Below are 56,453 nucleotides of genomic sequence, written 5' to 3' on the forward strand. Positions count from 1 at the left end.
GGCGACCGGTGCCCCTACACTTGCGTCCGCCGGAAACCCGTTGACCTGGGACAACGCCGTCCTGTAACTGGTCGGGCCAGTAAGGAGCGCTCCCCTTGTTCTACTACGTACTGAAATACGTGCTGCTGGGACCGCTGCTGCGGCTGCTGTTCCGGCCCAGGATCGAGGGTCTTGAGCACATCCCCGCCGACGGCGCCGCGATCGTCGCCGGCAACCATCTCTCGTTCTCCGACCACTTCCTCATGCCCGCGATCCTCAAGCGGCGCATCACCTTCCTCGCCAAGGCCGAGTACTTCACCGGACCCGGCCTCAAGGGCAGACTGACGGCGTTCTTCTTCCGGAGCGCCGGGCAGATCCCGGTGGACCGCTCGGGCAAGGAGGCGGGCCAGGCCGCCATCCGCGAGGGGCTGGGCGTCCTGGCCCGGAAGGAGCTGCTCGGGATCTACCCGGAGGGCACCCGCTCGCACGACGGCCGGCTCTACAAGGGCAAGGTGGGCGTCGCGGTGATGGCGATCAGGGCCCAGGTGCCGGTGGTGCCGTGTGCGATGGTCGGCACCTTCGAGATCCAGCCGCCGGGCCAGGTGCTCCCCAGGATCAAGCGGGTCACCATCCGGTTCGGCGAGCCCCTGGACTTCTCGCGCTACGCCGGCCTGGAGCACCAGAAGGCGGCGGTCCGCGCGGTCACCGACGAGATCATGTACGCGATCCTCGGGCTCTCCGGGCAGGAGTACGTGGACCGGTACGCGGCCGAGGTGAAGGCCGAGGAGGCGAAGTCCGCCCCGGCGCGGAAGTTCCCCCGCCCGCGCCGCTGAGCACGGTCCTAGGGGACGGCCGGTCCGGATCGGACCGGCCGCCCCCTTTTCACCGTGCCGTCCCTACGGCTTGGGCGTGGCGTGCGGGGCGCAGGTCACGTCCGTACGGTCCAGCGCGCCGGTGAGCAGGTAGTCCTTCACCCGGTCGTTGACGCACGGGTTGACCAGGTTGGTGATGCCGTGCGACCCGGCGTCCCGCTCGGTGATCAGACGGGAGCCCTTGAACCGCTGGTGCAGTTCGACGGCGCCCGCGTACGGGGTGGCCGCGTCCCGCGTGGACTGCGTGATCAGCACCGGCGGCAGCCCCTTGCCGGTCTTCACCTCCACCGGGGTCTGCTGCTTGACGCCCCAGGTGGCGCACGGCAGGTTCATCCAGGTGTTGGACCAGGTGAGGAACGGGTGGTCGCGGTGGAGCCGGGTGGTGTCCCGGTCCCAGGTGCGCCAGTTGGTGGGCCACTTGGCGTCGGTGCACTCGACGGCGGTGTACACGGCGTTGCCGTTCTCCGACTTGATGTTGCCGGCCGTGTCCGACAGGTCGGGGGATCCGGCGTCGATGAGCGGCTGGGTCTCCCCGGCGAGGTACTTGCTCCAGAGGGTCGCGGTGGAGACCCACGCGGAGTCGTAGTACGCGGCGCTCTGGAAGACACCGAGCAGTTCCTCGGGGCCGACCACCCCGCCGAGCGGGTTCTTCTTGGCGGCGGCCCGCAGGGTGTTCCACTGGGCACGCACCTCGGCGGTGGTCTTCCCGATGTGGAAGGCGGCGTCGTTCTTCGCCACCCACTCCAGCCAGTCGGTGAAGCGGGTCTCGAAGGCGACGTCCTGGTCCAGGTTGGCCTGGTACCAGATCTTCTCCTTCGACGGGTTGACCACACTGTCGACGACCATGCGGCGCACATGCGTGGGGAAGAGCGTGCCGTAGACGGCGCCCAGGTACGTACCGTACGAGACGCCGACGTAGTTGAGCTTCTGCTCGCCCAGCGCGGCCCGGATGACATCGAGGTCACGGGCGGTGTTGGGGGTCGTCATGTGCGGCAGCATCCAGCCGCTGCGCTCCTTGCAGCCGTCCGCGTACTCGGCCGCCAGCTTCCGCTGCGCGCGCTTGTCGGCCTCGCTGTCGGGGACCGGGTCGGCCTTGGGCGCCTTGACGAACTCCTGCGGGTCGACACAGGAGATGGGCGTGGAGCGGCCCACCCCGCGCGGGTCGAAGCCGACGAAGTCGTATGCCTTGGCCGTCTCCGCCCAGATGGCGTTCTTGGTGGTGACCCGGCGCGGGAAGGCGAGTCCCGAGCCGCCGGGGCCGCCGGGGTTGTAGACCAGGGCGCCCTGGCGCTCGCCCGGGGTGCCGGTGGCGCCGATACGGTCGACGGCGAGCTTGATCTGCCGGCCGCCGGGCTTGGTGTAGTCGAGCGGGACGGTGACGTAGCCGCACTGGATGGGCTTCTCCAGCGCCCAGTCGGCCGGGCAGTCCTGCCAGTCGATGCCCTTCTTCGCTGCGCGCTCGGCGGCGATCTTCGCGCCGTACGCCGCCGGGCCGTCCTGGTGCCGGCTCTCGGCGGTGGCCGCCGGTGCGGCCATGGCGCCCGCTATGAGCGTGCCGGCGAGCAGCGTGCCTGCCGAGCCGAGCACCGCTGTGCGTCTCACGTGGTACCTCCCCCTGATGGGGCGCCGCCCGTGCGGCGCCGTTTCCACGAGCTTCCCGGGATCTTTACGCGGGCGAGGCCGCCCCGAACAGATCGTATGGGAATATCTTTACCCAACCCATAACCGGTGACCCGGTTCCGCTCAGCGGTGCACCGCCACGGCCGGGGCGGCCGGGGCGCGTGGCCCGTGCGCCGCCTCCGCGAGCAGTTCGCGCAGGGCCTCGTCGAGGAGGAGCCGGAGCGCCAGGGCGTCCGGGGCGACCGCGGTGACCAGGGCGGCGGGACCGGCGAGCGGGGTCCGTACGGCGGTGGGGCCCAGGATCAGCGGGGTGACCGGGTGCTCGGCGAACGCCGGTGCCACGACGAGGAGTTGGCCGAGCGCCCGGTGTCCTGCCACCCCGGCGGGGCCGTCCCAGCCGGCCGGGGCGCCGGGGCCGCACGCCGTCTCCTGGTCGAGGAGGGGACGCCCTGCGCGGTGGACCGTGAGCCGGCTGGAGAGGGTGCCGGGCTCCTCGCCGTACCGGCCGAGGATCTGCTCCTCGCGTACGACCAGCAGGGCGGTGGGGGCCACCTCGGCCCGGGTGCGCAGCCGCAGCTCGCTGCCGTACGCCGAGATGGTCTGTTCGGGCAGCCAGCGCAGCTCGGCCCCCTCGCCCACGGTGAGCCGTACGTCGTAGTGGGCGGGGGCGGGGACCCGGCCCGGCAGGGCGAGGGTGGCGGCGGCGCTGTCCACGGTCAGCGCGGCGCCCTCCCGTGCCTCGGCCTCGACGGTGAGCCGGTCGCCGCCGAGCGGTGCGCTCATGGCGCCGACGAGGGTGACCCGGCTGCCGGGCCCGGTGGCCCGGGTGCGGCGTGGTGCGAGCGGCCCCTCGCCGGTCAGTACGGGCAGCCCGGTGCGGGTGGCGACGATCCTGGCGGTGGCGCGGAGGCTCATGCGGTCCAGTCGGCGAGCCGGCCGAGCACCCAGTCGGCGATGGGCCGCACCCCGTCCTCGCTCTTCAGCGAGGTGAAGGCGACGGGGAGTTCGCCGCGCTGCTCCTTGGCGTCGCGGGCCATCCGGCCGAGGTCGGAGCCGACGTACGGGGCGAGGTCGGTCTTGTTGACGACGAGGAGGTCGGCGGTGGTGACCCCGGGGCCGCCCTTGCGCGGGATGTCGTCGCCGCCCGCCACGTCGATCACGAAGATCTGGGCGTCCACGAGCCCCTTGGAGAAGGTGGCGGTGAGGTTGTCGCCGCCGGACTCGACCAGGATCAGATCGAGCGGCCCCACGGCGTCCTCCAGGTCCTCGACGGCTTCGAGGTTGGCGGAGATGTCGTCGCGGATCGCGGTGTGCGGGCAGGCGCCGGTCTCGACGGCCTGGATGCGCTCGGGCGGCAGGACGGCGTGCCGGAGCAGGAAGGCGGCGTCCTCGCGGGTGTAGATGTCGTTGGTGACGACGGCGAGGGAGAGCCGGTCGCGCAGGGCGCGGCAGAGCGCGGCGACGGTCGCCGTCTTGCCGGAGCCGACGGGCCCGCCGAGGCCGATACGGAGGGCGCGGCGCCGCCCGTCGGGGCGTACGGCGTCGGCGGAGACGGCCGCCGGGCCCGCGTGGCCGTGGTCGAGATGCATGGTGCGGCTCCTGTCGGAGTAGGTCGGGCGGACGGGTGCGGGCTCAGGACGGGTACGGGCTCAGGACGGGTACGGGCTCAGGAGGCGAAGAGGCGGACCGGCCAGGCCGCGTGGGCCTGCGCCATGATGTCGAGCAGCGGCCCGGAGGCGGCGGGCAGGGCCGCGCTCCCCTCGGCGGCGGCGCGCTCCGCGTACCCGGTGGCCTCCTCGGCGACCCGGTCGAGGGCGGGGGCGAGCCCGGCGAGGACGGCGGTGGCCTCGAAGGGGTCGAGGGAGAGCAGCCGGACCACCGCCGTGGCGGGGCCGCTGACCGTCTCGTACGCCGCGCAGTACGCCGCGTCGAGCGGGGTGAGGCCGGCCGCGCGGGCGGTCACCCCGAGGACGACGGGCTGGTGGGCGCCGCGCGGGCGGGCGGCGGCGAGCGCGTCGAGTTCCGGTCCTGGCCAGGTGGCGCGGGCGGCCCGCAGGAGCTGCCGGCCGAGCCGGCGCGCGGTGGCCCGCAGGGCGGCGGCGGGGGTGCGGGCGTCGGCGGCCTCGTCCAGCTCCAGCGGGTCCAGGCCCCGGGCCGCCGCGGCGGCGAGCGCCGCCGAGGTGAGCCCGGTGGTGTGCAGCCGCCCCCGGCAGTACCCGGCCAGCTCCCCGGCGTCCCGGATCCGGCCCGCCTCGACCGCCGGTTCGGCGCCACCGGAGTGGGCGTGGCCGCCGGCCGGGAAGCGGCCGTCGGCGAGGACGAGCAGAGCGGCCCGGCTCATCGCGCACCCGCCGGAGATTCGTTCATCGGCCGCCCTGTCAGAAGAGGAAGTAGCGCTGGGCCATGGGGAGTTCGGCGGCGGGCGCGGGCTCGACCGGCTCGCCGTCGATCCGTACGGTGAAGGTGTCGGCGTCCACCTCGACGCGGGGCAGCGCGTCGTTCTCCCGCATATCGGCCTTGGTGGTCCGCCGGGTGTTGCGGATGGGGACGAACTCCTTGGCCAGGCCGAGGCGTTCACCGATACCGTCCTCGATCGCCGGCTCCGAGACGAAGTTGAGGGAGGAGACGGCCGCCGCCCGGCCCAGCGCCCCGAACATCGGCCGGGGCAGCACCGGTTGGGGGGTGGGGATGGAGGCGTTGGCGTCGCCCATCTGCGCGTAAGCGATCTGCCCGCCCTTGACGACGACCTGCGGCTTCACCCCGAAGAACGCCGGGTCCCAGAGGACCAGGTCGGCGAGTTTGCCGCGCTCCACGGAGCCGACGCGGTCGTCGAGGCCCTGGGCGACCGCCGGGTTGATGGTGTATTTGGCGACATAGCGGCGGGCCCGGTGGTTGTCGGCGCGCCCGTCGCCGGGGAGGGCGCCCCGGCGCCGCTTCATCACATGCGCGGTCTGCCAGGTCCGCAGGATGACCTCGCCCACCCGGCCCATGGCCTGGGAGTCCGAGGAGAGGATCGAGATGGCGCCGAGGTCGTGGAGGATGTCCTCGGCCGCGATGGTGGAGGGCCGGATCCGGGACTCGGCGAAGGCGAGGTCCTCGGGCACGGCGGGGTTGAGGTGGTGGCAGACCATCAGCATGTCGAGGTGTTCCTCGATGGTGTTGACGGTGTGCGGCCGGGTCGGGTTGGTGGAGCTGGGCAGGACATGGGGCTCGGAGACGACGGTGATGATGTCGGGCGCGTGGCCGCCGCCCGCGCCCTCGGTGTGGTACGCGTGGATGGTGCGGCCCGCGATGGCGGCGAGGGTGTCGCCGACGAAGCCCGCCTCGTTCAGTGTGTCGGTGTGAATGGCGAGCTGGGCGCCGCTCTCCTCGCAGACCCGCAGACAGGCGTCGATGACGGCGGGGGTGGCGCCCCAGTCCTCGTGGATCTTGAACCCGAGGGCGCCGCCGCGGAGTTGGGCGTGCATGGCGTCGCGGGACATGGTGTTGCCCTTGCCGAGCAGCCCGATGTTGACGGGGAAGGTCTCCAGCGCCTCGAACATCCGGGCGAGGTGCCAGGAGCCGGGGGTGATGGTGGTGGCCTTGGTGCCCTCGGCGGGTCCGGTGCCGCCGCCGACGAGGGTGGTGATCCCGGCGGCGAGGGCCTCGTCGACGACCGTCGGCGAGATGAAGTGGATATGGGTGTCGATCGCCCCGGCGGTGACGATCCGCCCGTTGCCCACGATGACCTCGGTCTCGGGGCCGATGACCAGGTCGGGGTGGACCCCGTCCATCGTGTCGGGGTTGCCGGCCTTGCCGATGCCGGTGATCAGGCCGTCCCGGATGCCGATGTCGGCCTTGACGACGCCCCAGTGGTCGAGGATGACGGCGCCGGTGATCACGGTGTCGGGCGCGCCCTCCGCCCTGGTGGTCCTGGCCTGGCCCATCGACTCGCGGATGACCTTGCCGCCGCCGAACACCGCCTCGTCCCCAGCGCGTCCGGGCCCGCCGCAGCGGTCCTCCTCGATCTCGATCAGCAGATCGGTGTCGGCGAGCCGGATCCGGTCGCCGGTGGTGGGGCCGAAGAGGTCGGCGTAGGCGGGGCGGGAGAGCGCGTCAGTCATCGAGGGAACCTCCGGTCTCCCCGCGCAGTCCGGGCACGACCCGCAGACCGGCGAGGGGGACGAGTGCGACGGCGACGGGGATGCCGGGTTCGAAGCGGACGGCGGTGCCGGCGGCGATGTGCAGCCGCCGGCCCCGGGCGGCGGCCCGGTCGAACTCCAGGCCCGGGTTGGCCTCGGCGAAGTGGTAGTGGGAGCCGACCTGGACGGGCCGGTCGGCGGTGTTGACGACGGTGAGCCCGGTGACCTCGCGCCCCTCGTTGAGGGGCACGGGCTCGTCGGCGTAGAGGATCTCCCCGGGAATCATGGCCGCTCCTCCGTCAGACGATCGGATCGTGGACGGTGACCAGCTTGGTGCCGTCCGGGAAGGTGGCCTCGACCTGCACGTCGTGGATCATCTCGGGGATGCCCTCCATGACGTCGTCGCGGCCGAGCACCTGACGCCCCGACGCCATCAGTTCGGCGACGCTCCTGCCGTCCCTGGCCCCTTCGAGGACATGCGAGGTGATCAGGGCGACCGCCTCGGGGTGGTTGAGCCGCAGCCCGCGCGCCCGGCGCTTCTCGGCCACATCGGCGGCCACATGGATGAGCAGGCGCTCCTGCTCGTGCGGCGACAGTCGCACTCTTCCACCTCACCCTCTCCGGGCCCGGTCGACGGCCGGGCCGAGCGTGATCTTAGCCAACGGCAACGCTCCGTCGAAGGGTCACCAGGGGCCTCCGCAGGGCGGCTTAGCAAGGTAGGACGGAAGTTTTACGGAAGTTTTTCGGACACGTTAACCGCAGCACACCCGGGGCCGGGGGGCGCCCCGGCGGCTACTCGGGCCGGTGCTCGGGCCGGTGCTCGGCGGCGATGCCGAAGCGGCGCCGTTCGCCCGGGGCGGAATCGACGGGACGGAGCGACGAGACCGAGCTGATCATGGGCTCCTCCGCCGCCTCGGCCACCGCCTCCGGCTCACTCTCCAGCCGCTCCAGGTCGGCGGCGGAGACTAGCGCGACCAGCGGCTTTCCATGCCGGGTCACGACGACGCGCTCCCCGCCGTAGACGACTCGGTTGATCAGATCCGCCAGCTCTGCCCGGGCTTGCGTCACCGGAATCTCATAGGCCATGCCCTCATTCTGCCTTCTGTACGTCCTGTACATTTTTTACAGAGAGCCGTCCCCATCGCGGCACACCCCGTGGTGCCCGCGCCCCTGAGGAGAGGTACGCCATGAACCGTCCTTCGGCCCGCCACGTCCTGCCCGAGTTCACCGAGCGGACCAGCACCGGGTTCCGCACCCGCGACCCGTACTCCCGGCTGCTGGAGGACCGGATCGTCTTTCTGGGCACACCGGTCGACGACACCGCCGCCAACGATGTCGTGGCGCAGTTCATCCACCTCGAATACGCCGCGCCCGACCGGGACATCAGCCTCTACATCAACTCGCCGGGCGGCTCGATCAGCGCGATGTGCGCGATCTACGACACGATGCGGATCGTCACCTGCGACGTGGAGACCATCGTCCTGGGCCAGGCCGTCTCGACCGCCGCCGTGCTCCTCGCGGCCGGCACCCCCGGCAAACGGATGGCGCTGCCCGGTGCCCGGGTCGTCCTCCAGCAGCCCACCGCCGAGGAGCCGATGCACGGGCAGCCCTCCGACCTGCTGATCCACGCGGAGGAGCTGCTCCGGCTGCGCACCCTGGTCACCACGACCCTCGCGAGCCACACCGGAAACACGGCCGAGCGGATCGCGGCCGACATCGACCGGGCCACGATCCTCGACGCGCCCGGGGCGCGCGGGTACGGCCTCGTCGACCATGTCGTACGGAACCGGGCGGCCACCCTCGGCGGACGGTGAGCATCCGCCGCTGAGCGGAGGCCGGCCCGGAGCGCCGTCGGTGGAGTTGGGGGGGCGGAACCTTCCCGGATGGCCGCGTCCGTATGAGAAGGACTCGCGCATTCGGCGTATGAACCGATGAGACGGAATCGGCGAGGCGAGTTGCGCGATCCGGCCGGAGGGGACCGGTTCGCGATCACTGCACCGCAGGTACGGGCCTCATCGAGGGCTCCGGAACCGGGACATGACACCCCTTCGCCACCCACATGGGCCAAGGGTGAGTAACTTCACATATCGTCGTTTCAGACGGAAACCGCCCCTGCTCTGGGTCAAGATCCCTGGGACGACAAGCCCCCGCCACCCCCGGCGGGGCGGTCCGGGCGGACGCCGAGTCCTGCCGCCGTTCCGGATGACGGGTCGACAGGAGTGGATCGGCAGGAGTGGAGGACCCAGGCAGTACGGGTCGACGCGCCAGTGGTCGTCCCTCGGGGTGAAGCCGCATCCGCGGCCGGGCAACTTCGCCAGCCCGAACCCGACAGGTCATCCTTCACAGGCGGCTGACGAAGGGTTGCGCATGGCCGCGCAGACATATGTCCCGTCTCTGCTCTCCCGGGCGGGGGCCGTATCGGCCCTCACCCTCGCCGCCGTGGCCGGCTCGGTGGTGGTCCCCGGGGCGACCACCGAGGCCGAGGCCGCCACGCACAGCGCCCGGGCGCTGAAGGTCGCGGCGTCGAAGAAGGGGTCCCCGTACAAGTGGGGTGCGACGGGGCCGCACCGCTTCGACTGCTCCGGGCTGACGCTCTACTCGTTCCAGAAGGCGGGGAAGAAGCTCCCCCGCACGGCCCAGGCCCAGTACAACAAGACCCGGCACATCTCGCCGTCCTCGCGCCGCAAGGGCGATCTGGTCTTCTTCCACTCGGGAAGCAGCGTCTACCACGTGGGGATCTACGCGGGCAACGGAAGGATCTGGCACTCGCCGAAGACCGGCTCACTGGTCCGGCTGGAGAAGATCTGGTCGAAGAGCGTCTGGTACGGGCGGGTGAAGTGAGCCCGGGGTGAGCGGGCGGTGAGCGGGCGCCGGCCGTCTCCGGGGCCCCGGCCGTCGGGCCGGCCGGGTGGTCCTACGGGGCGGCCGGGGCCAGCGGGACCGTCCAGGGGAGCGCGATCCAGACGGTCTTGCCGCCCTCGTCGGTCGGGGTGACCGAGAGCCGTCCGCCCGCCTCGGCGGTCAGCGAGCGCACGATGACCATCCCCCGGCCGTTGTCCTGCTGCACGGCCGCGGGGAGCCGCTGGGGCCAGCGCGGATGACTGTCCGTCACCCCGACGCGCAGCCGCTCGGCGCGGTCGAGGCGGACCTCCACGGTGAAGGTGGGCGACTGGCCGAAGGTGTGCTGCACCGCGTTGGTGGCGAGCTCGGAGAGGATCAGCCGGACGGTGCCGGCCAGCGCCGCCTCCTCCGGCAGTCCCCACTCGGTCAGGAGATCCGCGACATATCTTCGGGCGGTGGGTACCGAACGGGGCTCGCTCGGCAGGGTGATGGTTGCTTCCTGGTGGTCGGCCATGGCGACGGTGTCCCTTTCCCGCCGGACCGGACTCCGGCACAGAGCGGATGACTGCGCGGACGGCCTCGGACCGTGCTGCGCGACAGCCTGCCACTGATGGCACCATCCTTACCGCCGATCCACCGGGATCCGCATATATCTGTCGCTCGAAGCGGTGAACTCTGCAACGCGAGACCGTATTTGGGCGCCGGAAAGACGACTTCTCCCCTCCCCGGACCCGCCCGGCCGGCACGACCTGCACGGCCTGCCCGGCCCGCACGGCCCGCCGGTGCGGCGGCCGGGCGGGCCGGGGCTCCGTCAACGCGCCGGGTGGTCTCCGCCGGCCCCCGCGCTCCCCATCCGGTACGCCGCCTCCGGCGCCCGCGCCACGACCGTCCGTACCGCCGCGCCGATCTGCTCGTCCGTCAGGTCGGCGCGGGCCGTCAGCCGGATCCGGGAGATGCCGTCCGGCACCGACGGCGGCCGGAAACACCCCACGGCCACCCCGGCGCTCCGGCAGTCGGCGGCCCACGCCAGGGCCGCCTCGGGGGACGGCGCCTGGACGGAGACCACGGCGGCGTCCGGCCGTACGGCCGTCAGCCCGGCCTCCGTCAGCAGCCGGTGCAGGGTACGGGCGACCTCCCCGGCCCGCGCGGCACGCTCCGGCTCGCGGCGCAGCAGCCGCAGGCTCTCCAGGGCGGCGCCCACCGAGGCGGGGGCGAGCCCGGTGTCGAAGATGAACGTCCGCGCGGCGTTGACGAGATGGCCGATCACCCGGGCGGGGCCCAGGATCGCGCCGCCCTGGGCGCCCAGCGCCTTGGAGAGGGTGACGGTCGCCACCACCCCCGGGGCCCCGGCCAGGCCCGCCGCCGCCAGGGTGCCCCGGCCGCCCGGACCGAGCACACCGAACCCGTGTGCGTCGTCGATCAGCAGCGCCGCGCCCCGGCCCCGGCAGACGGCGGCCAGCCCGGCGAGGGGCGCGGCGTCGCCGTCCACCGAGAAGACCGCGTCGCTGACCACCAGGGCGCGCCGCCCGGGGTGGGCGTCGAGGTTCTTGGCGACGGCCTCCGGGTCGGCGTGCGGGACGACGACGGTCTCGGCGGGGGAGAGCCGGCAGCCGTCCACGATCGAGGCGTGGTTGGTGGCGTCGGAGACGAGCAGCGTGTCGCGGGCGGTGAGCGCGGTGAGGGCGGCGAGGTTGGCGGCGTACCCGGAGGAGAGGACGAGCGCGGCCTCGAAGCCGCAGAACGCGGCGAGTTCGGCTTCGAGCGCGGTGTGCAGTTCGGTGGTGCCGGTGACCAGCCGGGAGCCGGTGGCGCCGGCGCCCCAGCGGCGGGCGGCCCCGGCGGCGGCGCCGGTCACGGCGGGGTGCCGGGTGAGGCCGAGGTAGTCGTTGCCCGCGAGGTCGAGGAGGGCGGAGTCGGCGGGGCGCGGCCGGAGCGTACGGACCAGGCCGGCCCGCTCGCGCCGGACCGCCTCGGCGTCGGTCCAGTCGAACGGGTCGGCGGGGGCGGTCGGGTCGCGGGGGTCCTGTTCCATCGTCCCGTCCTCCTTTTGTAGGCAGCTCACAGACCCTAACCACCGTCGAACCGTTTTTTACTGTGGCTATGCACACACCGCGATCCGGCGGTGTTGTCGGGTTCCTCCGTGGTCACAGCGGCCCCGGTAGGAAAGGATCGGCCCATGGATCTGCTGAACAGGCTGGTGGAGAAGGGCCTGCGGCGCGAGCTGCCGACCCGCGAAGAAGCGCTCGCCGTACTGGCGACCTCCGACGAGGACGTGCTCGACGTGGTCGCGGCGGCCGGCCGGGTGCGCCGGGAGTGGTTCGGGCGCCGGGTGAAGCTGAACTATCTGATCAACATGAAATCGGGCCTCTGCCCCGAGGACTGCTCGTACTGCTCGCAGCGGCTCGGCTCGAAGGCGGAGATCCTCAAGTACACCTGGCTCAAGCCGGAGGAGGCCACCAAGGTCGCCGCCGCGGGGGTGGCGGGCGGCGCCAAGCGGGTCTGTCTGGTCGCGAGCGGCCGGGGGCCGACGGACCGGGACATCGACCGGGTCTCCCGGACCATCGAGGCGATCAAGGAGCAGAACGAGGAGGTCGAGGTCTGCGCCTGCCTCGGGCTGCTCTCCGCCGGGCAGGGCGAGCGGCTCAGGGCGGCGGGCGCCGACGCGTACAACCACAACCTCAACACGTCCGAGGCGACGTACGGGGACATCACGACCACCCACACCTACGAGGACCGGGTCGACACCGTACGGCTGGCGCAGGGCGCCGGGCTCTCCGCGTGCTCCGGGCTGATCGCCGGGATGGGGGAGAGCGACGAGGACCTGGTCGACGTGGTCTTCTCGCTGCGCGCGCTCGACCCCGACTCCGTGCCGGTGAACTTCCTGATCCCCATGGAGGGCACCCCGCTCGAAAAGGAGTGGCACCTCACCCCGCAGCGGTGTCTGCGGATCCTGGCGATGGTCCGGTTCGTCTGCCCGGATGTCGAGGTACGGCTGGCGGGCGGGCGCGAGGTCCATCTGCGGACGCTCCAGCCGCTCGCCCTCCACCTGGCCAACTCGATCTTCCTGGGCGACTATCTGACCAGCGAGGGCCAGGCGGGCCAGGCCGATCTGGACATGATCGCGGACGCGGGCTTCGAGGTGGAGGGCGCGGGCACGACGACGCTCCCCGGCCACCGGGCGGGCGGCTGCGCCCCCTACGGCGGGGACGGCGACGGCGGCGCCGGGTGCGGTGGCGGGGCGGAAGCGGCAGGCACGGGGTGCGGTGGCGGGGCAGGGGCGGCCGACGCGGCGCCCGCGACGGATACGGCCGCTGAGCCGGCCGCCGTTCCGACTGCCGTCCCGGCCGCCGGAGCGACCCCGTCCGGGCTCCGGAAGGACCTGGTCTCCGTACGGCGCAGGGGCGCGGGAACCGATCTGGCCCCCAATGCCTGACCGGCCCCACCCCGCCGGATCCCGGTCACCCGCCGGACCGCACCACCCCGCCGGAGCGTCGCCGTCCGCCGGGCCGCTCACCCCGGACGCCCTGCTCGACCTGGACCGGGCCCATGTCTGGCACCCGTACGGCCCGATGCCGGGCCGTACGGACCCGCTGGTCGTGGAGTCGGCCTCCGGGGTACGGCTCCGGCTCGCCCGGGAGACGTACGGCCGGCGCGAGCTGGTCGACGGCATGGCGTCCTGGTGGTCGGCGATCCACGGCTACAACCATCCGGTGCTCAACGAGGCGGCGCGCGGGCAGTTGGACCGGATGAGTCATGTGATGTTCGGCGGGCTCACCCATGAGCCCGCCGTCCGGCTCGCGGCCCGGCTGGTCGAGATCACCCCGGATCCGCTGCGCCATGTCTTCCTCGCCGACTCGGGCTCCGTCTCGGTCGAGGTCGCCGTCAAGATGTGCCTCCAGTACTGGCGTTCGGCGGGCCGTCCGGCCAAGCGGCGGCTGCTGACCTGGCGCGGCGGCTACCACGGGGACACCTGGCAGCCGATGTCGGTGTGCGACCCGGAGGGCGGGATGCACGCGCTGTGGGCGGGGGTGCTGCCCGAGCAGATCTTCGCGGAGGCGCCGCCCGCCGGGTACGACGAGGGGTACGCCGAGGGGCTGCGGGCGCTCATCGCCCGCCACGCCGACGAACTCGCCGCGGTGATCGTCGAGCCGGTCGTCCAGGGCGCGGGCGGGATGCGCTTCCACTCCCCCGGGTATCTGCGGGTCCTGCGGGAGGCGTGCGACGCGCACGATGTCCTGCTGATCCTGGACGAGATCGCCACCGGATTCGGCCGTACGGGGACGCTCTTCGCCGCCGAACAGGGCGGGATCTGCCCCGATGTGATGTGTGTCGGCAAGGCGCTGACCGGCGGTTATCTCACGATGGCCGCGACGCTCTGCACCCCTCGGGTGGCCGAGGGCATCGCACGCGGGAAGGTCCCGGTGCTGGCGCACGGGCCGACGTTCATGGGCAATCCGCTGGCCGCCGCCGTCGCGCTCGCCTCGATCGACCTGCTGCTCGGCCAGGACTGGGCGAGCGAGGTCCGGCGGATCGAGGCGGGGCTGCGCGCCGGGCTCGCGCCGGCCGCGGCGGTGCCGGGGGTGCGGGAGGTACGGGTGCGGGGCGCGATCGGGGTGGTGCAGCTCGACCGCGAGGTGGACATGGCCGCCGCGACCAGGGCGGCGGTGCGGGAGGGCGTCTGGCTGCGGCCGTTCCGCGACCTCGTCTACACGATGCCGCCGTATGTGACGGGGGACGACGACATCGCCCGGATCTGCCGTGCGGTGGTCGCGGTGGCGACGGACGCGGCGACGACGGACGCGGCGACGACGCGGAAAGGATGAGGGAAAGGGTGATCCAGTACACATGCCGACAGTGATCGTGACCGGGACCGGGACGGAGATCGGCAAGACCGTCGTGACGGCCGCCGTGGCCGCGGCGGCGGTGGCCGGGGGCCGCGGTGTCGCCGTACTGAAACCGGGACAGACCGGTCTCGCCCCGGGGGAGCCGGGGGACGCGGCGGAGGTGGTGCGGCTGGCCGGCGAGGTGACCGGGGTCGAACTGGCCCGGTTCCCCGAGCCGTTGGCGCCCGCGACGGCGGCGGCGCGGGCCGGTGCGGAGCCGGTGCGGCCCGGGGAGATCGCGGAGGCGGCGGAGAAGCTGGCCGCCGAGCACGATCTGGTGCTGGTCGAGGGGTCGGGCGGGCTGCTCGTACGGTTCGACGAGACGGGCGCGACCCTCGCCGACGCCGCGCGGCTGCTGGCCGCGCCCGTGCTGGTGGTGGCCCAGGCCGGACTCGGCACGCTCAACGCGACCGCCCTGACGGTGGAGGCCCTGCGGGCCAGGTCGCTCACGCCGCTGGGCGTGGTGATCGGAAGCTGGCCGGCCGCACCGGACCTGGCGGCCCGCTGCAACCTGGCGGACCTGCCGGAGGCGGCCGGTGCCCCGCTGCTGGGGGCGGTGCCGGCGGGGGCGGGGGCGCTGGATCCGGCGGAATTCCGCGCCCGGGCGGCGGAGTGGCTCGCCCCGGAGCTGAACGGCACCTGGGACGCGGCCGGGTTCACGGACACGTTCCAGGTCCCGGGGGCGCGGCCCGGCCGCTGACGCGGGACCGGGGGCGGGACCGGCTACGGGATCAGTACGACCTTTCCCGCGACGGTGCCGGACTCGGCGAGGCGGAGGGCCTCCGGCGCACGGTCCAGCGGGATCCGCGCGGCCACCCGGGCGCTGATGTCGCCCCGCCGGAGGGCCGCGAAGACCTGGGTGAGGTCGGCGGCGAGGCGGGCGCGGAAGCGGTCCTTGGCGCGGGCGCCGGCCCAGATGTTGTAGAAGTACGCGTGACGGCCGTTGGGGAGGGCGTTCCAGAGCAGGACGCGGGCCAGGATCTTCAGCACCGGGAGCTGCTTGGAGCCCTCCACGTCACGGGTGGCGGCGCTGCCGTACGAGACGAGGGTGCCGCCGGGGGCGAGGAGCCGCCAGGAGTCGACGAGGCCGGGGCCGCCGACATGGTCGAAGACGGCGTCGACGCCGCCGGGGGCCAGCTCGCGGACGCGGGCGGCGACGTTCCCCGCGCGGTAGTCGACGGGGGTGACGCCCTGGGCGCGGAGCGCGTCGTGGTGGCGGGGTGAGGCCGTACCGATGACCTTGATTCCGGCGGCGCGGGCGAGCTGGACGAGGACGGTGCCGACGCCGCCGTTGGCGCCGTGGACCAGGACCGTGCCGCCGGCCCGTACCCGGGCCTTGGTGTGGAGCATCTGCCAGGCGGTGACGCCGTTGACGACCACCGTCTCCGCCTCCGCCGGGCCGATCCCCTCCGGGACCGGGACCGTGTCGGCCGCGTCGACCAGGACATGGCTGGCCCAGCCGCCGGTCTTCACCATCGCGGCGACCCGGGTGCCGGTCAGGGCCGGGTCGACGCCCGCGCCGGTGCCGGTCACCGTGCCGACCAGGTCGTAACCGGGGACGAAGGGGAAGGGCGGCTGGTCGTAGTACTTGCCCCGGCGCATCTGCTGCTCGGCGAAGGAGACCCCGGTCGCCTCCATGCGGACCACCACCTGGCCCGGACCCGCCGTCGGCACGGCCCCGTACCGGAGTTCCAGGCCCTCCGGCTCGACCTTGCCCGGCAGGACGACCTCGACCAGACCCTCGGCGTTCATGACGCCCTCCTCACTCGTTGCGACGTGTCGCTCGTCCGGCACCGTTCGCGATGCGCTTTCCCGTTCGTTAGAAGTTATAACTCCATGGGGCGGCGAGTGTCAATCAGCTTTGCGAGACCCTCTAACTCACGTATGCGGGCCAAGGCGGAGCCCGCTCGCAAAACCGCTGGCCACGGCGGTCGCCCTGTGTTTGGCTCGGGCCATGAGCGACCTCGAAGTCCGTCCCGCCACCTCCTCCGACATCGACACCGTCCTGCGCTTCTGGCGCGAGGCGGCGGAGGGGACGAGCGTCAGCGACGACCGCGCGGGGGTGGCCGCGCTCCTCGGCCGGGACCCGGAGGCGCTGATCCTGGCGGAGCGCGGGGGCCGGCTCGTGGGGACCGTGATCGCCGGTTTCGACGGCTGGCGGTGCTCCCTCTACCGGCTCGCCGTCCACCCGGAGCTGCGCAGACAGGGCATCGCGAGCGCGCTGCTGGCCGCCGCGGAGGAACGGTTCGCCGCGCTGGGCGGGCGGCGCGGCGACGCGATGGTCCTGGAGGAGAACGAGCGGGCGCACCACGCCTGGGCGGCGGCCGGGTACCACCGGGAGGACCACTGGCGCCGCTGGGTGAAGCCCCTGCGCGGCTGACCCCCCGCCACCCGGGTTACGGTCCCCGGTCCGACGGCGCGCGGGCCGCCGCCCCTCCGGCGACCATGAGACGGAGGTGAACGGATGACCGAGGTGGTTCTGCTTCTGGTGGCGGTCCTGCTGGCCCTGGCCTGCGGGGTGTTCGTCGCTGCGGAGTTCTCCCTGACCACCGTGGAGCGCGGCGACCTCGAACGGGCCGTGGAGCGCGGTGAGCGCGGCGCGGCGGGGGCGCTGAAGGCCGTACGGAGCCTCACCTACCAGCTCTCCGGCGCCCAGCTCGGTATCACCGTCACCAATCTGGTGGTCGGCATGCTCGCCGAGCCGTCCGTCGGGAAGCTGATCCGGGGGCCGGTCCTGGCCCTGGGTCTCTCCCCCGGTACGGCGTCCTCGGTGGCGCTGGTCATCGGGACGGCGCTGTCGACGGGGGTGCTGATGGTCGTCGGTGAGCTGGTGCCGAAGAACTGGGCGATCTCGGCGCCGCTGGCGGTCGCCAAGGTGGTGGCCACGCCGCAGCGGTGCGTCACGGCCGCGTTCCGCCCCTTCGTCAGCCATCTCAACGCCATGGCCAACCGCATCGTGCGCCGGCTGGGCCTGGAACCGGCCGAGGAGCTGGCCTCCGCGCGCGGCCCCCAGGAGCTGATGGCGCTGGCCCGGCACTCGGCGCGGGAGGGCGCGCTGGAGGAGGACACGGCGGAGCTCTTCGTCCGTACCCTCGGCCTGGCCGGACTGACCGCCGAGAACGTGATGACCCCGCGGGTGCGGGTGATGGCCCTGCACATACGGGCCACGGCGGAGGATGTCGCCAACGCGACCCGCGCCACCGGGCTCTCCCGCTTCCCCGTGTACCGGGGCGGTCTGGACACCGTCGTCGGGATCGCGCACATCAAGGACGTCCTGGCGCTCCCGGCGGAGCGGCGCCCGCACCATCCGGTCACCGAGCTGATGCGCCCGCCGCTGCTGGTGCCGGAGAGCCTGACCGTGGACACCCTCCTCGACCGGCTGTCGGCGGGCGGCGTGACGATGGCCGTGGTGATCGACGAGTACGGCGGGACGGCCGGGGTGGTGACGCTGGAGGACATCGTCGAGGAGGTGGTGGGCGAGGTACGGGACGAGCACGACCCGCACGAGCGCGCGGACCTCGCCCCGCTCGGCCCGGACCCGGCGGGCCGGGCCCGCTGGCAGGCCGAGGGCGCGGTCCGCGCGGACCGCCTCGCGCCGATCGGCCTCCGGCTCCCGGCGGGCCCGTACGAGACCCTCGCGGGCCTGGTCGCCACCGAGCTGGGCCGGATCCCGGCGGAGGGCGACCGGGTGACGGTGGCGGGATGGACCCTGGAGGTCCTGGACGCCACCGGCCACCGCGCCGCCCGCCTCCTCCTGCGCGCACCGTACGCGGCGGGCGGGGCGGGCGCGGTGGACGGCGCGGGCCGGGTGGACAGGACGGACGGTGCCGGGGCGGACGGCGCGAGGAGCGGCGGCGACGGTACGGACGGGGAAGGCGCCACCGCGCCGGGCGACGGCTCCGGGCCGGGCGACGGCTCCGGGCCGGGCGACGGCTCCGGGCCGGGCGACGGCTCCGGGCCGGGCGACGGCTCCGGGCCGGGCGCCCCCGGCCGGGACGGGGAGGGGGCGTGATCATCGCCGGGCAGCTTCTTGTCGCGCTGCTGACCCTGGTCGTCAACGCCTTCTTCGTCGCCTCCGAGTTCGCCCTGATCTCCGTGCGCCGCAGCCAGATCGAGCCCGCCGCCGAGGCCGGGGACCGGCGGGCGCTGCGGGTGGTGCGGGGGCTTGAGCAGGTTTCGGGGTTGCTGGCGGCGGCGCAGCTCGGGATCACTCTCTGCACCCTGGTGCTGGGTATCGTCGCCGAGCCCGCGATCGCCCATCTGCTGGAGCCCGTCTTCGATGCCGTCGGCGTCCCCGCCGGGGTGGGGCATGTGATCGCGTTCGTGCTGGCGCTGACCCTCGCCACGTATCTGCACATGCTGCTCGGCGAGATGGTGCCGAAGAACGTCGCCCTGGCCGAGCCCGTGCGCGCCGCCCTGCTGCTGGGCCCGCCGCTGGTGGCGCTCGCCGGGGCGCTGCGGCCGGTGATCTTCACGGTGAACGCCTGCGCGAACGGGCTGCTGCGGCTGCTCCGGGTGGAGACCCGGGACGAGGTGTCCGCCACCTCCACCGATGACGAACTGGCCCGCATGGTCACCGACGCGGGCCACGCCGGGCTCCTCGACGACCGGGCGGCGGAGCGGCTGCACGACGCGCTGGAGCTGGGGCGGCGCCCGGTGCGCGATGTGGTGCTGCCACTGGAACGGGTGGTGACGGTACGGCTCGGGGTGACCCCGGCCGAGCTGGAGCGGCTCTCGGCGGAGACCGGCTACTCGCGGTTCCCGGTGGTGGATCCGGCCCGCCGGATCCTCGGTTATCTCCATGTGAAGGACGCGCTCGACGCGGCCCCGCGCGACGAGCCCTTCCCGGTCGCGGGGATGCGGGTGATCGCCCGGGTCCGGGCGACGACCCCGATGGACGACGTCCTGACCGCGCTGCGCCGGGGCCGTACCCATCTCGCCGCCGTACGGGACGAGGAGGGGCGGCTGGAGGGCCTGGTCACCATGGAGGACGTGCTGCGGGAGCTGGTGGGACGGCACGCCTAGGCGGCGGGGGTACGGGGAGACAGGCGCCGGGGTACGGGGAGAACGGGGCCGGGGGTACGGGGAGACCGGGGCGGAAGGGGCGGGAGACCGGGGCGGGAGGCGGGTGCTACCGGGGGGTACGATCGGCTGCGCCATGGAGATGAATGCCAGCTACACCAGTTTCGTCGCGGTCGGTGACTCCTTCACGGAAGGCATGTCCGACCTTCTCCCCGACGGCTCCTACCGGGGGTGGGCCGATCTGCTCGCCGCGCGGCTGGCGGCCCGTACCCCCGGGTTCCGGTACGCGAACCTCGCCGTGCGCGGCAAGCTCATCGGCCAGATCGTCGAGGAGCAGGTGGAGCGCGCGGCGGCCATGGCGCCGGATGTGGTGACCCTGGTCGGCGGGCTCAACGACACGCTGCGCCCCAAGGTCGACATGGGCCGGGTGCGCGGGCTGCTCACCGAGGCGGTGGAGCGGCTCGCCCCGGCGTGCGGGCAGCTCGTCCTCATGCGCAGCCCGGCGCGGAACGGCCCGGTGATGGACCGCATCCGGCCCCGCGTCGAGGAGCTGTTCACCGTCGTCGACGAACTCGCCTCGGCGCACGGCGCGCTGGTGGTGGACATCTACTCGGCGCCCGTCCTCGGCGACCAGCGGATGTGGGACGTGGACCGGCTCCATCTGACCGCCGAGGGCCACCGCCGGGTCGCCGAGGCGGTCTGGCAGCGGCTTGGGCTCCCCGCCGAGGAGGAGTGGCGCGCGGAGCTGCCGCCCGCCGTGCCCGCGCGGTGGCCGGCCCGGCGGATGAGCGACCTCCGGTTCGCCCGGGAGCACCTGGGGCCGTGGGTGATGCGGCGGGTGACGGGGCGCTCCAGCGGGGACGGCCGGGCGGCGAAGCGGCCCGAACTGCTGCCGTACGACGGCGTGTCCGGCGCGCCTCAGGAGGGCGCCGCACCGTGACGTACGGCGCCGGGCGGGCTTGTGGGATCGTACGAGAGCGGGCGCGGCGTCGCGCTGCGTGAACCGACAGTAGAATCGGCTCACGTGACTCCCAAGCCTCGTATCCCCAATGTCCTCGCCGGCCGCTACGCCTCCACGGAGCTGGCCGCGCTCTGGTCCCCCGAGCAGAAGGTACGGCTGGAGCGTCAGCTCTGGCTGGCCGTGCTGCGGGCGCAGCGGGACCTCGGGATCGATGTCCCGGAGGCCGCCGTCGCCGACTACGAGCGGGTGATCGACCAGGTCGACCTGGCGTCGATCGCCGAGCGCGAGAAGGTCACCCGGCACGATGTGAAGGCGCGGATCGAGGAGTTCAACGCCCTCGCCGGGCATGAGCAGGTCCACAAGGGCATGACCTCCCGCGATCTGACGGAGAACGTCGAGCAGCTCCAGATCCGGCTCTCGCTGGAGCTGGCCCGGGACCGTACGGTCGCGGTGCTGGCCCGGCTCGGGAAGCTCTCGGGCGAGTACGGCGCGCTGGTCATGGCGGGCCGTTCGCACAATGTGGCCGCGCAGGCCACCACCCTCGGCAAGCGGTTCGCGACGGCGGCCGACGAGCTGCTGGTGGCGTACGGCCGGCTGGAGGAGCTGCTGGGCCGCTACCCGCTGCGCGGGATCAAGGGCCCGGTCGGCACGGCGCAGGACATGCTCGACCTGCTGGGCGGGGACACCGCCCGGCTGGCCGAGCTGGAGCGGCGGGTCGCGGGCCATCTGGGCTTCGCGCGGGCGTTCACCTCGGTGGGCCAGGTCTATCCGCGCTCCCTCGACTACGACGTGGTGAGCGCGCTGGTGCAGCTCGCCGCCGCGCCGTCCTCCGTCGCGAAGACGATCCGGCTGATGGCCGGGCACGAGCTGGTCACGGAGGGCTTCAAGCCCGGCCAGGTCGGCTCGTCGGCGATGCCGCACAAGATGAACACGCGCTCCTGCGAGCGGGTCAACGGGCTGATGGTGATCCTGCGCGGGTACGCGTCGATGACCGGCGAGCTGGCGGGCGACCAGTGGAACGAGGGCGATGTCTCCTGCTCGGTGGTGCGCCGGGTGGCGCTGCCCGACGCGTTCTTCGCCTTCGACGGGCTGCTGGAGACCTTCCTGACCGTCCTGGACGAGTTCGGCGCGTTCCCGGCCGTGGTCGCCCGTGAACTCGACCGGTACCTGCCGTTCCTCGCGACGACGAAGGTGCTGATGGGCGCGGTACGGGCCGGGGTGGGCCGGGAGGCGGCGCACGAGGTCATCAAGGAGCACGCGGTGGCGTCGGCGCTCGCCATGCGGGAGCGGGGCGCCGAGCGCAACGAACTCCTCGACCGGCTGGCGGCGGACGAGCGGATGCCGCTGGACCGGGCGGAGCTGGACGCCCTGATGGCCGACAAGCTCTCCTTCACGGGCGCGGCGGAGGGGCAGATCGCGGCGGTGGCGGAGCGGATCGAGGAGATCGTGAAGCGCCACCCGGAGGCCGCCGGGTACACGCCGGGCGCCATCCTGTGAGGGCCTGACGCGGAGAGCGAAGACGGAACCGCCCGTGCCCCTGTCCCACCGGACAGGGGCACGGGCGGTTCCGTATGTGCAGTACGCGATGTGCCGTACGCGCCACGTGCGCCACGTGCGCCACGTGCGCCGGGTGGGCCGGGTGCGCCGGTACGCGGGGGCCCTTGCCCACCGTCTTGCCAATTCCGTGGCAAGCGTTGACAAGTTTGCACAACGGTGACGACGATGCAACAAGTCGTTCACCAGCCCCTCTCCGTCGAACCGGTAAACGGAGCTCTTCATGGCCCCCACCCTCACCGACGTCGCGAAACGCGCCAACGTCGCCCTCTCCACCGCGTCCCGCGCGTTCAGCGACCCGGACCGGCTCGGACCGCACACCTTGCGCAAGGTGCTCGCCGTTGCGCAAGAGCTGGGGTACGAGCCCGCCACGCCCCGGGTCACCGAGCCCGCCGCCGACCAGGAGGGCGCCACCGTGGCGCTGGTCGTCCCCGATATCGCCAACCCCGTGTTCGGCGCCTTCGTGAAGGCCGCCCAGGGTGAGGGATGGCACCGCAGACAGACCGTCGTGCTCGCCGACACCGATCTCAACCCGGACCGCGAGCGCGAGGTCATCGCCCATCTGCGGGACCAGGCCGACGGGCTGGTCGTGGTGTCGTCCCGGCTGGACGCCGACGAGATCCTGGGCATCTGCGGCCGTACCCCCGCCGTCCTGGTCAACCGGGAGACGACCGGCGCCGACTGTGTGCTCACCGACGCCGCGCACGGGCTGCGCCAGGCCGTCGACTACCTCGCCGCGCTCGGCCACCGCAGGATCGCGTACGTCCAGGGCATGCAGCGCTCCTGGTCGAACGCGCACCGGGTCGAGGTGATGCGCGCGGAGGCCGAGCGGGCCGGCCTCGAACTGGACGTGCTGGGGTGGCAGTCCGAGACGGTCGCGGGCGGGACCGCCGCCGCGGCCAGTGTGATGGCCTCCGGCGCCTCCGCCGTGATCACCCACAACGACCTGGTCGCGCTCGGGGTGATCGCGGGCGCGCGGGCGCTGGGCCTCTCCGTGCCGGAGGACCTCAGTGTCGTCGGGGTCGACGACATCCCGTTCGCGGAGGTCTCGCAGCCCGCCCTCACCAGCATCGCCGTCCCCATGGCGAAGGCGGGCTCCCTCGCCATGGACCTGCTCGGCCAGGTCCTCGCGGGCGACCGGCACACCCCGCGCACGCTGCGGCTGCCGACCCAGCTCATCGTCCGGGGGTCCAGCGGCCCCGCCCGTACCCCCGGCCCCCGGGAGCGCGCCACCGCCGGCCACGGCGCGAAGGAGGCGTCATGACCCCCGTCCCCCTCACCGTGGTCGTCGCCGACACCAACCTCCTCCCCCTGCGCGCCGCGTTCGAGGCCGCGCTGCCGGCCGGCACGGCGGTGCGCTGGCCCGATCCCCGGGACACCGGGGCCGTCGCGGAAGCCCTCGCCGACGCCGAGGTGCTGGTCTCCGGCCGGTGCCCCGCCGAGCTCGCCGCCGCCGCGCCCCGGCTCCGGCTGGTCCACGCCGCGGGCGCCGGTACGGAGCAGATCGACACCGCCGCGCTCGCCCCGGGCACGGTCGTCGCCAACACCTTCCACCACGAGAACTCCATGGCGGAGTACGCCGTCTCGGCGACGGTCCTGCTCCGCCGGGGCTTCCTCCGCCAGCACGAGGCGCTGCGCGCGGGCCGGTGGCTCTCGCCGGTGTACGACGCAGCGGTGCCCTGGGCGGAGAGCCTGGGCGCGGCGACCGTCGGGTTCGTCGGCTTCGGCCATATCGGCGCCCGTACCTGGGAGTTGTTCCGGGCGTTCGGCGCGCGGGGCGTCGCGGTCACCCGGCGCGGCGAGGTCGACGCGGCGGCCCACGGGCTCGCCTGGTCGGGGACGGTGGACGACCTCGGCGCCCTGCTGGAGACGTCGGACGTCGTGGTGGTCTCCGTACCGCTCGGTCCGGCGACGGCGGGGCTGATCGGCCCGGCCGAGTTCGCCCGGATGCGCCCGCACACCGTGCTGGTCAACGTGGGGCGCGGCCCGGTCGTGGACGAGGACGCGCTCTTCGCCGCGCTGAGCGGCCGGACGATCGGCGGTGCCGCGCTCGACGTCTGGTACCGGTACCCGGCCGAGGGCGGCTCCGGGGCGCCCGGCCATCACCCCTTCGAGAGTCTGGACAACGTACTGATGACCCCGCACTCCTCGGGCCTGACCCGGGAGACCTTCGCCCGCAGGGCCGCCGACATCGCCGCCAACATCGGCCGGCTCGCGGCGGGCGAAGAGCTCCGCAACGTCGTGGCGGTGGCCCGATGAGCGGGGCGGCCGACACCATCACCGCCGTGGACGTGCTGGTCACCAGCCCCGGCCGGAACTTCGTCACCCTCAAGATCACCACGGCGGAGGGCCTGGTGGGATGGGGCGACGCCACTCTCAACGGCCGCGAGCTGGCCGTCGCCTCGTATCTGCGCGACCATGTCGCCCCGCTGCTGATCGGCCGGGACCCGGCGCGGATCGAGGACACCTGGCAGTACCTCTACCGGGGCGTCTACTGGCGGCGCGGCCCGGTGACCATGACCGCCATCGGCGCCGTCGACCTGGCGCTCTGGGACATCAAGGGAAAGACCACCGGGCAGCCCGTCTACCAGCTCCTCGGCGGCGCGGTCCGCGACCGGGTCCTCACCTACACGCACGCCAGCGGCTGGGAGGTGCCGGAGCTGCTGGACGCGATCGACGCGGTGCGCGAGCGCGGCTTTCTCGCCGTACGGGCGCAGAGCGGGGTGCCCGGCCATGACCTGGTGTACGGGGTGACGCGCGGCGGCCCCGGGTACGAGCCCGCCGGGCGGGTCGCGGCGCCGGTGGAGGAGGTCTGGGACACCGAGTCGTATCTCCGGCACGCCCCCGGCGTCCTCGCCGCGGCCCGCGCCCATGTGGGCCCGGAGCTGCGGCTGCTGCACGACGTCCACCACCGGCTGACGCCGGGTCAGGCGGCCCGGCTGGGGCGGGCGGTGGAGGACGTGGACCTGTTCTGGCTGGAGGACGTCACCCCGGCCGAGAACCAGGAGGTGCTGCGGCATGTGCGGCACCACACCACCGTGCCGCTCGCCATCGGCGAGGTCTTCAACACGGTGTGGGAGTGCCAGTCGCTCATCACCGAGCAGCTCATCGACTACATACGCACCTGTGTCACCCACGCGGGCGGCATCAGCCATCTGCGGCGGATCGCCGCGCTCGCCGACATCTGGCAGGTCAAGCTCGGCCCGCACGGCCCCTCCGACGTGTCACCGGTGGCGCTCGCCGCCTCGCTCCATGTCGGGCTCTCCACCCCGAACTTCGCGATCCAGGAGTACATGGGGTACGAGCCGCTGGTCCACGAGGTGTTCCGGCACGCGTGGAGTTACGAGGACGGCCATCTGCACCCGGGGGAGGCTCCCGGGCTCGGGGTCGAGGTGGACGAGGAGCTGGCCGCCCGCTTCCCGTACGAGGCCGCCTATCTGCCGGTGGCGCGCCGCCGCGACGGCTCGATGACGGACTGGTGAGCGCCATGACGACGACTTCTTCGCTGCCCCGGCTCGGCGCCGGGACCGCCGGGGGCCGGCCGCCCGCCGGGACCGGCATCGTCCATCTCGGGCTCGGCAACTTCCACCGCGCCCACCAGGCCGTGCACACCGCCGCCGCGCTCGCCCACACCGAGGGGCCCTGGGGCATCCTCGGTGTGGCGAACCGGTCGGCCGGGGTCGCCGACGCGCTGCGCGAGCAGGACCTGCGGTACGCGGTCGTGGAGATCGCCCCGGACCACACCGAGGTGACCGTCCCCGCCGTGCACACCGGGGCGCTGGTGGCCGCCGCGCAGCCGGAGGAGGTCCTGACGGCGCTGGCCGCGCCCGCCACGGCCGTCGTCACCCTGACGGTCACGGAGCACGGCTACACCTTCTCGCCCCGTACCCATGGGCTCGACACCGACTCCCCCGCCGTCCGGGCCGATCTGCGCGGCGACGCGCCGCCGCGCACCACCATCGGCCGGATCGTCCGCGGGCTCCAGCGCCGGCAGCGCACCCATGGCGCCCCGGTGACGGTGCTGAGCTGCGACAACCTCGTGGCCAACGGCGCGCAGACGGAGCGCCTGGTACGGGAGTTCGCGCAGGCGCTGCCCGCCGCCGAGCGGGACGCGCTGACCCCGTGGCTGGACGAGGCGGTGACGTTCCCCAGCTCGATGGTCGACCGGATCGTCCCCGCGACCACCGATGTCTACCGGGCGGCGGTCGCCGAGCGGCTGGGGGTGCGCGACGCCGTACCGGTCCCGGCGGAACCGTTCTCCATGTGGGTGATGGAGGACCGGTTCGCGGCCGGGCGGCCCCGCTGGGAGCAGGGCGGGGCGCTCTTCACGGCCGATGTGGAACCGTACGAACTCCTCAAGCTCCGGCTCCTCAACGGCACCCACTCGCTCATCGCCTATCTGGGCGCGCTGGACGGGCGGGCGACCATCCCGGAGTCGGTCGCCCGGCCGTTCGTCGAGCGGGCCGCGCGGGGGGTGCTGGCCGAGGAGTATCTGCCGAGCCTCACCGTCCCCGCCGGTATCGACGTGGCGGCGTACATACGGCAGCTCTTCGAGCGCTGGGCCAATACGGCGCTGGGCCACCGCACCCAGCAGGTCGGCTCCGACGGCTCGGTGAAGCTCCGCCAGCGGGTGCCCGAGCCCGCGCTGCTCCATCTGCGCGCCGGGCGGATGCCGCACCGGCTGGCGCTGACGGTGGCCGCGTATCTGTGCTGCGTGGCGCCGCCCGCCGGGTTCTCGCCGGGGCCGCACGCCGCCGCGATGGTGGATCCGGCGCGCGGAACACTGGCCGCGCTCGCGGGGCGGGCGGCGACCGCGCCCGGCGGCTCCGGGGCCGCGCGGACCGCCTTCGTCGAGGCGGTCCTCGACAGCGGGCTGCTCGGGGACGGGCTGACGGAGCACCCGGCGTTCGGCGCCCGGATCGCGGAACTCATCGACGTCATCGTCCGGTTCGGACCCGGCGCCGCGGCGGAGGAGGCGGAGACGGCGGCGGATGAGGCGGCGGCACCCCCAGAGGCCGAGAACCGGCAAGCCCGAGAAAGAAGGTGACCGAAATGATCGAAGTGACCACTCCCGAGGAGTTTCCTCCCGCTTCGACCCGCGCCGCCGTCCTGTACGGCCCGGGCGACCTGCGGGTCGAGGACCGCCCGCTGCGCCCCCTCGGCCCGGACGACGTGCTCGTCACGGTCGACGCCGTCGGGGTCTGCGGCTCCGACATGCACTACTTCGCCAGCGGCCGCAACGGACAGAACGAGCTGCGGCGGCCGACCGTCCTGGGCCACGAGGCGTCCGGCGTCATCAGCGCCAAGGGCTCCGCCGTCGCCCTGGACCTCGGCACCCGGGTGGCCGTGGAGCCGGCCGTGGGGTGCGGCTCCTGTCCGACCTGCCGCTCCGGGCGGTACAACCTCTGCCCGACCGGTACCTGCTTCGGCTCACCGCCCACCGACGGGACCTTCGCCGAGTACGTGGTCGCCCCGGCCCGCGCCGTCCACCCGCTGCCCGACGCGATCCCGCTGGAGGTCGGCGCCCTGATCGAGCCGCTGGCCGTCGCGGTGTGGGCGGTACGCCGCGCCGAGGTCGCGTTCGGCGACCGCGTCCTGGTCACCGGCGCGGGCCCGATCGGCATCCTCGTCGCCCAGGTGGCCCGCGCCGCCGGGGCGAGCGAGGTGACCGTCACCGATGTCAACGAGGCCCGGCTCGCACAAGCGCTGAAGCTGGGCGCCGACTCCGTCGTCGACACGGCGGAGCGGGAGCTCGACCTGACCGGCGTCGACCGGCTGCTGGAGTGCTCGGCCCACCCGGCCGCGCTCCGGCAGGGGCTCGCCACGCTGCGCCCGGCCGGCCGGGCGATCGTCGTCGGGCAGGCGCCGCCCGCCATGGACGGGGTGCCGCTGGCACACCTCCAGCGGTGGGAGATCGAACTCTCCACCGCCTTCCGTTACGCCCATGCCTTCCCCACCGCCATCGAGCTGGTGGCCGGGGGCCGGGTCGATCTCGCGGGTGTCCTGACCGGACGGTTCCCGCTCGACCGCGCGGCGGACGCGCTGCGGGCCCCGGGCGAGGACCCGGCCCACCTCAAGGTCGTCGTACGGCCGGGCGACCGCACCGCCTGACACCCCCGCCTGCTCCGCTTCCCTCCCTCCTCCCCTTTCCCTCCCTCCCTTTCTCTCCCTCTCTCCCTCTCTTCCTCTCCCTCCCTCTGTCTGCCGCACCGCCCGTGCCGGGCGGCGGTCCCGCCTACCCACCCGCCGCCCGTTTCCATCGCCTTTACACCGAATATCCTGTCAGCCGATCCGTTCAAGGAGGAACAGATCATGGCCCCCACCACCGCACCACCCAACCCAGCGGCGATACGCCGCGCCGCCTGGGCCGGTCTGATCGGGACCGCGCTCGAACAGTACGACTTCGTCATCTACGGAACCGCTTCCGCGCTGATCTTCAGCGAGCTGTTCTTCCCCAACGTCTCGGCGTCGGTGGGCCTCCTCGCCAGCTTCAGCACCTACGCGGTCGGCTTCGCCGCCCGGCCGCTCGGCGGGCTCTTCTTCTCCCGGTACGGGGACCGGCTCGGCCGTAAGTGGGTGCTGGTCGCGACGTTGCTGCTGATGGGCGGCTCCACGCTCGCCATCGGTCTGCTCCCGACGTACGGACAGGTCGGCCTGCTCGCCCCGGTCCTGCTGCTGATCTGCCGGATGGGCCAGGGGTTCGGGGCCGGCGCCGAGCAGTCGGGGGCCGCCGCCCTGCTCACCGAGACGGCCGCGAAGGGGCGGAGAGGCCGGCTCTCCTCCCTGGTCATGACGGGCGCCGCGCTGGGGACGGCGCTCGGCGCGGTGGCCTGGATCCTCGCCCAGCGGCTCTCGGACGAGGCCCTGATGTCCTGGGGCTGGCGGCTGGTCTTCGGCTCCAGCCTGGTGGTGACCGTCGCCGCCATGGTCATCCGGCGGAAGCTCAACGAGAGCCCCGTCTTCCAGGAGCTCAAGGAGCGGCGGGAGGAGAGCGAGGCGGCGGTGGAGCGGCCCGCCTCGCCGGTGAAGGAGGTCCTGACGCGGGGCCGCAAGCCGATGCTGCTGGTGCTTTTCATGAACTTCGGGATCTCCACGCAGTCGTACACGTACCAGGTCTTCATGGCCTCGTACCTGGTGACGACGGTGGGTGTGGCGAAGGACTTCGTGCCGGAGGTGCTGCTGCTCGGCGCGATCTGCGGCGGTATCGCGGCGATCTGCTTCGGCACCCTCTCGGACCGCTTCGGCCGCAGGCCGGTGTACACGGTGATCCTGAGCGCGCTGGTGCTGCTGCCCGCGCCCACGTTCGTCGCGCTGAACACGGGGTCCAAGGTGGCGATCACGGTGGCGATCGTCGTCGGCTTCATCCTGGCCTGCCAGGGCGCGGTCGGGGTGCAGATGAGCTTCTTCCCCGAGCTGTTCGGCAACCGCTACCGGTACGCGGGGGTCACCCTGGGCCGGGAGTTCTCCTCGGTGATCGGCGGCGGGGTCGCCCCGCTGATCTGCGCCTCGCTGATCACCGCGTTCTCGGGCTCCTGGGCCCCGGTGGCCTGCTACATGATGCTGGTGACCGGGGTCAGCCTGGTCGCCACGCGGATGGCGCCGGAGACCCGGGACCGCGATCTGACCCTCCCGTACGACGCCACGGCGCCGGTGCCGGTGGCCGCCGGGGCCGCCGGGCGGGCGGCCGCCGGGGACGCCGCCCGGATGGAGAAGGTCGGCGACTGACCGGCTCCGGATCCGGCCGGACCGCCCTTACCCGGGCCGGCGGGCCCGGCCGGGTGGCCTCCGCGGGCAGCCGCGGGGGCCACCCGTACCTGCCCCGTACGTACCACTCGCCGCGCCGCTCGGGCACCGAGTACGATCCGCCACACACGGGCGCGAGCTGGGAGGACTACGTGGGGCGGCTGACCGGCGGGGACCCGTCCCTGCTGCGGAGGATCAACTCCGCCGTGGTACTGCGGGCCCTGCGCGAAGCGGGCTCCCTCACCCTCACCGACCTGACCAGGACGACGGGCCTCTCCCGGCCCACGGTCGAGGGCGTGGTGGAGGGGCTCGCCGAGACGGGGCTGGTCGCCGAGGCGGCCCCGGAGGAGGGCGAGACCAGGAAGCAGGGGCGCCCGGCGCGGCGGTTCCGCTTCCGGGCCGAGGCGGGGCATCTGCTGGGCATCGAGATCGGGCCGCACCGGGTGGCCGCGATGGTGGCGGGGCTGGACGGCGAGGTCCTGGGCAGCGGCTCCCTGGCGGTCTCGGCCGAGGCGGACGCGGACGAACGCCTCGCGCGGGTACGGGCGGTGGCCGACGAGGTGCTGGCCGGGGCCGGGGTGGCGCACGGTTCGCTGCGCGCGGTCGGGGTGGGCAGCCCGGGGATCGTGGAGGCGGACGGGACCGTACGGCTCGGGACGGCGCTGCCCCAGTGGACCGGGCTGCCGCTCGGGGAGCGGCTGCGGTGCTCGTACAGCTGCCCGGTCCTGGTGGAGAACGACGCGAACGCGGCGGCGGTGGCGGAGCAGTGGAAGGGCGCGGCCACCGACTCCGCCGATGTCGTCTTCGTGCTGGCCGGGCTGAGCCCGGGGGCGGGCGCGCTGATCGGCGGGCGGCTGCACCGCGGGTTCGGCGGGGCGGCGGGCGAGATCGGCGCGCTCCATCTGCTGGGCCTCGGGGCCACGCCGGAGCGGCTGCTCTCCACGACGGACGAGCCGCTGCACCCGCTGGACGAGCGGGCGGTGGCCCAGGTCTTCGCCCAGGCGAGGCTGGGCGACGCGCGCGCCCAGGAGGCGGTGGAACGTTTCATCCTGCGCCTGGTACGGGATGTGGCGACGCTGGTGCTGGCGCTCGACCCGGAGCTGGTGGTGATCGGCGGCTGGGCGACCGGCCTGGACAGCGTGCTGGACCCGCTCCGCGACGAACTGGCCCGCTACTGCCTCCGCCCGCCCCGTGTGACGCTCTCGCTGCTGGGCGAGGCGGCGGTGGCGATGGGCGCGCTGCGCCTCGCCCTCGACCATGTGGAGGAGCAGCTCTTCGCGGTGGAGAGAACGGTGACCGGGCGGGATGACCGGACGGGATGACCGGACGGGGGTGAGGGGCCGGGGGCCGTCGTTACGCGAGGGCCGTACTCCCGGCCGTACGTACTGGCAGGCCCCGCTCCCGCCCTGCCCCGCTCCCGGCCGGACCGCCCCGGCGACGGGTGGACCCGTACCCCCGCCCCGGGGTCAGGAGGCCTGGCGGGTTTCCTCGGGGGCCTCGCTGATCTCCAGGTCGCCGGAGTCGCCGAAGGTGAGCCGGCAGGTGTCCGCGCGGTACGTGGCCACGGAGACCGCGGCGGTCCGGCCCGCCACCACGTACCGCGTGGTGACGACGAGGACGGGCGCGCCCGGGAGCCGGTCCAGCTCCTTCGCGTCCTCGGCGCGCGCCGAGCCCAGCTCGACCGCGCGCTCCGGCGCGTCGAGCGCGAGCCGCTGGAGCTCCCGCAGGACGGCGCGGGCGCGGGCGGGCCCCGAGGGGGCCTCGATGGCGGAGAGTTCGGGGACCGAGGACGACGGCACGTAGATCAGCTCGGCGGCCACGGACTGGCCGTTCGTGATCCGGATCCGGCGGACGGTGTGGACCTCTTCGCCCTCGCCGGTCTCCAGGAGCCGGGCCACCGCGGCCGGCGCGGCGGCCGTACCGTGGTCGAGCGGCTGCCAGGCCTCCTCGTCGGCGCCGGGCCACTCGTCCCGGGGCGTGGAGACGGCCACGCCGACGCGCGGCGGGGCGACGGTCGTACCGACCCCCCGGCGGCGCTGGAGCCGGCCCTCCAGTTCGAGCTGTTCCAGCGCCTGCCGGAGCGTGGCGCGGGCGACCCCGAAACGGGCGGCGAGTTCACGCTCGTTGGGCAGCACCTCGCCGACCGCGAAGTCGGAGTCGAGCGCTTCGGCGAGCACGGTCCTGAGATGCCAGTACTTGGACTCCGGCACCGTCTGAAGCTGCGTGGTCCCCACCCTGATCCTCCGCACTCGCCGGTCCGCCCGGCGGGTTTCCGTGCCCTTGTTTATTAAAGGTCCTTGCACTAAAAGGTGACGATAGGACGGGGCCACCCCTTGGTCAAGACCAATCGGCCCGCCCGTCACCTGAGGAAACGGATTTTTTACCCCGGGTACACGAAAGACACACGGAAGCGGTAACAAACGTCCGCCGGAGCGGGGGGGCGCAGACCGTGGGCCGTCCGGCGCGTGGGCCGTCCGCCGCGCGAGGAGTCCGGAGCTAGAGCGTGGGCCGGCGTCCCGGGGCGACGCCGGCCAGCTTCTCCGGGTTGCGGACGATATGGACGCGCTCCACCAGACCGCCGGCGAACTCCAGCTGGACGACCGTGTCGGGCTTCCCGTCGACCGAGAACACCACCCCGACCCCGCCATTGACCTCGGTGAAGAGCGCGTCGAGCCGCTCCATCCCCTCGCCGATGGCCACCAGCAGCCGCCCGGCTTTCTCCGGCCCCTCGACCATCCGGCGGGGCGCCTGCGCCTTGCCGCCCGCGTCGGCGACGACCACCACGTCCGGGGCGAGCAGGGAGAGCAGCTCCCCCAGATCGCCGCCGCCGGCCGCCGCGAGGAACCGTTCGGTGAGCGCGCGGCGCTGCGCCGGGTCGACGTCGTACCGGGGCCTGCGCTCCTCGACATGGTGCCGGGCCCGCCCGGCGAGCTGGCGTACGGCCGCCTCGCTCCGCTCCAGCGTGGTGGCGATCTCGGCGAACGGGAAGCCGAACGCCTCACGGAGCACGAACACCGCGCGCTCCAGCGGCGAGAGCGATTCGAGGACGACCAGGACCGCGAAGGAGACGGAGTCGGCGAGCAGCGCGCGGTCGGCCGTGTCGGGCACGTCGCCGCCGAAGTCGGTGACGACGGGCTCGGGCAGCCAGGGCCCCACATAGGTCTCGTGGCGTGCGGTGGCCTGGCGGAGCCGGTCGATGGCGAGGCGGGTGGTGATCCGGACGAGGTAGGCGCGCGGCTCGCGGATCTCCGTACGGTCGGCGGCGCTCCACCGCAGCCACGCGTCCTGGACGACGTCCTCGGCGTCGGCGTACCGGCCGAGCATGCGGTACGCCACCCCCGTGATGACGGGTCGGTGGGTCTCGAACGCCTCGGTCGCCTCGGTCATCGCATCGGCTGCCACCCGCCCATCCCACCGGACGGGGCAGGCCGTTGTCCAGGCGCCCCGCGCGCGGCGATCCGGTGGCGGAGATTCCGCTATCGCCGTACGGCGGGCGGCTGTTCACCCGGGGTTCGCGCGGTGGCCGTCACCAAGGGCTAGGCATGGCCTGACACGCAGGCCGCTCTCGCCCAGGAGACGATCCATGCCGTACGGCCCCCAGAACACCCCCGAGCCGTCCTCCCCGTCCCCGTCTTCCCCCTCTTCGACCTCTCCCTCTTCTTCCTCCTCCGCCGCCTCCGCCGTCTCGGGGCACCCCGGCCGGCGGGGTGTGCTGCGCGGCTCGCTCGCCGCCTCGGCCGCGCTGGCGCTGCCCGGCGCCGCGCTGCTGGGCGGTGCGGCGCCCGCGCTGGCGCTTTCGGGCCGGCCGCGCGCGAGCTGGGGCGTGCAGGCGGGCGATGTCACGTCCTCGTCGGGGCTGGTGTGGGTACGGTCGGACCGGCCCGCCCGCATGATCGTGGAGACCTCCGCCACCGAGTCGTTCCGCCGCGCGCGCCTGGTCCGGGGGCCGCTGCTGGGCGCGGGCTCCGACTTCACCGGTACGGTCCCGCTGCACGGGCTCCCGGCGGGCGAGCGGATCCACTACCGGGTGACGCTCGCGGACCCGCACGACCCGCGCCGTACCGGCGAGCCGGTGTACGGCACCTTCCGTACCGCGCCCGCCACGCGCCGCCAGGGGGTGCGCTTCGTCTGGTCCGGCGACATCGTGGGGCAGGGATGGGGGATCAACCCGGAGATCGGCGGTCTCACGGTCTACGACGAGATGCGCCGGCTCCACCCCGACTTCTTCCTCTCCAGCGGCGACAACATCTACGCGGACGGGGTCGTCGAGCCCAGCGTGACGCTGCCGGACGGCCGGGTGTGGCGCAATGTCACCACCGAGGAGAAGGCGAAGGTCGCGGAGACGCTCGCCGGGTACCGGGGCAACTTCCGCTACAACCTGCTCGACGAGAACGTACGGCGCTTCAACTCCGAGGTGCCCTCGATCACCCAGTGGGACGACCACGAGGTACGGAACAACTGGTACCCGGGCCAGATCCTGGACGACGACCGGTACACCGAGAAGAACATCGATGTCCTGGTCGGATACGCGTCGCAGGCGTTCCGCGAGTACTTTCCCGTCTCGACGCTCCAGGCGCGGGGCGCGGACCGGCGGGTGCACCGGGTCATCGGCCACGGTCCGCTGCTCGATGTCTTCGTCCTCGACATGCGCACGTACCGCAACGCCAACTCGCCGGGCCGGCAGGCCGACGACACCACCGGCATCCTCGGCGCCGAGCAGCTCCAGTGGCTGAAGCGGGAGCTGTCGCGCTCGCGCGCGGTGTGGAAGGTCATCGCGGCCGACATGCCGCTCGGTCTGGTCGTGCCGGACGGTCCGGAGAACATCGAGGCGGTCGCGCAGGGCGACCCGGGCGCCCCGCTCGGACGGGAGCTCCAGATCGCGGAGTTGCTGCGGTACATCAAGCACCGGCGGATCACCGGCACGGTGTGGCTGACGGCGGATGTGCACCACACGTCGGCGCAGCACTATCTGCCGGAGCGGGCGGCCTTCAAGGACTTCGAGCCGTTCTGGGAGTTCATCACGGGCCCGCTCGCCGCCGGCCAGTTCCCCGCCAACAAGCTGGACGCGACCTTCGGCCCCGACCGGGTCTTCGTGAAGGCGCCGACGCGGGAGAACACCTCGCCGCTGGAGACCCCGCCGCTCTTCGGCGAGGTGGAGATCGACGGCGGGAGCGGGGAGCTGACGGTACGGCTCCGCGAGGAGGGCGGCACGGTGCTCTTCACGAAGACGCTCCAGCCGGGGAAGGTCGGGCAGTAACCGGCCGCACCGCATAAGCGAAGCGCTCACTACTTGCCAAAAATGGCCAGAAACGGTCTATAAGCCAACAGATGCATCCTTAACCCGTCAGTCACAAACCGTTCGTGATCACGCAACACCGTTCCGTCAGAGTTGCGGTCATGACCCCTGTGACATCCGCGAAGAGCGCCCGCCGCCCCCACCACTGGCGGCGGGACCTCGTCGAGCTGGCCGCCCTGTTCACCGCGGTGGCGGTCGCCGACGCGCTGGCCAATCTGATCGTGCACGGACCCGACGGGGGGTATCTGCTGATCGGGTCCGCCATGGCCCTGGTCGCCACGGCCACCTTCCACACCTGGTGGGCACGGAGGCACGGCAACGCCCCGCCGGCCCCCGGCGACGGTGGACCGCCCGCCACCCCGTCCACCGCCTCGCCGGCCGCTGCGGCCGGCGAGGCGGCCGGAACCGGCGGGGCCGGGGAGCCGGAGCCCGCGGTGCTCTGGCGGATGCGGACGACCGTACGGGACGAGCCGGGGAGCCTCGCCGCGCTCTGCGCCGCCTTCGCCGCGCACCGGGTGGACATCCTCACCCTCCAGACGCACCCGCTGGCCGACGGCACCGTCGACGAGTTCCTGCTGCGCGCCCCGGCAGCGCTGCTCGCCAGGGACCTCACCCGCGAGGTCGCCGCCGCGGGCGGCTCCGCCACCTGGATCGAGCGGGCCGACGCCCACGACCTGGTCGACACCCCGACCCGGGTGCTCGGCCTGGCCACCCGTACCGCGCTGGACGCCGCCGAACTGCCGCTCGCCCTCCGTCAGTTGCTGGGCCGCTGCACCATCCGCTCGCGCCCCGCAGGCTCCGCCGGTGAGCCCGAGGACGCCGGGGAGTGCGGGGACTCCGGAGCCGACCGGGACGGCATCGGCGGTCCGGACGGTACGGAGCTGCGGCTCTCCGACCCGCAGGGCGGCACCCTCACCGTGGAGCGGCCGTATCTCCCCTTCACCCCCACCGAGTTCGCCCGCGCCCGCGCGCTGGTGGAGCTGGACACCCGGCTCGGCCCGCGCCTCCCCCGCCAGCAGGACGTGCTCACCCTCCCCGAGGGCGAGCGGATCACCGTACGGCGCGCCGACAGCGACGACCTGGACGCCGCGCTCGCCCTGCACGGCCGCTGCACCCCGCGCACGCTGGGCCTGCGCTACCACGGCCCGGTGGGCGACGCCGACCGCTATCTGACGCATCTGCTCAGCCCGCGCTTCGGCCGTACCCTCGCCGTGCAGACCGCCTCCGGGCGGCTCGTCGCCCTCGGCCATCTCCTCTGGGACGGCGAGGAGACGGAGGTCGCCCTGCTCGTCGAGGACGCCTGGCAGCGCCGGGGCATCGGCACCGCGCTGCTCCGCCGGCTCGTCGCCCTCGCCGTCGAGGCACGCGCGGGGAGCGTCTACGCGGTCACCCAGGCGTCCAACACCGGGATGGTGGCGGCCATGCGGGAGCTCGGGCTGCCGCTCGACTACCAGATCGACGAGGGCACGCTCGTGATCACCGCCCGGCTGGAGCGGGCGGCCCTGGAGGCGGTGCCGCCGTACCGGAACTCCGGCCTCTTCGACCAGCGCACCCCCTGACCCGCCCGTTCCGCCCCGTACCGCCTGCCCCACAGCACCACCTGCCCCACGGCACCGCCCGGCCCGCAGCACCGCGCGGCGCGTACCGCACCGTCCGCCGCGAGCACATGGATCCGGCCAAAGTCGTCCGGAGCCCATGGCCGCCGCTCCCCCCATGGCCACCGCCGATCGGCCATTCCGACCGTGCACCGGAGAAGGCGAGATGACGCGGGGCTCCGGGTCGGAGAAGATGGCGGGATGTCAGACACAGCCGGCAGCGCGCTGCCCCGCCAGGTCGCCGACGCCTACGTCGACGCACTCATCGAACTCGACCCGATCACCGGCACCTACCTCGGTGTGGCGGAGTCCTCCCCCCGCCTCCCCGACTACTCCCCGGCCGGACAGCAGGCCCGTGCCGATCTCGCCCGGGCCACCCTCGCCCGGCTGGACGAGGCCGAGACCCTGCCGGGCGCCGACAGCGATGCGGAACGGCGCTGCGGACGGCTGTTGCGCGAGCGGCTCACCGCCTTCCTCGGGGTCCACGACACCGAGGAAGGGCTGCGCGAGGTCTCCAACATCTCGTCGGCGCCGCACGCCATCCGCGACATCTTCAGTGTCACCCCCGCCGAGACCGAGGCGGACTGGGCGGCGATCGCCGAGCGGATGCGCGCCGTGCCGGCCGCGCTGGAGGGGTACCGGGAGTCGCTGGCCCTGGGCATCGAGCGGAAGCTGCCGGGCGGGCCGCGCGCCACTGCGGTCTTCATCGAGCAGCTCACCGAGTGGGCGGGCGAGGAGCGGGGCTGGTTCGAGGAGTTCGCCGCCGCCGGGCCCGACGCGCTCCGTACCGAACTGGACGCGGCCGCCCGTACCGCCGTCGCCGCCGTCGCCGCGCTGCGCGACTGGATGCGGGAGGTGTACGCCCCCGCCGTCGAGGGCGCGCCCGACACGGTGGGCCGGGAGCGCTACGGCCGCTGGGCGCGCTACTACAACGGCGCGGACCTGGATCTGGACGAGGCGTACGCGTACGGCTGGGCCGAATACCACCGGCTGCTCGGCGAGATGCGGGACGAGGCGGCGAAGATCCTGCCCGGCGCGGACCCCTGGGAGGCGCTGGCCCATCTCGACGCGCACGGCGCGCACATCGAGGGCGTCGAGGAGGTCAGGGTCTGGCTCCAGAAGCTGATGGACGAGGCGATCGACGCGCTCGACGGCACCCACTTCGAACTCGCCGAGCGGGTACGGCGCGTGGAGTCCCGGATCGCCCCGCCCGGCGGCGCGGCGGCCCCGTACTACACCGGCCCCTCCGAGGACTTCTCGCGCCCCGGCCGCACCTGGCTGCCCACGATGGGCGAGACGCGTTTCCCGGTGTACGACATGGTGTCGACCTGGTACCACGAGGGCGTCCCCGGCCACCACCTCCAGATCGCCCAGTGGACCCATGTCGCGGAGCATCTCTCCCGCTACCAGGCCTCGGTGGGCCAGGTCAGCGCCAACTCCGAGGGGTGGGCGCTCTACGCGGAGCGCCTCATGGACGAGCTGGGCTTCCTGCCGGACGCGGAGCGCAGGATCGGCTATCTGGACGCGCAGATGATGCGGGCCTGCCGGGTGATCGTGGACATCGGGATGCATCTGGAGCTGGAGATCCCGGCGGAGTCGCCGTTCCACCCGGGCGAGCGGTGGACGCCGGAGCTGGCGGAGGAGTTCTTCGGCCGGCACAGCGGCCGTCCGGCGGACTTCGTCAGCAGCGAGCTGACCCGCTATCTCTCCATGCCGGGCCAGGCCATCGGGTACAAGCTGGGCGAGCGGGCCTGGCTGCTGGGCCGGGAGAACGCCCGTAAGGCGCACGGCGACGCGTTCGACGCGAAGGCGTGGCACATGGCGGCGCTGTCGCAGGGCTCGCTGGGTCTGGACGACCTGGTGGACGAGTTGTCGAAACTCTGACGACTGCGCTCGGGGGACGGTCGGGGCCCGCACGGGGGTGCGGGCCCCGACCGGGCGCAGGACCAGGTGGGCACGGGACGTACACGGGGTGAGAGGGGTGGGGGTCGCGATGGAAGCCGGTTTTCTCTTCTGTGCCGATCCGCTGCGGACGGTCCGGACCGATCCGGTGTTCGCCGCGGAGGCCGCGGTGGCGAGGTCGCCCGATTCGTCGTTCGCGCTGCTCGACCATGACGCGCTGCTCTCCGGCGACACCGCGCGCGCCCTGGCGGGGGTGCGGCGCGGCTCCGGGCCGTACTGGTACCGGGGGTGGATGCTGCCCGTCGCCGCGTACGAGGAGCTGGCGCGCGGGATGGAGGTACGGGGGTGCCGGCTGCTGACCGACCCGGGGTCGTACCGCCGCGCCCATGAACTCCCCGGCTGGTACGAGGAGTTCGCCGACCTCACGCCGCGCAGCGTCTGGCGCGGGCACCCGCCGGGTACGCCGCCGGACGGGGCGGAGCTGGCCGGTCTCGCGGCGCCGCTCGGCGCGGGGCCCGGGATCGTGAAGGACTATGTGAAGTCCCGCAAGGACCGCTGGGACGAGGCGTGTTTCATCCCCGAACTCACCGACCACGCACGGCTCGCCGCGGTGGTCGGCCGCTTCTTCGCGCTCCAGGAGGACGCGCTGGCGGGCGGGGTTGTGCTGCGCGCGTACGAGCGGTTCGTGCCGGGCGGCGAGGTGCGCGTCTGGTGGGTGGACGGCGAGCCGGTCCTCGTCACCGCCCACCCGGACACCCCCGACCAGGTCCCCGACCCGTATCTGGAGCCGGAACGCCATCCGGAGCCGGCCCTGGCCTCGGTGGCTCCCGCCGTACGGGCGCTGGGGTGCCGCTTTCTGACGACGGACCTGGCGCTGCGGGAGGACGGCGCCTGGCGGGTGGTGGAGGTCGGTGACGGCCAGGTCAGCGGTGCCCCGGCCGGGGCGGATCTGCGCGACCTGTTCGCGGTGCTGGCGGAGGTGGGCGGCACGGACTGACCCCCGCCGCTCCCCCGGGCCGGCTCCCCCCTGACCGGCTACTCCCCCGGGCCGCGCAGCCGCACGGCCGACCCGTCGCGCTCCTTGACGACCTCCAGTTGGGTGGGGATACGGCGGCGCAGGTCCGCGACATGGCTGACGATGCCGACGGCGCGGTCCCGCTCCCGCAGGGAGTCGAGGACGTCGAGGACCTCGTCCAGGGTCTGGTCGTCCAGGCTGCCGAAGCCCTCGTCGATGAAGAGGGTGTCGAGCCGGGCGCCCCCGGCCTCGTCGGTGACGACATCGGCGAGGCCGAGCGCGAGGGCGAGGGAGGCGAAGAAGGTCTCGCCGCCGGAGAGGGTGGCGGTGTCGCGGGTACTGCCGGTCCAGGCGTCGACGACCTGGAGGCCCAGCCCCGAGCGGCGGCGGCCGGCCGCGCGGGCGTCGGTGTGGGTGAGGGCGTACCGGCCCGAGGACATCCGCTGGAGCCGTACGGTGGCCGCGGCGGCGACCTGTTCCAGCCGGGCCGCGAGGACGTACGACTCCAGGCGCATCCGGCGTTCGTTGTCGGCGGAGGTGCCCGCGGTGAGCCCGGCGAGGCGGGCGACCCGGTCGTACTCCTCGCGTACCGGGCCGAGTCGGCGCACCTCGGCCTCGGCGCGCCGGGAGAGCGCGGCGAGCTGGTCGCGGCTCTCCCGGGCGGCGGCGTGCCGGGTGGCGGCGGCGCGCAGGGCGCGTTCCGCGGTGTCGTGGGCGGCCTGCGCGGTGTCCGGGTCGGCGGGCGGGAGGGCGGCGGCGTCCCGGGCGGCGGGCTCGGCGAGCCGGTCGGCGACGGCGGCGGACTCGGCCTGCCAGGTGTCCAGGAGGTGCTGGCAGGCCCGGCGCTCGGCGCCGTCGAGGAGCGCCTCCGCCGCGGCGCCCGGGGTGTCGAATCCGGCCCGGAAGGCGGCGGTGGCGAGGGCGCCGTCGGCCTCCTTGAGCCGGAGCGCGGTGGCCTCGAAGGCTCGCGCGCTCTCGGTCGCCGCCGTGAGCCGCCGTACCTGCTCCGTCAATTCGGCGACCCGGTCGGCCACGCTGGCCGCGTCCCCCCGGGCCCGGTCCAACTCGTCCTGGAGGGCGCCCTGTTCCGCCTCCAGCGCCTCATAGCGCGAGGTGCGCGCGGCGACCCGCCGCTCGGCCTCCCGCTGCGCGGCCACCCACCCCGCGCACTCCCGCTCCCCCCGCCCCAGCGCCTCCCGGGCCCCGTGCGCCCCGGCGGCCACCCGCCGTGCCACGGCATGCTCCCGCTCCAGCCGCTCGACGGCACCGGCGAGTTCGCCGACACCGGGCCCGGCACCGGCCGTGACACCACCGCCGCCGGCAACACCCCCACCGACGGGACGGTCCCCGACCGGGACGTCCCCGCCGGCCCCGGGCCCCGGGGGGCCTTCCTTCGGTGGTTCCGCTGTGACAGGAGCGCCCTCCCCCTCCGGTGGCTCCGCCGCCTGGTCGCGGGCGGTGGCGTGTTGTTCCTGGAGGGCCGTGTGGGCGCGTTCGGCCTCGGCGCGGAGGGTGGTGTGGCGCTGGTACGCGGTGAGGGCGGCGTCCTCCGTCGCCGGGGCCACCTGGTCGTCGGTGGGGCGGGCGGGGGCGGGGTGGGCGGTCGAGCCGCAGACCTGGCAGGGGGTGTCGGTCGTCAGGTGGGCGGCCAGTTCGGCCGCGATGCCCTTCAGGCGGCGTTCGCGGAGGTCGAGCCAGGTGGCGTGGGCGGCGTTGACGCGTTCGCCGACGGCCACCAGCCGTTCGCGGGACTCCGTCAGCGACTCGGCGAGCGCGTCCCTGCGGCGGGCCGCCGCCAGCCGGCGGCGGGCCGGTTCGAGGCGTCCTGCGAGGTGTTCGGCGCGGGCGGCGGCCTCCAGGGCCTCCTCCACCCGGCCGAGCAGGGCGCGGCGTTCGGGCTCCCAGCCCGCCAGCCGGTCCGCCGTCTCCTGGAGGAGATCCTCGTCGGCGCGCGTCTGGCGGTCGAGCGCCGCGCGCTCCGCGGTGATCTCCGCCGAGCGCCGCTCCGCGCGCCGGGCCGCGTCGAGCGCGCCGAGTTCCTGGCGTACGGCCCCTTCCCGCGCGGCGAGTTGTTCGGCGCCGGCGTCCGCGAGATGCGGCAGCAGCGGCCGGGTCCGCTCCCGCGCGGCGGAGGCGGCGCGGTGGGCCTCCTCCGCCTCCTCGCGCAACGCGAGCGCGGGCGCGACGCGTTCGGCCTTGCGGTCGCGTTCCAGCACCGCCCGGGTCCGCTCGTACCGGGGGCGGCGCTCCTCCAGCGCGGCCAGGCGCCGCTGGGCGTCCGCGAACCGCTCCTGGAGCCTGGCCCGTTCACGCTCCGCGTCCCGTACGGCACGGGCGGCGGCGAGGCGGTCCTCCGCCCCGGCGAGCGCCGAAGCGGCGATGCCGGCCCGCTCGGCGGCCTCGCACCGTACCTCCGCCGCCCAGGCCAGGACCGCGGCGGCGAGTCCGGCATCGCCCGGTCCGTACTGCGGCGGCTGGGGGGCCGGCACCGTTCCGGCGGGTGAACTTCCCACCGCCGCCTGGGAGATGCGCTGGGCGATGGCGAGGAGCCGGTCGTCCCCGGCGCGTACCCGGTGCTCGGCGGAGCGTCGCAGCTCGGCCAGGCGCTCCTCGACCGCGGCGAACCTGCCGGTGTCGAAGAGCGTGCCCAGCAGCCGCCCCCTGGCCTCCGCGTCGGCGCGCAGGAAGCGGGCGAAGTCGCCCTGGGGCAGGAGCACCACCTGGCAGAACTGCTCCCGGCTCATCCCGAGGAGCTGCCCGATCTCCTCGCCGATCTCCTGGTGCGAACGGCTCAGCGCCCGCCACCCGTCCCCGGGGGCCGTGGCGTCGTACTCGCGCAGCCGGCTCTGCGCCTTCTCGGTGGTGGAGCCGGTGGCCCGTTTCTTGGGGCGGAGCTGGGCGGGCCGCCGGGTGATCTCCAGCCGCCGTCCGCCGACGGTGAGTTCGAGGGTGACCTCGGTGGGGACACCGGCGGCCGCGTGGTCGCTGCGGAGTGTGGTGCCCGGGGACTGCCGGGCGCCCGGCACCGCCCCGTACAGCGCGTAGCAGACCGCGTCGAGCACCGAGGTCTTCCCGGCGCCGGTGGGCCCGTGGAGCAGGAAGAGCCCGGCGCCGGAGAGCGCGTCGAAGTCGATGTGCTGGGTCGCGGCGAAGGGACCGAACGCGGTGACGGCGAGCCGGTGGAGCCTCACGGGGTCACCTCGCGCACCGTCGCATCGACCCGTACGTCGTCGAACGCGCCCCGCAGCACGGTGCGTTCCGGCTCGTCGGGCCCCGCCCCGCCCCGTACGTGCGCCACGAAGTCCTCCGCGATCTGCTGGTCGGTACGGCCCGCGAGGCGCCGGCCGTAGGAGGCGCCCGGGTCGTCGGCGCCCCGCTCCGGGTCGAAGACGAGGCTGAGCGTGTACGGGAAGCGGGCGGCGAGCCGCGCCATGGGTTCGGCCGGGCGGACGGCGTCGGTGAGGGTGGCCTCGATCCAGGCGTCCTCGTGCCGGGCGAGCGCGGGATCGGTGAGCAGGGTGTCGAGCGACCCCCGGATCCGGGCGAGGGCGCGCGGCACCGGGCAGTCGATCCGCTCGGCCGCGATCTCCCCGGCGGGCCCCAGCTCCACCAGCCACATGGTCTTGCGGTGGGCGGCCTCGGAGAAGGAGTAGGCGAGCGGCGAACCCGCGTAGCGGATCCGGTCGGTGAGGGTCTGCGCGCCGTGGAGATGGCCGAGCGCGACATAGTCGACGCCGTCGAAGACTCCGGTGGGCACGGCGGCCACCCCGCCGACGGTGATGTCGCGTTCGCTGTCGCTGGGCGCGCCGCCGACGACGAACGCGTGGGCGAGGACGACGGAGCGGGTGCCGGGGGCGCGGGCGGCGAGATCGGCCCGTACCCGCCCCATCGCGGCCGCGAGCACCGCCTCGTGTCCGCCCTTCGCCGCCCCGAACTCGGCCCGGACCAGGGCGGGTTCGAGATACGGCAGCCCGTAGCAGGCGATCTCGCCGTGTGCGTCGGTGAGCACCGCCGGGGTGGCGCACGCTGCGGGTTCCGTGCGCAGGTGGATGCCCGCGCGCTCGATGAGCCCGGCGCCGACGCCGAGCCGGCGGGCCGAGTCGTGGTTGCCGGAGATCATGACGGTGGGCACCCCCGCCTCGGCGAGGCGGTGCAGCGCGCGGTCGAACAACTCGACGGCGGCGAGCGGCGGTACGGCCCGGTCGTAGATGTCGCCCGCGACGAGGACCGCCTCGACGTCCCGGGCGTGGACGGTCGCCACGAGGTGGTCGAGGAAGGCGGCCTGGGCGTCGAGCAGGCCGACCCGGTGGAAGGAGCGCCCGAGGTGCCAGTCCGACGTGTGCAGCATCCTCACCAGAGGCCATCCTTCACGCGCTCGTACGTTCGGGGCCGCCCGGCCGTTCCGGGCAGCTCGGCCATTCCGCGCCGCCCGGCCATTCCGCGCCGCCCGGCCATTCCGCGCCGCCCGGCCGTTCCGGGCAGCTCGGCCATTCCGCGCCGCCCGGCCATTCCGCGCCGCCCGGCCATTCCGCGCCGCCCGGCCATTCCGCGCCGCCCGGCCATTCCGCGCCGCCCGGCCATTCCGCGCCGCCCAGCCGTTCCGGGCAGCTCGGCCATTCCGCGCCGCCCGGCCGTTCCGGGCCGACGCCCGTACGTTCCGGGGCGGGCCCGGTGCGGGGAGGTGACCGCGCCGCGCCCGGGGGTCATGCGGCGCTCCCGTCGCCGTACGCCTCGCCGCCCAGCTCCAGGGTGGCGTTGCCCGCCGTGGTCTCCGCGAGCCAGGCGCGGAACGCGTCGGTCTCCGCGTCCGGCACCCCCAGTTCGATGGTGACCGCCTCCGCGTACCGGACCTCGCGCACCGCGCGCCCGGTGGCCCGCAGGTCGTTCTCCAGGCGCCCCGCGCGCTGGTGGTCGACGGTGACGGTGACCAGCCGGAAGCGCCGCCTGGTCCGGGTGCCGAGGGCGTCCAGCGCCTCGCCGACCGCTCCCCCGTACGCCCGGATCAGCCCGCCGGCGCCGAGCTTGACGCCCCCGTAGTAGCGGGTGACGACGGCGACGGTGTACCGCATCTCGCGGCGCAGCAGCATCTGGAGCATGGGCGCGCCCGCGGTGCCGCCGGGCTCGCCGTCGTCGCTCGCCCGCTGGACGGCGGCGTCGGCGCCGAGGACATAGGCGTAGCAGTGGTGGGTGGCCGCCGGGTGCTCCTCGCGCACGCGCGCGAGGAACGCCCGCGCCTCGTCCTCCGTCGCCACCGGTGCCAGCGCGCAGAGGAAGCGCGACCGGTTGACCTCGGTCTCGTGGACGCCCGCACGGGCGACGGTCCGGTACTCCTCCTGCATCCCCCCACCCTATGCGGGCGCCCGGGGCGGGACGGAACGGCGCCGGAATGGCGGGGCGCGCGACGCTGTTCCCCTGGCATGGCCTACCGAGGCAGCGTGCGGAACGGAGATGTCATGGGAGACGGGGACGGCATGGACGCGGAGCGAGCGGTGCGCGAGATCCTGGAGCGCGGCGGGGAGACCTGGGCGGTCGTCGGGCTCTCCGGGAACACCTCCCGGGCGGCGTACGGGGTCGCGGCGGTGCTCCAGCGGTACGGGAAGCGGGTGGTCCCCGTCCACCCCAAGGCCGAGACGGTGCACGGGGAGCGGGGGTACGCCTCGCTCGCCGACATCCCGTTCCCGGTGGACGTGGTGGACGTCTTCGTCAACAGCTCGCTGGCCGGGGCGGTCGCCGACGAGGCGGTCGCCATCGGGGCGAAGGCCGTCTGGTTCCAGCTCGGGGTGGTCGATGGGGCGGCGTACGAGCGGACGCGCGCGGCCGGGCTGGCGATGGTCATGGACCGCTGCCCCGCGATCGAGCTGCCCCGGCTCGGCTGAGCCGGCCCGCCCGGGGCCGCCGGTACCGGAGGCGGAGTCGGTACCGGTGCCGGAGTCGGTGTCCGTGCCGGTGCCGGAGTCGGTGTCCGTGCCGGAGTCGGTGTCCGTGCCGGTGCCGGGTCAGCGGACCGGCGGGACGGAGACCGACATGATCATCTCCACCACCTCGGAGCCCTCGTTGCGGTAGCTGTGCTCCACCCCGGCCTCGAAGCTCGCGGAGGCGCCCGCCGGCACCCGGTGCGAGGCGCCGTCGACGAGGAGCGTCAGCTCGCCGGTGATCACATGGATGAGTTCGAAGGTTCCGGCGGGGTGCGGGTCCGAGGCGCTGGCGTCGCCGGGCATCAGCGTCCAGGACCACATCTCCAGCGGGCCGTTCGACTCGGCGCCGACCAGGAGCACACTGCGGCTGCCGGCCGGGGTGGACCAGAGCCGGACCGCCTGGTCCTCGGTGACGATACGGACCTGGGCGCCCTGTTCGTAGTCGAGCAGGGTGGTGATGGAGACGCCGAGCGCGTCGGCGATCTTGACGGTGGTGCCGACGCTCGGGTTGGTACGGGCCTGCTCGATCTGGATGATCATCCCCCGGCTGACGCCCGCGCGGGCCGCCAGCGCGTCGAGGGTGAAGCCCCGCTCCCCGCGCCAGCGCTTGAGGTTCCGGGCGAGCGACTGGGTGAGCTGATCGAGGTCCGACACATTCCGTCCCATATGTTCAACATGTCCAACGAGGAGGTGCAGCGGATTGCACTACTTTGCGCTGCACCCGGGTATGCGTCGCACTGTACTGCGGGGCCCGCACCACCCGTCTCCACCGCCCCTGGACCATCACGCGTCATAAGGACACTTGGCCGAAAAGGATCGATGGACCAGTGGATAAGCGCCCGTCAGGGAAACGTTCAAGCGCACGAATCGGCCAGGCACAGGACGCTCCGATCCATGGCGGACGCATATGACAGGGCGAGCTTGGCCAATTCCCGATACCACGATCCCCCGCCACTGTGGGCGACTTCGGGACGAAGTCCCCCGTTGTGTGGGCTCAGGGCGGCCCGGAGTGCTCGCGCACCGTGTCCCGTGGTTAGCATGAGCGCCACATGAGGTGCGGAAGATCGCCGTCCCGTCGGTGTCGGATCCCGCCCGTGCGGCCGAAGCCCGCAGGTCGGCCGGTTTTCCTCCCCGAACTCACGTACCGAGGGACCGCGGAATGTCAGTGCCTGTCGCCCCCAGTCCGCACCGCATACCGACGACGGCGAAACCGTTGTCGCTCGCCGTGCCGCTGGCCCTGCTGGTGGTGGCCGGTGGAGCCGGCGGCGCCGTCGCCGCCACCGCCCCGGCCGCCGCCCGTACCTGGGTGGCCGCCACCGTCGCCGTCACCTGGCTCTGCCTCGCGGCCACCGTCGTCACCGCCACCCTGCTGCTGCGCCGCGCGCGGCGCGGGGCGTCCGTAGCGCGGAACGAGAGCGGGGCCGCCGAGGCCCAGCTCGCCCGGTACGGCGCGGACGCCGCCCATCTGCTGAACGTCACCCTCCCCTCCGTCGTGAAGAAGCTCCGCGAGGGCGCGAGCGCCCAGGAGATCTTCGCGGCCACCCCGCCCCCCGCCGACCCGCAGCTCCGCAAGGTGCTGGAGACGTTCACCACCGAGCTGGCCGCCGCCGAGTCGCGCGCGGCCCGGGCCGCCGCCGACAGCGGGACCGCCGTCGCCGAGCTGACCAGGGCCGCCGACGACCTGGACCTGCTCACCGGCAAGACGCTCCCCGCCGCGTTCGCGGGCGTACGCGCCGGCGGCTCCGCCGACACCGTGCTCGCCACCCTCGACACCCCCGCCGACCCCCGGCTGCGGGTCCTGGTGGACGCGGTGGTCCGGGAGTTCGCGCTCAGCGAGCGGCGCGCCTCGGCGGCCCAGGCGGCGAGCGCCAAGGCGCTGAGCCGGGTGCAGGCCAAGGCCGTCTCCATGCTGGCGGACCTGCGCGAGATGCAGGACCGGCACGGTGAGGAGGTCTTCGGCGACCTGCTCAAGCTCGACCACAACACCTCGCAGCTCGGGCTGCTGACCGACCGTCTCGCCCTGCTGATGGGCGGCCGGGCCAGCCGCGCCTGGAACAAGCCGATCGGGATGGAGTCCATCCTGCGCGGCGCGGTCGGCCGGATCGCCGCCTACCAGCGGGTCCGGCTGCACTGCTCCAGCAACGCCGCCATCGCCGGGTTCGCCGCCGAGCCGGTGATGCACCTGCTCGCCGAACTCATGGACAACGCGGCGAACTTCTCGCCGCCCATCGACGAGGTCCACGTCTATGTGGAGGAACGTGCCGCCGGCATCGTGGTGACCATCGAGGACAGCGGGCTGAAGATGGCCGCCGCCGCGATGCGCCGCGCCGAGGAGTCGGTGTCCGGGCGGGTCACCGACCTCGCGATGCTCCAGGGCACCCGGCTCGGCCTCGCCGTGGTCGGACGGCTCGCCGCCAAGTACCACATCAGCGTCAACTACCGGCCCTCCTCGCGCGGGGGCACCGGCGTCGTCGTCCTCTTCCCGCCGCAGCTCATGGCCCAGCAGCGGGGCGTGGAGAGCGAGCCGCCGGCCCGCCAGGCCCCCGCCCCGCAGCCCCCCGCGCCCCGGGCAGCGGAGCCCCGCCCCGCCGCGCCCCGGACCGCCGACCCCTCGCCGGTGCCCCCGCCCGTACCGACGTCGACGGCGTGGCCGGTGCTGCCCTCGCCGTCCGCGCCCGGCGGCGGGCCCCGCGTCGCGACGCCCGGCGGCCTGCCGGTGCGCCCGCCGGGCCGTACGATGGCCGCCGCCGACCGGGGACGGCCGCTGCCCACCCCGGGCCCGGCCCCCGCGGCGGCGGAGCCGGAACCCCGCGACGTGGGCGCCCGGTTCGGCGCCTTCCACCGGGCCCGTAACGCCGCCGAGGCCGCGTCGGACGGAACCGCGCCGGGCACGCCGGGCACGCCCCCGGCGGACGGTGACGACATCCCCGGCACCCCGGCCTGACCCCGGCGGCAGACCCTGGACGGGCCCCACCGGCGCCCCAGGCACCCCTGCGGCGTCCCACCCCGTACGGCGACCGGGGAGACCGGCGCCATCCCCCCCATACGGACACGCGAGATCGGAGGCACGGACGGGTGACCGGCACACCACCGGCAGCATCCCGCCCCACGCACACCATGCAGACCACTGACAACAGCTTGACCTGGCTCCTGGAGAGCCTGCTGGAGCGCACCCCCGGCACCCGGCACGCCCTCGTGCTCTCCCGCGACGGGCTGAAGCTCTGCTGGAGCCGCCACCTCACCCTCGACCAGGCCGACCAGTTGTCCGCCATCTGCTCCGGCATCCAGGCGCTCGCGCAGGGCGCCTCGGTGGAGTTCGGCAACGGCAGCGGCGGCGTACGGCACTCGATGACGGAGTTCCACGGCGGGCTGCTCTTCATCGTGGAGGCCGGTGACGGCGCGCATCTCGCGGTGATCGCCGAGGACGGCGCCGACCCCGGTGTGGTGGGCCATCAGATGACCGAGATGGTCGACCAGATCGGTGAGCACCTGCGGGCGGAACCGCGCACACCCGCCCAGGACAGTCCGCGCTCATGATCAGGCGGCCCGTCGACATCGGGGACCCCGACCGGCTGTACACCGTCACCGGTGGCCGCAGCCGGGCCGACGACGACACCTTCGACCTGGTCACCCTGATCGTCAGCGAGTGCGAGCCGGCCGCCGGGATGCAGTCGGAACACGTCCGGATCCTGGAACTGTGCCGTGCCCCGACGGCGGTCGTCGAGATCGCCGCCGAGCTGCGGCTGCCGGTGACGGTGGTACGGATCCTGCTCGGCGACCTCCTCGCGACGAGCCGGATCACCGCCCGCCATCCCACCGTCACGCGCGCCACCAACCTTCCCGACTCCGCTCTCCTGAAGGAGGTGCTCGTTGGACTCCGTAACCTCTGAGCTGCCCGCCCGTACCCCGCTGCACGACGCCGCGGAGAACGGCCTGAAGATCGTCATCGTGGGCGGCTTCGGGGTCGGCAAGACCACCCTGGTCCGGTCGGTCAGCGAGATCAGACCGCTCAACACCGAAGAGGTCATGACGCAGGCCGGTGTCGGCGTCGACGAGACCGCGGGACTGCCCGCGAAGACGACCACGACCGTCGCCTTCGACTTCGGCCGTATCAGCCTCAACGAGCGCATGGTGCTCTACTTGTTCGGCGCGCCGGGCCAGGAGCGGTTCTGGTTCCTCTGGGACCGGCTCTTCTCCGGCACCCTCGGCGCGGTCGTCCTGGTCGACACCCGGCGGATGAGCGAGTCCTGGTACGCCATCGACCGGCTCGAACACCACAAGACGCCGTTCGTCGTGGCCGTCAACCGGTTCGACGACGACGCCTCGGCGTTCTCCCTCGACGAGATCCGGCTGGCGCTCTCGCTGCCGGAGCACGTTCCGCTGATCGACTGCGACGCACGGGTACGGTCGTCCGGCAAGAACGTCCTGATCACCCTCGTGGACCACCTCTACGAACTGGCCATGGCCCGGGAGATGACACCGTGACCGACCCCGCACCGCCCGCCGGAGAGACCGCAGCACCGGCCCCGCCGCCCGGCTGCCCCGCCCACGCGGACGGGCCGCTCCGGCTGAGCGGCCTGGAGTTCCAGCAGACGCCGTCCCAGCTCTACCGCTCGCTGCGCTCCGAACACGGCGCGGTGGCGCCGGTCCTGCTGGACGGGGACATCCCCGCCTGGCTGGTGCTCGGCTACGCCGAGGTCTCCTACGTCACCAACAACGACGAGTTGTTCGCGCGGGACTCGCGGCGCTGGAACCAGTGGCCGAACATCCCCGACGACTGGCCGCTGCTGCCGTTCGTCGGCTACCAGCCCTCCCTGCTCTTCACCGAGGGCGCCGAGCACCAGCGGCGCGCCGGGGTGATCACCGAGGCGCTGGAGGCGGTCGACCAGTTCGAACTCGCCCACACCTGCCGGGAGATCGCGGAGCGGCTGATCGACGACTTCGCGGGCAGCGGCCAGGCCGAGCTGATGGGCTCGTACGCCCACGCGCTGCCGATGCGCGCGGTGGTGCGGCTCTGCGGGATGCCCGCCGCCGGCACGGACACCGAGGAGTTCGTCAGGGACCTGCGGATCTCGCTGGACGCCAAGGAGGGCGACGACCCGGTCGCCGCCTATCTGCGGGTGCAGAAGCGGATGGAACAGCTCGTCCGGGAGAAGCGCGCGGCCCCCGGCACCGATGTCACCTCGCGGATGCTGGCCCACCCCGCCGGGCTGACGGACGAGGAGGTCGTCCAGGACCTGATCACGGTCATCGCCGCGGCGCAGCAGCCGACGGCGAACTGGATCTGCAACTCGCTGCGGCTGCTGCTGACCGACGACCGGTTCGCGCTCAATGTCTCGGGCGGGCGGCTCAGTGTCGGGCAGGCCCTCAACGAGGTGCTGTGGCTGGACACCCCGACCCAGAACTTCGTCGGCCGGTGGGCGGCGCGCGACACCCAGCTCGCCGGGCGCCACATCAAGGCGGGCGACTGTCTGGTGCTGGGCCTCGCCGCGGCCAACACCGATCCGCAGATCTGGCCCGAGGGGCATGTGGGCGCGGAGAACTCGGCCCATCTGTCGTTCAGCAACGGGGAGCACCGCTGCCCGTACCCCAGCCCGCTGCTCGCGGATGTCATCGCCCGTACGGCGGTGGAGACGCTGCTGGAGCGGCTGCCGGACGTGGTGCTGGCCGTGGAGCCGGAGGAGCTGACCTGGCGCCCCTCGATCTGGATGCGCGGACTGACCGCGCTGCCGGTGAGCTTCACGCCCGTGGTGCAGTAACGGCGGTCGTACGGGCGCCTCGTGGGCCCGTACGGGGTCGCGGCGACCCCGGTCCGGCGGTACGGCCCGCCGCCGGGCCCGGTTCGTGCCGGGCCCGGCGGGGCTGCCGTCAGCCCCCGGCCGGCGTGAAGACCACCGGCAGGCGCTCCGGACCCCGGGTGAACACCCCCTGCTCCACGGGGTCGAAGCCGTCCGCGAACCGCAGCTCCGGCATCGCGTCGAGGAGCTGGTTGACCCCGGTCTCGACCTCGGCCCTGGCCAGCAGCGCCCCGACGCAGAAGTGCCGGCCGAGCGCGAAGGCGAGGTGGTCGGCGGCGGCGGAGAACGCGGTGGTGGCGGTCAGGTCCTCGCGGAAGATGTCGAAGGTGTCCGGGTTGGCGTAGCGCGAGCCGTCCCGGTTGGCCGATCCGATCAGGCAGGTGACGGTGGCGCCGGCCGGGACCGTCCCGCCGCTGAGCGTCACATCCACCGCCGTCTGGCGCATGATCATATGAACCGGCGGGGTGTAGCGGAGCGTCTCGGCGAACGCCCGGTCGATGAGTTTGCGGTCCCGCTGAACAGCGGCCAACTGCTCCGGGTGGTGCAGCAGGTTGGCGAAGATGCTGGCGATCGCCTTGTCGGTGGTCTCGCCCCCGGCGGCGAGCAGCAGGCTGCAGAACGCCTTGATGTCCTCGTCGCTCATCCGGACGCCGTCGACCTCGGCGGCGCAGAGCGTGGAGAGCAGGTCGTCCCCGAGGTGGTCGCGGCGCTCCCGGATGATCGGCAGCATGTACTCGGCGAACTCGACCCGGGTCCGCTCGCCGGCCGCCGCCACCTCGGGGTCGCCCGACAGGTTGCCCAGGAAGGCGATGACCGCGGTGTACCAGCCGTGGAAGCGGGCGTGGTCGGCCTTGTCGAGGCCGAGCATGTCGGCGATGACGTTGACGGGGAAGCGGGTGGCGTACGCCTCCACCAGGTCGACGGAGCCGGTGTGCCGGAAGGTGTCTATCAGCTCACGCGAGTTGCGCTCGATGACGGGCTGGAACTTGTCCCGCAGGTCGGCGCCGCGGAAGGCGGGCGCGACCAGCGCCCGCCGTACGGCGTGCTCGCGCCCGCTGAGCTGGAGGATCGTCTTCCCGTGCACGGGTTCGAGCTGCCAGTCGTAGTTGTCGGTGGTGAACACCGACTCCTTGTCCTTGAAGGCCCGTTCGACGTCCTCGTACCGGGAGATGACGTAGCTCTTGGTGGCTTCGTGCCACAGGAGCGGGGCGCTTTCGCGCATCGCCCGGTAGACCGGATAGGGGTTCTCCGCGAACTCCGGGGACAGGATGTCCGGGATCTGCTGTGCGGTGGCCATGGCACTCCCTCTCATGGTGCCGTTCCGATCGGTATCGGACGGCACCATCAAGGGTATTGATCATCGGCCATCAGAAACAGGCCACACTCTGGCATTCACCGCATGTGTCAGTCGGCGACGGGAAGAGTCTCCTGTTCCTTCCTCACCTCGGCGCCGGCCTCGGCCGCGGCCTCGGACTCGGCCCTGGCCTGCCGCCCCTTCTCGGCGGCCTTCTTCGCCCGGTTCTTGATGACGAGCATGGAGGTGAGCCCGACGAGGACGGCGAGGACCAGTCCCAGCCACGAGAAGCGCTGGAGCCAGGCCTCGGCGACGACGCCCACCGTGTAGACGACGGCGGTGGTGCCGCCCGCCCAGACGATGCCGCCGAGCACGTTGGCGATCAGGAACTTCCAGTACGGCATGCGCAGGACGCCGGCGAGCGGCCCGGCGAAGATCCGGAGCAGGGCGATGAAGCGGCCGAAGAAGACGGCCCACATGCCCCACTTCTCGAAGGACCGTTCCGCCATGGCGATCTGATCGGCGCCGAAGTGCTTGGGGAACCGTCCGCCGAGCCAGGCCAGCAGGGGCCGGCCGCCCTTCCGTCCGATGGCGTACCCGATCGAGTCACCGATGATCGCGCCGGCGGTGGCACAGGCGCCGAGGACGTACGGGTCGATCTCGCCGTGCTGGGAGGCCAGCAGCGCCGAGCTGACCAGGACGATCTCCCCGGGCAGGGGTATCCCGAGGCTCTCCACCCCGATGACCACCCCGACCAGGATGTACACACTGACCGCGGGGATGGTCTCAAGCCACTCCTGGACGTGCACCGGCGATTCCTCCTGCTTGCGTCGGATGCTTTCCCTGGGCCGTCTCCTGCGCAACGCGCCCGGCGCGCGCCCGCGGCGGGGCGCATGCCGGGAAGCCTACCCGGTGGGCGGAACGGCCGGGAATCCACGTTTGAGGGGGTGCGGAGGCCGAGGGGGCGCGGAGGCGCGGCAGCCGGTTTCCGTCTTGACAGGGAGCGGAACGGCACACTCCGGAAGAGCGCCGACCGGGACGATCAGGAACACACCGCCCGCCGGCGTCACGGATCCGCGACATTACCCGTGAGTAGAGTGACTCCGCCAACCCCTCACAGGGCGGGCGTAGCAGCCGCACACCCGACCCCTCTATCGTTACTCGCCATGTGGCAAGGACAGCAGCCGCCCGGGGGCGAGCAGAACCCGCAGGACCAGAATCCCAATCCGTACCAGCAGCCGGGGTACCAGCAGCCGAACCCGTACCAGCAGCCGACGGCGCCGGCGCAGCCCGCTTACGGCTATCCGCAGCAGCCGGGGGGCGAGCAGCCCAACCCGTACATGCAGGCGACGGTTCCGGCACAGTACGCGGTGCCGGGCCAGCCGGGTCCGCCGGACGGTGGGAAGGACGAGAAGCGGAAGACGACGATCGTCGCGATCGTCGCGGCGACGGTGGTGGTGATCGCCGCCGCGGGTACGGCCTACTTCGTCCTGGGCAAGGACGACGGTTCCAGTGACAACGTGGCCGACGCGAAGTCCTCGGCGTCGTCCTCCGCGTCGGCGTCCGGGGAGCCGACCGCCGCCGCGTCCCAGGACAACCCGCGGAACAGCGAGGCCGCCAAGCCCCAGATCGACGGCTGGAAGGTCGTCACCAACCCCAAGCACGGCACGCAGTTCGACGTCCCGCCCGAGTGGGAGGTCTCCAAGCCGGGAATCATCTCCGGTTTCGAGGATGTCGAGAAGGGTGACGGCACCCCCGCGATCTCCTTCTCCGCACCGGCCTTCTTCAAGTCCGAGTGGTGCTCGCAGGACACCAACAAGGACGGCAAGCTGGAGTACAGCAGCCTCGCGGGCACCGGGACGAAGGGCGCCAGGGGCGCCACCGACACCGCGGCGGCCTCGAAGAGCGAGGCGGGGAGCTGGGTGTGGGCCGCGTACGCCCAGGAGGAGCCGAAGGCCTCGCTGAAGGAGAAGATCAAGGTCGGCGAGCCGCAGGCGTTCACCAGCACGGCGGGGCTCAAGGGGCACTACACCGAGGCCGTCAGCACGGGCCTCACCAAGAAGAACAAGTGCGACACCGACGGCAAGGCGTTCGCCTTCACCTTCACCAACACCACCACGGGCGACTACTCGACGTGGGTGCTGTACGCGAACAAGGGTGTGCCGGACGAGCTGTCGGACGACACGATCAAGAAGATCATGGGCACGGTCCGGCTCGCGCCCAAGTCCTCGGGCTGACGCGCCCCGTACGGAATCCGGCCGGCCCCCGGCAGTCGAACGGGGGCCGGCCGGCCGGGTCTTCGCCCTGGTTTCACTCCCGGTGGGCCAGCAGATACGCCTGGGGGACCCGCTCCGCCCGCTCGGGGCCGCGCACCAGCCGGGCGTGCACGGTGAATCCGGCCGTACGGAGCGCCTCGGCGACCCGGTCGGGCGAGAGCCGGTGGAAGTCGAGGGAGACCCGGTGGCCGAAGGCCTCCTCGAACCGCAGCGGCTCGTCCCCGACCTGGAAGGCGAGCAGCAGCGGGGCGCCCGGGGCGAGCACCCGGTGGAACTCTGCGAACACCCCCGGGTGGTCCGCCGGCGGGACATGGATGACGGAGTACCAGGCGACCAGCCCGGCGAGCGAGCCGTCCGGGAGGTCCAGCGCGGTCATCGTCCCCTCGTCGAAGCGGAGCCCCGGATGGTTCTTCCTGGCGCGGGCGAGCATCTCCGGGGAGAGGTCGATCCCCCGGACCGCCACCCCGAGGGAGTCCAGGAACGCGGTGACCCGGCCGGTGCCGCACCCCACCTCCACGACGGGGCCGCCGCCCGCCTCCCGTATCCCCTCGGCGTAGGCGGTGAGCAGGGCACGGCCCAGCGCGCCGTCCACCGCCATGGTGGGGAACCGTTCGTCGTAGCCGGCGGAGATCTTGTCGTAGCCGTCGCGGGTGTCACGGAGATAGGTGGGTTCGGTCATGCCGAGGAGGGTAACCGGGGTGCCTCCTCAGCCGATCGAGAACGCGCCCTCCGGCGGCCGGGGCGAGGGGAGCGCGCCGCCGTCCCGTACGGGCGCCGCTTCCCCGGTGAACCGGCGCAGCGACGCCCCGTGTTCGACCCGGGCGGGGAAGGCGTCGGAGGCGGTACGGCGGGCCAGCGGCGCCGTGTCGAGCGGCCGGTGCGCGGCGACGAGCACCGCGTTGCCGAAGCGGCGCCCGCGCAGTACGGAGGCCTCGGCGACCAGCGCCAGCTCCGTGAACGCGGTGGCGAAAGTGGCCAGTTGGGAGCGGAGAAAGGCGAAAGGGGCGCCGTCGGCGAGGTTGGCGGCGTAGATCCCGCCGGGCCGCACCACCCGGGCGGCCTGGTGCGCGTACTCGACGGTGGTGAGGTGCGCGGGGATCCGGGAGCCGCCGAAGACATCGGCGACCAGGATGTCCGCGGAGGCGTCGGGCGCGGCTTCGAGGAAGCTCCGGGCGTCGGCGGTGTGCGCCGTGATCCCCGCGCCCGCCGGTATCGGCAGCTCCCGTTCGACCAGGTCGAGCAGGGCGGCGTCGGACTCCACCACCGACTGGGCGGAGCCGGGCCGGGTCGCGGCGACGTAGCGGGGCAGGGTGAGCGCGCCGCCGCCGAGGTGGAGCACGGTGAGCGGGGCGCCGTCGTCCGCCGCGCAGTCGATGACATGGGCGAGGCGGCGTATGTACTCGAACTCCAGGTGGCGGGGTTCGTCCAGGTCGACATAGGACTGGGGCGCGCCGTCGACCGTCAGCAGCCAGGCCCGCGCCCGGTCCACGTCGGGCAGGAGCTTGGCGGTGCCGTGGCCGACGGCGCGGATGACGGGGACGGACTCGGGAAGGGGCCCGGGGGCGGGCTCGGGGCGGCGCTCGTTCACCGTTCCATTGTGCGCCTTCATGGTGCGCCGCCCCGGGGGCCGGGCTCCCCCCGGGGCGGCATGGTCCCGGAGTCGCGCCCGGCCCCGGAGCGGCCCGGCCTCAGAGCACCTCGGTGACCGTACCGGCGCCGACCGTACGGCCGCCCTCGCGGATGGCGAAGCCGAGCCCCGGCTCCAG

General features: G+C 73.7%; 51 protein-coding genes and 1 riboswitch (1 of these 52 running past the window's edge). Of the genes, 29 read left to right on the forward strand and 22 right to left on the reverse strand.

Going from position 1 to position 56,453, the window contains the following annotated elements; genetic code table 11:
• Positions 1–95 precede the first annotated feature (95 nt).
• The gene (locus AB0O07_RS10165; RefSeq protein WP_365629906.1) at positions 96–812 is read left to right on the forward strand and encodes a lysophospholipid acyltransferase family protein; all 717 of its coding nucleotides are present in this window, start codon (positions 96–98) and stop codon (positions 810–812) included.
• A gap of 63 nt (positions 813–875) precedes the next feature.
• Here the strand turns inward: AB0O07_RS10165 and AB0O07_RS10170 are convergent, their stop codons facing one another.
• The 8 genes from AB0O07_RS10170 to AB0O07_RS10205 all read right to left on the reverse strand — a co-directional run bounded on the left by AB0O07_RS10170 (position 876) and on the right by AB0O07_RS10205 (position 7,678).
• Entirely contained in the window at positions 876–2,387 is a 1,512-nt protein-coding gene (locus tag AB0O07_RS10170) for an alpha/beta hydrolase (protein ID WP_365630362.1), read from the reverse strand.
• 207 nt (positions 2,388–2,594) lie between these two features.
• A complete protein-coding gene (locus AB0O07_RS10175; RefSeq protein WP_365629909.1) occupies positions 2,595–3,386 on the reverse strand; it encodes an urease accessory protein UreD in 792 nt (263 codons plus the stop codon).
• Positions 3,383–4,060 carry an urease accessory protein UreG gene (gene ureG / locus AB0O07_RS10180; protein ID WP_365629912.1) on the reverse strand — a complete coding sequence of 226 codons (678 nt, stop codon included), beginning with the start codon at positions 4,058–4,060 and terminating at the stop codon, positions 3,383–3,385. Before ureG ends, AB0O07_RS10175 begins: the two co-directional genes overlap by 4 nt.
• Positions 4,061–4,137: 77 nt before the next feature.
• Positions 4,138–4,812, reverse strand: coding sequence for an urease accessory UreF family protein (locus tag AB0O07_RS10185; protein WP_365629915.1), 675 nt, complete (start codon positions 4,810–4,812; stop codon positions 4,138–4,140).
• Between the two features lie 37 nt (positions 4,813–4,849).
• On the reverse strand, positions 4,850–6,574 hold the full coding sequence (locus AB0O07_RS10190) for an urease subunit alpha (protein ID WP_365629918.1): 1,725 nt from the start codon (positions 6,572–6,574) through the stop codon (positions 4,850–4,852).
• Entirely contained in the window at positions 6,567–6,878 is a 312-nt protein-coding gene (locus AB0O07_RS10195; protein ID WP_365629921.1) for an urease subunit beta, read from the reverse strand. Before AB0O07_RS10195 ends, AB0O07_RS10190 begins: the two co-directional genes overlap by 8 nt.
• A 13-nt stretch (positions 6,879–6,891) precedes the next feature.
• Positions 6,892–7,194: an urease subunit gamma gene (locus tag AB0O07_RS10200; RefSeq protein WP_365629924.1), complete on the reverse strand. Its 303-nt coding sequence runs from the start codon at positions 7,192–7,194 to the stop codon at positions 6,892–6,894.
• Positions 7,195–7,384: 190 nt separating this feature from the next.
• Positions 7,385–7,678 (reverse strand): type II toxin-antitoxin system Phd/YefM family antitoxin, encoded by a 294-nt coding sequence (locus AB0O07_RS10205; RefSeq protein WP_365629927.1) that lies wholly within the window; start codon positions 7,676–7,678, stop codon positions 7,385–7,387.
• A gap of 101 nt (positions 7,679–7,779) precedes the next feature.
• Here AB0O07_RS10205 and AB0O07_RS10210 point away from each other — a divergent pair, with 101 nt between their 5' ends.
• Both AB0O07_RS10210 and AB0O07_RS10215 read left to right on the forward strand, forming a co-directional pair.
• Positions 7,780–8,406 (forward strand): ATP-dependent Clp protease proteolytic subunit, encoded by a 627-nt coding sequence (locus tag AB0O07_RS10210; RefSeq protein ID WP_365629930.1) that lies wholly within the window; start codon positions 7,780–7,782, stop codon positions 8,404–8,406.
• A 354-nt stretch (positions 8,407–8,760) separates the two neighbouring features.
• Positions 8,761–8,956: riboswitch (cyclic di-AMP (ydaO/yuaA leader) on the forward strand.
• A 3-nt stretch (positions 8,957–8,959) separates the two neighbouring features.
• Positions 8,960–9,433, forward strand: a complete 474-nt coding sequence (locus tag AB0O07_RS10215; protein WP_365629933.1) for a C40 family peptidase — start codon at positions 8,960–8,962, stop codon at positions 9,431–9,433.
• Positions 9,434–9,506: 73 nt separating this feature from the next.
• Here AB0O07_RS10215 and AB0O07_RS10220 read toward each other — a convergent pair whose 3' ends face one another.
• Positions 9,507–9,947 (reverse strand): ATP-binding protein, encoded by a 441-nt coding sequence (locus AB0O07_RS10220; protein ID WP_365629935.1) that lies wholly within the window; start codon positions 9,945–9,947, stop codon positions 9,507–9,509.
• Between the two features lie 297 nt (positions 9,948–10,244).
• Positions 10,245–11,465 carry an 8-amino-7-oxononanoate synthase gene (locus tag AB0O07_RS10225; protein WP_365629938.1) on the reverse strand — a complete coding sequence of 407 codons (1,221 nt, stop codon included), beginning with the start codon at positions 11,463–11,465 and terminating at the stop codon, positions 10,245–10,247.
• Between the two features lie 144 nt (positions 11,466–11,609).
• Between AB0O07_RS10225 and bioB the strand changes: the two genes are divergently transcribed.
• The 3 genes from bioB to bioD are packed head-to-tail and all read left to right on the forward strand — an operon-like array spanning position 11,610 to position 15,016.
• A complete protein-coding gene (gene bioB, locus AB0O07_RS10230) occupies positions 11,610–12,866 on the forward strand; it encodes a biotin synthase BioB (RefSeq protein WP_365629941.1) in 1,257 nt (418 codons plus the stop codon).
• The gene (locus AB0O07_RS10235; RefSeq protein ID WP_365629944.1) at positions 12,859–14,256 is read left to right on the forward strand and encodes an adenosylmethionine--8-amino-7-oxononanoate transaminase; all 1,398 of its coding nucleotides are present in this window, start codon (positions 12,859–12,861) and stop codon (positions 14,254–14,256) included. The genes bioB and AB0O07_RS10235 overlap by 8 nt, the downstream gene beginning before the upstream one ends.
• Before the next feature lie 22 nt (positions 14,257–14,278).
• Complete coding sequence (gene bioD / locus AB0O07_RS10240; RefSeq protein ID WP_365629947.1) at positions 14,279–15,016, forward strand: dethiobiotin synthase; 738 nt, start codon at positions 14,279–14,281, stop codon at positions 15,014–15,016.
• A gap of 23 nt (positions 15,017–15,039) precedes the next feature.
• Here the strand turns inward: bioD and AB0O07_RS10245 are convergent, their stop codons facing one another.
• A complete protein-coding gene (locus AB0O07_RS10245; RefSeq protein ID WP_365629950.1) occupies positions 15,040–16,068 on the reverse strand; it encodes a medium chain dehydrogenase/reductase family protein in 1,029 nt (342 codons plus the stop codon).
• A 202-nt stretch (positions 16,069–16,270) separates the two neighbouring features.
• Here AB0O07_RS10245 and AB0O07_RS10250 point away from each other — a divergent pair, with 202 nt between their 5' ends.
• From AB0O07_RS10250 to AB0O07_RS10305, 12 genes are all read left to right on the forward strand, one after another.
• Complete coding sequence (locus tag AB0O07_RS10250) at positions 16,271–16,696, forward strand: GNAT family N-acetyltransferase (protein WP_365629953.1); 426 nt, start codon at positions 16,271–16,273, stop codon at positions 16,694–16,696.
• 84 nt (positions 16,697–16,780) lie between these two features.
• The gene (locus AB0O07_RS10255; protein ID WP_365629956.1) at positions 16,781–18,328 is read left to right on the forward strand and encodes a hemolysin family protein; all 1,548 of its coding nucleotides are present in this window, start codon (positions 16,781–16,783) and stop codon (positions 18,326–18,328) included.
• Entirely contained in the window at positions 18,328–19,341 is a 1,014-nt protein-coding gene (locus AB0O07_RS10260; RefSeq protein WP_365630365.1) for a hemolysin family protein, read from the forward strand. Before AB0O07_RS10255 ends, AB0O07_RS10260 begins: the two co-directional genes overlap by 1 nt.
• Positions 19,342–19,474: 133 nt before the next feature.
• A complete protein-coding gene (locus AB0O07_RS10265) occupies positions 19,475–20,278 on the forward strand; it encodes an SGNH/GDSL hydrolase family protein (RefSeq protein WP_365629959.1) in 804 nt (267 codons plus the stop codon).
• A gap of 84 nt (positions 20,279–20,362) precedes the next feature.
• Entirely contained in the window at positions 20,363–21,796 is a 1,434-nt protein-coding gene (purB, locus tag AB0O07_RS10270; RefSeq protein ID WP_365629962.1) for an adenylosuccinate lyase, read from the forward strand.
• Between the two features lie 280 nt (positions 21,797–22,076).
• Complete coding sequence (locus AB0O07_RS10275; RefSeq protein ID WP_365629964.1) at positions 22,077–23,117, forward strand: LacI family DNA-binding transcriptional regulator; 1,041 nt, start codon at positions 22,077–22,079, stop codon at positions 23,115–23,117.
• Positions 23,114–24,112, forward strand: coding sequence for a 2-hydroxyacid dehydrogenase (locus AB0O07_RS10280; protein WP_365629967.1), 999 nt, complete (start codon positions 23,114–23,116; stop codon positions 24,110–24,112). The genes AB0O07_RS10275 and AB0O07_RS10280 overlap by 4 nt, the downstream gene beginning before the upstream one ends.
• A complete protein-coding gene (manD, locus tag AB0O07_RS10285; RefSeq protein ID WP_365629970.1) occupies positions 24,109–25,335 on the forward strand; it encodes a D-mannonate dehydratase ManD in 1,227 nt (408 codons plus the stop codon). The genes AB0O07_RS10280 and manD overlap by 4 nt, the downstream gene beginning before the upstream one ends.
• Positions 25,336–25,340: 5 nt before the next feature.
• The gene (locus tag AB0O07_RS10290) at positions 25,341–26,900 is read left to right on the forward strand and encodes a mannitol dehydrogenase family protein (protein WP_365629973.1); all 1,560 of its coding nucleotides are present in this window, start codon (positions 25,341–25,343) and stop codon (positions 26,898–26,900) included.
• 5 nt (positions 26,901–26,905) lie between these two features.
• Positions 26,906–27,964, forward strand: a complete 1,059-nt coding sequence (locus tag AB0O07_RS10295; RefSeq protein ID WP_365629976.1) for an NAD(P)-dependent alcohol dehydrogenase — start codon at positions 26,906–26,908, stop codon at positions 27,962–27,964.
• 201 nt (positions 27,965–28,165) lie between these two features.
• On the forward strand, positions 28,166–29,578 hold the full coding sequence (locus AB0O07_RS10300) for an MFS transporter (RefSeq protein ID WP_365629979.1): 1,413 nt from the start codon (positions 28,166–28,168) through the stop codon (positions 29,576–29,578).
• A gap of 170 nt (positions 29,579–29,748) precedes the next feature.
• The gene (locus AB0O07_RS10305) at positions 29,749–30,918 is read left to right on the forward strand and encodes an ROK family protein (protein WP_365629982.1); all 1,170 of its coding nucleotides are present in this window, start codon (positions 29,749–29,751) and stop codon (positions 30,916–30,918) included.
• Positions 30,919–31,062: 144 nt separating this feature from the next.
• Here AB0O07_RS10305 and AB0O07_RS10310 read toward each other — a convergent pair whose 3' ends face one another.
• Both AB0O07_RS10310 and sigJ read right to left on the reverse strand, forming a co-directional pair.
• Positions 31,063–31,830, reverse strand: a complete 768-nt coding sequence (locus tag AB0O07_RS10310; protein ID WP_365629985.1) for a GntR family transcriptional regulator — start codon at positions 31,828–31,830, stop codon at positions 31,063–31,065.
• A 262-nt stretch (positions 31,831–32,092) separates the two neighbouring features.
• A complete protein-coding gene (sigJ, locus tag AB0O07_RS10315) occupies positions 32,093–32,983 on the reverse strand; it encodes an RNA polymerase sigma factor SigJ (protein WP_365630368.1) in 891 nt (296 codons plus the stop codon).
• 196 nt (positions 32,984–33,179) lie between these two features.
• Between sigJ and AB0O07_RS10320 the strand changes: the two genes are divergently transcribed.
• The 4 genes from AB0O07_RS10320 to AB0O07_RS10335 all read left to right on the forward strand — a co-directional run bounded on the left by AB0O07_RS10320 (position 33,180) and on the right by AB0O07_RS10335 (position 39,386).
• Positions 33,180–34,853 (forward strand): alkaline phosphatase D family protein, encoded by a 1,674-nt coding sequence (locus AB0O07_RS10320; protein WP_365629988.1) that lies wholly within the window; start codon positions 33,180–33,182, stop codon positions 34,851–34,853.
• Between the two features lie 140 nt (positions 34,854–34,993).
• Positions 34,994–36,451, forward strand: coding sequence for a GNAT family N-acetyltransferase (locus tag AB0O07_RS10325; protein WP_365629991.1), 1,458 nt, complete (start codon positions 34,994–34,996; stop codon positions 36,449–36,451).
• 237 nt (positions 36,452–36,688) lie between these two features.
• Complete coding sequence (locus tag AB0O07_RS10330) at positions 36,689–38,371, forward strand: DUF885 domain-containing protein (RefSeq protein ID WP_365629994.1); 1,683 nt, start codon at positions 36,689–36,691, stop codon at positions 38,369–38,371.
• A gap of 109 nt (positions 38,372–38,480) precedes the next feature.
• Positions 38,481–39,386 carry an ATP-grasp domain-containing protein gene (locus AB0O07_RS10335; RefSeq protein WP_365629997.1) on the forward strand — a complete coding sequence of 302 codons (906 nt, stop codon included), beginning with the start codon at positions 38,481–38,483 and terminating at the stop codon, positions 39,384–39,386.
• 38 nt (positions 39,387–39,424) lie between these two features.
• Here the strand turns inward: AB0O07_RS10335 and AB0O07_RS10340 are convergent, their stop codons facing one another.
• The 3 genes from AB0O07_RS10340 to AB0O07_RS10350 form a co-directional block, all read right to left on the reverse strand.
• Positions 39,425–42,595, reverse strand: coding sequence for an SMC family ATPase (locus tag AB0O07_RS10340; protein ID WP_365629999.1), 3,171 nt, complete (start codon positions 42,593–42,595; stop codon positions 39,425–39,427).
• Positions 42,592–43,758, reverse strand: coding sequence for an exonuclease SbcCD subunit D (locus AB0O07_RS10345; RefSeq protein ID WP_365630002.1), 1,167 nt, complete (start codon positions 43,756–43,758; stop codon positions 42,592–42,594). The genes AB0O07_RS10340 and AB0O07_RS10345 overlap by 4 nt, the downstream gene beginning before the upstream one ends.
• A gap of 349 nt (positions 43,759–44,107) precedes the next feature.
• On the reverse strand, positions 44,108–44,743 hold the full coding sequence (locus tag AB0O07_RS10350) for a YigZ family protein (protein ID WP_365630005.1): 636 nt from the start codon (positions 44,741–44,743) through the stop codon (positions 44,108–44,110).
• A 114-nt stretch (positions 44,744–44,857) separates the two neighbouring features.
• On the opposite strand from AB0O07_RS10350, the gene AB0O07_RS10355 reads away from it, so the two are divergent.
• Entirely contained in the window at positions 44,858–45,280 is a 423-nt protein-coding gene (locus AB0O07_RS10355) for a CoA-binding protein (protein ID WP_365630008.1), read from the forward strand.
• 120 nt (positions 45,281–45,400) lie between these two features.
• Here the strand turns inward: AB0O07_RS10355 and AB0O07_RS10360 are convergent, their stop codons facing one another.
• Positions 45,401–45,973, reverse strand: coding sequence for an XRE family transcriptional regulator (locus tag AB0O07_RS10360; RefSeq protein WP_365630371.1), 573 nt, complete (start codon positions 45,971–45,973; stop codon positions 45,401–45,403).
• Positions 45,974–46,478: 505 nt separating this feature from the next.
• Here AB0O07_RS10360 and AB0O07_RS10365 point away from each other — a divergent pair.
• The 5 genes from AB0O07_RS10365 to AB0O07_RS10385 all read left to right on the forward strand — a co-directional run bounded on the left by AB0O07_RS10365 (position 46,479) and on the right by AB0O07_RS10385 (position 51,078).
• Entirely contained in the window at positions 46,479–48,263 is a 1,785-nt protein-coding gene (locus tag AB0O07_RS10365) for an ATP-binding protein (protein ID WP_365630011.1), read from the forward strand.
• Between the two features lie 173 nt (positions 48,264–48,436).
• Positions 48,437–48,856 carry a roadblock/LC7 domain-containing protein gene (locus tag AB0O07_RS10370; RefSeq protein ID WP_365630015.1) on the forward strand — a complete coding sequence of 140 codons (420 nt, stop codon included), beginning with the start codon at positions 48,437–48,439 and terminating at the stop codon, positions 48,854–48,856.
• Positions 48,853–49,209: a DUF742 domain-containing protein gene (locus AB0O07_RS10375; protein WP_365630018.1), complete on the forward strand. Its 357-nt coding sequence runs from the start codon at positions 48,853–48,855 to the stop codon at positions 49,207–49,209. Before AB0O07_RS10370 ends, AB0O07_RS10375 begins: the two co-directional genes overlap by 4 nt.
• Entirely contained in the window at positions 49,190–49,804 is a 615-nt protein-coding gene (locus AB0O07_RS10380; protein ID WP_365630021.1) for an ATP/GTP-binding protein, read from the forward strand. The genes AB0O07_RS10375 and AB0O07_RS10380 overlap by 20 nt, the downstream gene beginning before the upstream one ends.
• Positions 49,801–51,078, forward strand: coding sequence for a cytochrome P450 (locus AB0O07_RS10385; RefSeq protein ID WP_365630024.1), 1,278 nt, complete (start codon positions 49,801–49,803; stop codon positions 51,076–51,078). Before AB0O07_RS10380 ends, AB0O07_RS10385 begins: the two co-directional genes overlap by 4 nt.
• A 109-nt stretch (positions 51,079–51,187) precedes the next feature.
• On the opposite strand, the gene AB0O07_RS10390 is transcribed toward AB0O07_RS10385, so the two are convergent.
• Positions 51,188–52,414 (reverse strand): cytochrome P450, encoded by a 1,227-nt coding sequence (locus AB0O07_RS10390; RefSeq protein WP_365630027.1) that lies wholly within the window; start codon positions 52,412–52,414, stop codon positions 51,188–51,190.
• A gap of 107 nt (positions 52,415–52,521) precedes the next feature.
• A complete protein-coding gene (locus AB0O07_RS10395; RefSeq protein WP_365630030.1) occupies positions 52,522–53,220 on the reverse strand; it encodes a DedA family protein in 699 nt (232 codons plus the stop codon).
• Between the two features lie 357 nt (positions 53,221–53,577).
• On the opposite strand from AB0O07_RS10395, the gene AB0O07_RS10400 reads away from it, so the two are divergent.
• Complete coding sequence (locus tag AB0O07_RS10400) at positions 53,578–54,648, forward strand: hypothetical protein (RefSeq protein ID WP_365630033.1); 1,071 nt, start codon at positions 53,578–53,580, stop codon at positions 54,646–54,648.
• Positions 54,649–54,721: 73 nt separating this feature from the next.
• Here the strand turns inward: AB0O07_RS10400 and AB0O07_RS10405 are convergent, their stop codons facing one another.
• The 3 genes from AB0O07_RS10405 to tuf all read right to left on the reverse strand — a co-directional run.
• Positions 54,722–55,366 carry a methyltransferase domain-containing protein gene (locus AB0O07_RS10405; protein ID WP_365630036.1) on the reverse strand — a complete coding sequence of 215 codons (645 nt, stop codon included), beginning with the start codon at positions 55,364–55,366 and terminating at the stop codon, positions 54,722–54,724.
• Between the two features lie 27 nt (positions 55,367–55,393).
• On the reverse strand, positions 55,394–56,275 hold the full coding sequence (locus tag AB0O07_RS10410; RefSeq protein ID WP_365630039.1) for a fused MFS/spermidine synthase: 882 nt from the start codon (positions 56,273–56,275) through the stop codon (positions 55,394–55,396).
• A 100-nt stretch (positions 56,276–56,375) separates the two neighbouring features.
• Positions 56,376–56,453: the end of an elongation factor Tu gene (tuf, locus tag AB0O07_RS10415; protein ID WP_365630042.1), read on the reverse strand. Its footprint extends 1,101 nt past the window's final position; the window shows 78 of its 1,179 coding nt (coding positions 1,102–1,179); the start codon falls outside the window, past its right edge — the gene reads right to left on this strand; it ends in the stop codon at positions 56,376–56,378.

The sequence above is a fragment of the Streptomyces sp. NPDC093085 genome (assembly GCF_040683935.1).
GTDB lineage: Bacteria > Actinomycetota > Actinomycetes > Streptomycetales > Streptomycetaceae > Streptomyces.

What these genes read in the sequence shown, in the direction of transcription:
- AB0O07_RS10170 (WP_365630362.1), bottom strand. Translation starts at nt 2,387, where the DNA reads ATGGCCGCACCGGCGGCCACCGCCGAGAGCCGGCACCAGGACGGCCCG.
- AB0O07_RS10175 (WP_365629909.1), bottom strand. Translation starts at nt 3,386, where the DNA reads ATGAGCCTCCGCGCCACCGCCAGGATCGTCGCCACCCGCACCGGGCTG.
- ureG (WP_365629912.1), bottom strand. Translation starts at nt 4,060, where the DNA reads ATGCATCTCGACCACGGCCACGCGGGCCCGGCGGCCGTCTCCGCCGAC.
- AB0O07_RS10185 (WP_365629915.1), bottom strand. Translation starts at nt 4,812, where the DNA reads ATGAGCCGGGCCGCTCTGCTCGTCCTCGCCGACGGCCGCTTCCCGGCC.
- AB0O07_RS10190 (WP_365629918.1), bottom strand. Translation starts at nt 6,574, where the DNA reads ATGACTGACGCGCTCTCCCGCCCCGCCTACGCCGACCTCTTCGGCCCC.
- AB0O07_RS10195 (WP_365629921.1), bottom strand. Translation starts at nt 6,878, where the DNA reads ATGATTCCCGGGGAGATCCTCTACGCCGACGAGCCCGTGCCCCTCAAC.
- AB0O07_RS10205 (WP_365629927.1), bottom strand. Translation starts at nt 7,678, where the DNA reads ATGGCCTATGAGATTCCGGTGACGCAAGCCCGGGCAGAGCTGGCGGAT.
- AB0O07_RS10210 (WP_365629930.1), top strand. Translation starts at nt 7,780, where the DNA reads ATGAACCGTCCTTCGGCCCGCCACGTCCTGCCCGAGTTCACCGAGCGG.
- AB0O07_RS10215 (WP_365629933.1), top strand. Translation starts at nt 8,960, where the DNA reads ATGGCCGCGCAGACATATGTCCCGTCTCTGCTCTCCCGGGCGGGGGCC.
- AB0O07_RS10220 (WP_365629935.1), bottom strand. Translation starts at nt 9,947, where the DNA reads ATGGCCGACCACCAGGAAGCAACCATCACCCTGCCGAGCGAGCCCCGT.
- AB0O07_RS10225 (WP_365629938.1), bottom strand. Translation starts at nt 11,465, where the DNA reads ATGGAACAGGACCCCCGCGACCCGACCGCCCCCGCCGACCCGTTCGAC.
- bioB (WP_365629941.1), top strand. Translation starts at nt 11,610, where the DNA reads ATGGATCTGCTGAACAGGCTGGTGGAGAAGGGCCTGCGGCGCGAGCTG.
- AB0O07_RS10235 (WP_365629944.1), top strand. Translation starts at nt 12,859, where the DNA reads ATGCCTGACCGGCCCCACCCCGCCGGATCCCGGTCACCCGCCGGACCG.
- bioD (WP_365629947.1), top strand. Translation starts at nt 14,279, where the DNA reads ATGCCGACAGTGATCGTGACCGGGACCGGGACGGAGATCGGCAAGACC.
- AB0O07_RS10245 (WP_365629950.1), bottom strand. Translation starts at nt 16,068, where the DNA reads ATGAACGCCGAGGGTCTGGTCGAGGTCGTCCTGCCGGGCAAGGTCGAG.
- AB0O07_RS10250 (WP_365629953.1), top strand. Translation starts at nt 16,271, where the DNA reads ATGAGCGACCTCGAAGTCCGTCCCGCCACCTCCTCCGACATCGACACC.
- AB0O07_RS10255 (WP_365629956.1), top strand. Translation starts at nt 16,781, where the DNA reads ATGACCGAGGTGGTTCTGCTTCTGGTGGCGGTCCTGCTGGCCCTGGCC.
- AB0O07_RS10265 (WP_365629959.1), top strand. Translation starts at nt 19,475, where the DNA reads ATGGAGATGAATGCCAGCTACACCAGTTTCGTCGCGGTCGGTGACTCC.
- AB0O07_RS10275 (WP_365629964.1), top strand. Translation starts at nt 22,077, where the DNA reads ATGGCCCCCACCCTCACCGACGTCGCGAAACGCGCCAACGTCGCCCTC.
- AB0O07_RS10280 (WP_365629967.1), top strand. Translation starts at nt 23,114, where the DNA reads ATGACCCCCGTCCCCCTCACCGTGGTCGTCGCCGACACCAACCTCCTC.
- manD (WP_365629970.1), top strand. Translation starts at nt 24,109, where the DNA reads ATGAGCGGGGCGGCCGACACCATCACCGCCGTGGACGTGCTGGTCACC.
- AB0O07_RS10290 (WP_365629973.1), top strand. Translation starts at nt 25,341, where the DNA reads ATGACGACGACTTCTTCGCTGCCCCGGCTCGGCGCCGGGACCGCCGGG.
- AB0O07_RS10295 (WP_365629976.1), top strand. Translation starts at nt 26,906, where the DNA reads ATGATCGAAGTGACCACTCCCGAGGAGTTTCCTCCCGCTTCGACCCGC.
- AB0O07_RS10300 (WP_365629979.1), top strand. Translation starts at nt 28,166, where the DNA reads ATGGCCCCCACCACCGCACCACCCAACCCAGCGGCGATACGCCGCGCC.
- sigJ (WP_365630368.1), bottom strand. Translation starts at nt 32,983, where the DNA reads ATGACCGAGGCGACCGAGGCGTTCGAGACCCACCGACCCGTCATCACG.
- AB0O07_RS10320 (WP_365629988.1), top strand. Translation starts at nt 33,180, where the DNA reads ATGCCGTACGGCCCCCAGAACACCCCCGAGCCGTCCTCCCCGTCCCCG.
- AB0O07_RS10325 (WP_365629991.1), top strand. Translation starts at nt 34,994, where the DNA reads ATGACCCCTGTGACATCCGCGAAGAGCGCCCGCCGCCCCCACCACTGG.
- AB0O07_RS10330 (WP_365629994.1), top strand. Translation starts at nt 36,689, where the DNA reads ATGTCAGACACAGCCGGCAGCGCGCTGCCCCGCCAGGTCGCCGACGCC.
- AB0O07_RS10335 (WP_365629997.1), top strand. Translation starts at nt 38,481, where the DNA reads ATGGAAGCCGGTTTTCTCTTCTGTGCCGATCCGCTGCGGACGGTCCGG.
- AB0O07_RS10350 (WP_365630005.1), bottom strand. Translation starts at nt 44,743, where the DNA reads ATGCAGGAGGAGTACCGGACCGTCGCCCGTGCGGGCGTCCACGAGACC.
- AB0O07_RS10355 (WP_365630008.1), top strand. Translation starts at nt 44,858, where the DNA reads ATGGGAGACGGGGACGGCATGGACGCGGAGCGAGCGGTGCGCGAGATC.
- AB0O07_RS10365 (WP_365630011.1), top strand. Translation starts at nt 46,479, where the DNA reads ATGTCAGTGCCTGTCGCCCCCAGTCCGCACCGCATACCGACGACGGCG.
- AB0O07_RS10370 (WP_365630015.1), top strand. Translation starts at nt 48,437, where the DNA reads ATGCAGACCACTGACAACAGCTTGACCTGGCTCCTGGAGAGCCTGCTG.
- AB0O07_RS10375 (WP_365630018.1), top strand. Translation starts at nt 48,853, where the DNA reads ATGATCAGGCGGCCCGTCGACATCGGGGACCCCGACCGGCTGTACACC.
- AB0O07_RS10390 (WP_365630027.1), bottom strand. Translation starts at nt 52,414, where the DNA reads ATGGCCACCGCACAGCAGATCCCGGACATCCTGTCCCCGGAGTTCGCG.
- AB0O07_RS10400 (WP_365630033.1), top strand. Translation starts at nt 53,578, where the DNA reads ATGTGGCAAGGACAGCAGCCGCCCGGGGGCGAGCAGAACCCGCAGGAC.
- AB0O07_RS10405 (WP_365630036.1), bottom strand. Translation starts at nt 55,366, where the DNA reads ATGACCGAACCCACCTATCTCCGTGACACCCGCGACGGCTACGACAAG.